The 56,499-nt window shown below is 59.9% G+C and carries 54 protein-coding genes (1 of these 54 only partly in view); 24 read left to right on the top strand and 30 right to left on the bottom strand.

Annotation, left to right across the window (positions count from 1 at the left end):
- The 8 genes from rpsA to mtnA all read right to left on the bottom strand — a co-directional run.
- A protein-coding gene (gene rpsA, locus QZR30_RS22780) for a 30S ribosomal protein S1 (protein ID WP_043047443.1) crosses the window boundary here: on the bottom strand, positions 1–1,168 show its 5' portion. 518 nt of this gene lie to the left of the window's left edge; 1,168 of the gene's 1,686 nt are visible here — the first part of the coding sequence; the start codon lies at positions 1,166–1,168; its stop codon lies beyond the left edge, outside the window.
- Between the two features lie 119 nt (positions 1,169–1,287).
- On the bottom strand, positions 1,288–1,977 hold the full coding sequence (gene cmk, locus QZR30_RS22775; RefSeq protein ID WP_034102642.1) for a (d)CMP kinase: 690 nt from the start codon (positions 1,975–1,977) through the stop codon (positions 1,288–1,290).
- The gene (locus QZR30_RS22770) at positions 1,974–4,184 is read right to left on the bottom strand and encodes a bifunctional prephenate dehydrogenase/3-phosphoshikimate 1-carboxyvinyltransferase (protein WP_046071545.1); all 2,211 of its coding nucleotides are present in this window, start codon (positions 4,182–4,184) and stop codon (positions 1,974–1,976) included. Before QZR30_RS22770 ends, cmk begins: the two co-directional genes overlap by 4 nt.
- Before the next feature lie 28 nt (positions 4,185–4,212).
- A complete protein-coding gene (hisC, locus tag QZR30_RS22765) occupies positions 4,213–5,325 on the bottom strand; it encodes a histidinol-phosphate transaminase (RefSeq protein ID WP_046071544.1) in 1,113 nt (370 codons plus the stop codon).
- Between the two features lie 9 nt (positions 5,326–5,334).
- Positions 5,335–6,429 carry a prephenate dehydratase gene (gene pheA / locus QZR30_RS22760; protein ID WP_043047445.1) on the bottom strand — a complete coding sequence of 365 codons (1,095 nt, stop codon included), beginning with the start codon at positions 6,427–6,429 and terminating at the stop codon, positions 5,335–5,337.
- Positions 6,429–7,514 (bottom strand): 3-phosphoserine/phosphohydroxythreonine transaminase, encoded by a 1,086-nt coding sequence (serC, locus tag QZR30_RS22755; protein WP_043047446.1) that lies wholly within the window; start codon positions 7,512–7,514, stop codon positions 6,429–6,431. The genes pheA and serC overlap by 1 nt, the downstream gene beginning before the upstream one ends.
- Before the next feature lie 231 nt (positions 7,515–7,745).
- The gene (gene gyrA, locus QZR30_RS22750) at positions 7,746–10,400 is read right to left on the bottom strand and encodes a DNA gyrase subunit A (RefSeq protein ID WP_046071543.1); all 2,655 of its coding nucleotides are present in this window, start codon (positions 10,398–10,400) and stop codon (positions 7,746–7,748) included.
- Positions 10,401–10,823: 423 nt separating this feature from the next.
- Positions 10,824–11,894 (bottom strand): S-methyl-5-thioribose-1-phosphate isomerase, encoded by a 1,071-nt coding sequence (gene mtnA, locus QZR30_RS22745; RefSeq protein ID WP_046071542.1) that lies wholly within the window; start codon positions 11,892–11,894, stop codon positions 10,824–10,826.
- A 109-nt stretch (positions 11,895–12,003) separates the two neighbouring features.
- Between mtnA and QZR30_RS22740 the strand changes: the two genes are divergently transcribed.
- The 4 genes from QZR30_RS22740 to QZR30_RS22725 all read left to right on the top strand — a co-directional run bounded on the left by QZR30_RS22740 (position 12,004) and on the right by QZR30_RS22725 (position 15,701).
- Positions 12,004–13,335 carry a TRZ/ATZ family hydrolase gene (locus QZR30_RS22740; protein ID WP_311904251.1) on the top strand — a complete coding sequence of 444 codons (1,332 nt, stop codon included), beginning with the start codon at positions 12,004–12,006 and terminating at the stop codon, positions 13,333–13,335.
- Between the two features lie 64 nt (positions 13,336–13,399).
- Positions 13,400–14,098 (top strand): bifunctional 2-polyprenyl-6-hydroxyphenol methylase/3-demethylubiquinol 3-O-methyltransferase UbiG, encoded by a 699-nt coding sequence (gene ubiG, locus QZR30_RS22735; RefSeq protein WP_046071540.1) that lies wholly within the window; start codon positions 13,400–13,402, stop codon positions 14,096–14,098.
- Positions 14,099–14,102: 4 nt separating this feature from the next.
- On the top strand, positions 14,103–14,774 hold the full coding sequence (gene mupP, locus QZR30_RS22730; RefSeq protein WP_311904250.1) for an N-acetylmuramic acid 6-phosphate phosphatase MupP: 672 nt from the start codon (positions 14,103–14,105) through the stop codon (positions 14,772–14,774).
- A gap of 186 nt (positions 14,775–14,960) precedes the next feature.
- Entirely contained in the window at positions 14,961–15,701 is a 741-nt protein-coding gene (locus QZR30_RS22725) for a YciK family oxidoreductase (protein ID WP_046071538.1), read from the top strand.
- Between the two features lie 70 nt (positions 15,702–15,771).
- On the opposite strand, the gene QZR30_RS22720 is transcribed toward QZR30_RS22725, so the two are convergent.
- Genes QZR30_RS22720 through QZR30_RS22695 form a run of 6 tightly spaced genes read right to left on the bottom strand, consistent with a single transcriptional unit; the run spans position 15,772 to position 21,932 of the window.
- On the bottom strand, positions 15,772–17,286 hold the full coding sequence (locus tag QZR30_RS22720) for an ABC transporter substrate-binding protein (protein WP_046071537.1): 1,515 nt from the start codon (positions 17,284–17,286) through the stop codon (positions 15,772–15,774).
- A 32-nt stretch (positions 17,287–17,318) separates the two neighbouring features.
- Positions 17,319–18,290 carry an ABC transporter ATP-binding protein gene (locus QZR30_RS22715; RefSeq protein ID WP_046071536.1) on the bottom strand — a complete coding sequence of 324 codons (972 nt, stop codon included), beginning with the start codon at positions 18,288–18,290 and terminating at the stop codon, positions 17,319–17,321.
- On the bottom strand, positions 18,287–19,243 hold the full coding sequence (locus tag QZR30_RS22710; RefSeq protein ID WP_311904248.1) for an ABC transporter ATP-binding protein: 957 nt from the start codon (positions 19,241–19,243) through the stop codon (positions 18,287–18,289). Before QZR30_RS22710 ends, QZR30_RS22715 begins: the two co-directional genes overlap by 4 nt.
- Positions 19,240–20,097, bottom strand: coding sequence for an ABC transporter permease (locus QZR30_RS22705; RefSeq protein ID WP_056846400.1), 858 nt, complete (start codon positions 20,095–20,097; stop codon positions 19,240–19,242). Before QZR30_RS22705 ends, QZR30_RS22710 begins: the two co-directional genes overlap by 4 nt.
- On the bottom strand, positions 20,094–21,041 hold the full coding sequence (locus tag QZR30_RS22700) for an ABC transporter permease (protein ID WP_056846399.1): 948 nt from the start codon (positions 21,039–21,041) through the stop codon (positions 20,094–20,096). Before QZR30_RS22700 ends, QZR30_RS22705 begins: the two co-directional genes overlap by 4 nt.
- Positions 21,042–21,044: 3 nt before the next feature.
- Positions 21,045–21,932, bottom strand: coding sequence for a proline iminopeptidase-family hydrolase (locus QZR30_RS22695; protein WP_046071532.1), 888 nt, complete (start codon positions 21,930–21,932; stop codon positions 21,045–21,047).
- Between the two features lie 183 nt (positions 21,933–22,115).
- On the opposite strand from QZR30_RS22695, the gene QZR30_RS22690 reads away from it, so the two are divergent.
- Together QZR30_RS22690 and QZR30_RS22685 are read left to right on the top strand one after the other, a co-directional pair.
- Positions 22,116–22,880, top strand: coding sequence for a LuxR family transcriptional regulator (locus QZR30_RS22690; protein ID WP_046071531.1), 765 nt, complete (start codon positions 22,116–22,118; stop codon positions 22,878–22,880).
- 92 nt (positions 22,881–22,972) lie between these two features.
- Positions 22,973–23,905, top strand: a complete 933-nt coding sequence (locus QZR30_RS22685) for a proline iminopeptidase-family hydrolase (RefSeq protein ID WP_056846398.1) — start codon at positions 22,973–22,975, stop codon at positions 23,903–23,905.
- A 100-nt stretch (positions 23,906–24,005) separates the two neighbouring features.
- Here QZR30_RS22685 and QZR30_RS22680 read toward each other — a convergent pair whose 3' ends face one another.
- The gene (locus QZR30_RS22680) at positions 24,006–25,508 is read right to left on the bottom strand and encodes a nucleobase:cation symporter-2 family protein (protein ID WP_046071529.1); all 1,503 of its coding nucleotides are present in this window, start codon (positions 25,506–25,508) and stop codon (positions 24,006–24,008) included.
- A 158-nt stretch (positions 25,509–25,666) separates the two neighbouring features.
- Here QZR30_RS22680 and QZR30_RS22675 point away from each other — a divergent pair, with 158 nt between their 5' ends.
- Positions 25,667–26,500, top strand: coding sequence for a nucleoside-binding protein (locus tag QZR30_RS22675; RefSeq protein WP_059397005.1), 834 nt, complete (start codon positions 25,667–25,669; stop codon positions 26,498–26,500).
- 124 nt (positions 26,501–26,624) lie between these two features.
- Here QZR30_RS22675 and punC read toward each other — a convergent pair whose 3' ends face one another.
- Positions 26,625–27,815: a purine nucleoside transporter PunC gene (gene punC, locus QZR30_RS22670; protein WP_059397006.1), complete on the bottom strand. Its 1,191-nt coding sequence runs from the start codon at positions 27,813–27,815 to the stop codon at positions 26,625–26,627.
- A gap of 122 nt (positions 27,816–27,937) precedes the next feature.
- Here punC and punR point away from each other — a divergent pair, with 122 nt between their 5' ends.
- Positions 27,938–28,852, top strand: coding sequence for a DNA-binding transcriptional activator PunR (punR, locus tag QZR30_RS22665; RefSeq protein WP_274358173.1), 915 nt, complete (start codon positions 27,938–27,940; stop codon positions 28,850–28,852).
- A gap of 120 nt (positions 28,853–28,972) precedes the next feature.
- On the opposite strand, the gene QZR30_RS22660 is transcribed toward punR, so the two are convergent.
- Positions 28,973–30,142: an aspartate aminotransferase family protein gene (locus QZR30_RS22660; RefSeq protein ID WP_274358172.1), complete on the bottom strand. Its 1,170-nt coding sequence runs from the start codon at positions 30,140–30,142 to the stop codon at positions 28,973–28,975.
- A 103-nt stretch (positions 30,143–30,245) separates the two neighbouring features.
- Here QZR30_RS22660 and QZR30_RS22655 point away from each other — a divergent pair, with 103 nt between their 5' ends.
- On the top strand, positions 30,246–31,151 hold the full coding sequence (locus tag QZR30_RS22655; protein ID WP_056846393.1) for a LysR family transcriptional regulator: 906 nt from the start codon (positions 30,246–30,248) through the stop codon (positions 31,149–31,151).
- Here QZR30_RS22655 and QZR30_RS22650 read toward each other — a convergent pair.
- Together QZR30_RS22650 and fabV are read right to left on the bottom strand one after the other, a co-directional pair.
- Entirely contained in the window at positions 31,148–31,771 is a 624-nt protein-coding gene (locus tag QZR30_RS22650; protein ID WP_311904242.1) for an HAD family hydrolase, read from the bottom strand. The two genes, QZR30_RS22655 and QZR30_RS22650, sit on opposite strands and share 4 nt — an antisense overlap.
- Before the next feature lie 215 nt (positions 31,772–31,986).
- Entirely contained in the window at positions 31,987–33,180 is a 1,194-nt protein-coding gene (fabV, locus tag QZR30_RS22645) for an enoyl-ACP reductase FabV (protein ID WP_046072680.1), read from the bottom strand.
- A gap of 276 nt (positions 33,181–33,456) precedes the next feature.
- Between fabV and QZR30_RS22640 the strand changes: the two genes are divergently transcribed.
- The 4 genes from QZR30_RS22640 (at position 33,457) to QZR30_RS22625 (ending at position 36,623) form a co-directional block, all read left to right on the top strand.
- Positions 33,457–34,281: an aspartyl/asparaginyl beta-hydroxylase domain-containing protein gene (locus tag QZR30_RS22640; protein ID WP_068966659.1), complete on the top strand. Its 825-nt coding sequence runs from the start codon at positions 33,457–33,459 to the stop codon at positions 34,279–34,281.
- Between the two features lie 148 nt (positions 34,282–34,429).
- Complete coding sequence (gene ppnN, locus QZR30_RS22635) at positions 34,430–35,803, top strand: nucleotide 5'-monophosphate nucleosidase PpnN (RefSeq protein ID WP_043047468.1); 1,374 nt, start codon at positions 34,430–34,432, stop codon at positions 35,801–35,803.
- A 170-nt stretch (positions 35,804–35,973) separates the two neighbouring features.
- Positions 35,974–36,231, top strand: coding sequence for an AbrB/MazE/SpoVT family DNA-binding domain-containing protein (locus QZR30_RS22630; protein ID WP_005786256.1), 258 nt, complete (start codon positions 35,974–35,976; stop codon positions 36,229–36,231).
- Entirely contained in the window at positions 36,228–36,623 is a 396-nt protein-coding gene (locus QZR30_RS22625) for a PIN domain-containing protein (protein WP_311904239.1), read from the top strand. The genes QZR30_RS22630 and QZR30_RS22625 overlap by 4 nt, the downstream gene beginning before the upstream one ends.
- A 129-nt stretch (positions 36,624–36,752) precedes the next feature.
- On the opposite strand, the gene QZR30_RS22620 is transcribed toward QZR30_RS22625, so the two are convergent.
- Both QZR30_RS22620 and QZR30_RS22615 read right to left on the bottom strand, forming a co-directional pair.
- The gene (locus QZR30_RS22620; RefSeq protein ID WP_005786252.1) at positions 36,753–37,082 is read right to left on the bottom strand and encodes a YXWGXW repeat-containing protein; all 330 of its coding nucleotides are present in this window, start codon (positions 37,080–37,082) and stop codon (positions 36,753–36,755) included.
- Between the two features lie 129 nt (positions 37,083–37,211).
- Positions 37,212–38,111, bottom strand: coding sequence for a DMT family transporter (locus tag QZR30_RS22615; protein WP_311904236.1), 900 nt, complete (start codon positions 38,109–38,111; stop codon positions 37,212–37,214).
- A gap of 98 nt (positions 38,112–38,209) precedes the next feature.
- On the opposite strand from QZR30_RS22615, the gene QZR30_RS22610 reads away from it, so the two are divergent.
- Complete coding sequence (locus QZR30_RS22610; RefSeq protein WP_311904234.1) at positions 38,210–39,046, top strand: LysR family transcriptional regulator; 837 nt, start codon at positions 38,210–38,212, stop codon at positions 39,044–39,046.
- Positions 39,047–39,109: 63 nt separating this feature from the next.
- Here the strand turns inward: QZR30_RS22610 and mqo are convergent, their stop codons facing one another.
- On the bottom strand, positions 39,110–40,756 hold the full coding sequence (mqo, locus tag QZR30_RS22605; RefSeq protein ID WP_056847296.1) for a malate dehydrogenase (quinone): 1,647 nt from the start codon (positions 40,754–40,756) through the stop codon (positions 39,110–39,112).
- 481 nt (positions 40,757–41,237) lie between these two features.
- Between mqo and QZR30_RS22600 the strand changes: the two genes are divergently transcribed.
- A complete protein-coding gene (locus tag QZR30_RS22600) occupies positions 41,238–42,425 on the top strand; it encodes an MFS transporter (RefSeq protein ID WP_043047472.1) in 1,188 nt (395 codons plus the stop codon).
- Positions 42,426–42,753: 328 nt separating this feature from the next.
- On the opposite strand, the gene QZR30_RS22595 is transcribed toward QZR30_RS22600, so the two are convergent.
- The 3 genes from QZR30_RS22595 to QZR30_RS22585 form a co-directional block, all read right to left on the bottom strand.
- Entirely contained in the window at positions 42,754–42,972 is a 219-nt protein-coding gene (locus tag QZR30_RS22595; RefSeq protein WP_124419530.1) for a hypothetical protein, read from the bottom strand.
- Between the two features lie 145 nt (positions 42,973–43,117).
- On the bottom strand, positions 43,118–43,483 hold the full coding sequence (locus QZR30_RS22590) for a DUF6124 family protein (RefSeq protein ID WP_311904230.1): 366 nt from the start codon (positions 43,481–43,483) through the stop codon (positions 43,118–43,120).
- Positions 43,484–44,036: 553 nt separating this feature from the next.
- Positions 44,037–44,738, bottom strand: a complete 702-nt coding sequence (locus tag QZR30_RS22585; RefSeq protein WP_311904228.1) for a hypothetical protein — start codon at positions 44,736–44,738, stop codon at positions 44,037–44,039.
- A 726-nt stretch (positions 44,739–45,464) separates the two neighbouring features.
- Here QZR30_RS22585 and QZR30_RS22580 point away from each other — a divergent pair.
- The 4 genes from QZR30_RS22580 (at position 45,465) to tal (ending at position 48,309) form a co-directional block, all read left to right on the top strand.
- Positions 45,465–45,707: a CopG family ribbon-helix-helix protein gene (locus tag QZR30_RS22580; RefSeq protein WP_311904227.1), complete on the top strand. Its 243-nt coding sequence runs from the start codon at positions 45,465–45,467 to the stop codon at positions 45,705–45,707.
- The gene (locus tag QZR30_RS22575) at positions 45,697–45,981 is read left to right on the top strand and encodes a type II toxin-antitoxin system RelE/ParE family toxin (protein ID WP_043047475.1); all 285 of its coding nucleotides are present in this window, start codon (positions 45,697–45,699) and stop codon (positions 45,979–45,981) included. Before QZR30_RS22580 ends, QZR30_RS22575 begins: the two co-directional genes overlap by 11 nt.
- An 83-nt stretch (positions 45,982–46,064) precedes the next feature.
- The gene (dusA, locus tag QZR30_RS22570; RefSeq protein ID WP_311904226.1) at positions 46,065–47,051 is read left to right on the top strand and encodes a tRNA dihydrouridine(20/20a) synthase DusA; all 987 of its coding nucleotides are present in this window, start codon (positions 46,065–46,067) and stop codon (positions 47,049–47,051) included.
- A 331-nt stretch (positions 47,052–47,382) separates the two neighbouring features.
- On the top strand, positions 47,383–48,309 hold the full coding sequence (tal, locus tag QZR30_RS22565; RefSeq protein WP_046071513.1) for a transaldolase: 927 nt from the start codon (positions 47,383–47,385) through the stop codon (positions 48,307–48,309).
- A 200-nt stretch (positions 48,310–48,509) separates the two neighbouring features.
- On the opposite strand, the gene rssC is transcribed toward tal, so the two are convergent.
- Both rssC and rssB read right to left on the bottom strand, forming a co-directional pair.
- On the bottom strand, positions 48,510–48,992 hold the full coding sequence (gene rssC, locus QZR30_RS22560; RefSeq protein ID WP_010212025.1) for an anti-sigma factor antagonist RssC: 483 nt from the start codon (positions 48,990–48,992) through the stop codon (positions 48,510–48,512).
- On the bottom strand, positions 48,992–50,173 hold the full coding sequence (rssB, locus tag QZR30_RS22555) for a two-component system response regulator RssB (protein ID WP_311904224.1): 1,182 nt from the start codon (positions 50,171–50,173) through the stop codon (positions 48,992–48,994). Before rssB ends, rssC begins: the two co-directional genes overlap by 1 nt.
- Before the next feature lie 276 nt (positions 50,174–50,449).
- On the opposite strand from rssB, the gene QZR30_RS22550 reads away from it, so the two are divergent.
- The gene (locus tag QZR30_RS22550; protein WP_046071512.1) at positions 50,450–50,746 is read left to right on the top strand and encodes a PilZ domain-containing protein; all 297 of its coding nucleotides are present in this window, start codon (positions 50,450–50,452) and stop codon (positions 50,744–50,746) included.
- Between the two features lie 62 nt (positions 50,747–50,808).
- Here the strand turns inward: QZR30_RS22550 and QZR30_RS22545 are convergent, their stop codons facing one another.
- A complete protein-coding gene (locus QZR30_RS22545; protein ID WP_043047479.1) occupies positions 50,809–51,498 on the bottom strand; it encodes an MlaA family lipoprotein in 690 nt (229 codons plus the stop codon).
- Between the two features lie 196 nt (positions 51,499–51,694).
- Between QZR30_RS22545 and QZR30_RS22540 the strand changes: the two genes are divergently transcribed.
- Together QZR30_RS22540 and QZR30_RS22535 are read left to right on the top strand one after the other, a co-directional pair.
- Positions 51,695–52,303, top strand: a complete 609-nt coding sequence (locus QZR30_RS22540; RefSeq protein ID WP_311904222.1) for an HAD family phosphatase — start codon at positions 51,695–51,697, stop codon at positions 52,301–52,303.
- Between the two features lie 111 nt (positions 52,304–52,414).
- Positions 52,415–52,681, top strand: coding sequence for a DUF4404 family protein (locus QZR30_RS22535; RefSeq protein ID WP_043047481.1), 267 nt, complete (start codon positions 52,415–52,417; stop codon positions 52,679–52,681).
- 138 nt (positions 52,682–52,819) lie between these two features.
- On the opposite strand, the gene queF is transcribed toward QZR30_RS22535, so the two are convergent.
- Both queF and copI read right to left on the bottom strand, forming a co-directional pair.
- The gene (gene queF, locus QZR30_RS22530) at positions 52,820–53,650 is read right to left on the bottom strand and encodes an NADPH-dependent 7-cyano-7-deazaguanine reductase QueF (protein ID WP_311904221.1); all 831 of its coding nucleotides are present in this window, start codon (positions 53,648–53,650) and stop codon (positions 52,820–52,822) included.
- Positions 53,651–53,716: 66 nt separating this feature from the next.
- A complete protein-coding gene (gene copI, locus QZR30_RS22525; protein ID WP_046071509.1) occupies positions 53,717–54,238 on the bottom strand; it encodes a copper-resistant cuproprotein CopI in 522 nt (173 codons plus the stop codon).
- 159 nt (positions 54,239–54,397) lie between these two features.
- On the opposite strand from copI, the gene QZR30_RS22520 reads away from it, so the two are divergent.
- Positions 54,398–55,078, top strand: coding sequence for a heavy metal response regulator transcription factor (locus tag QZR30_RS22520; protein WP_046071508.1), 681 nt, complete (start codon positions 54,398–54,400; stop codon positions 55,076–55,078).
- Complete coding sequence (locus QZR30_RS22515; protein ID WP_311904219.1) at positions 55,075–56,421, top strand: heavy metal sensor histidine kinase; 1,347 nt, start codon at positions 55,075–55,077, stop codon at positions 56,419–56,421. Before QZR30_RS22520 ends, QZR30_RS22515 begins: the two co-directional genes overlap by 4 nt.
- Positions 56,422–56,499: the final 78 nt, after the last annotated feature.

Here is a 56,499-nt window from a genome sequence, read left to right as displayed (position 1 = left end):
CGATGCCGCCGTCCAGACCAATGAAGATACCGAAATCGGTGATCGACTTGATGGTGCCGGAGATTTTATCGCCCTTGTTGAACTGGCCAGAGAAATCTTCCCATGGGTTAGATTTGCACTGCTTGATGCCCAGGGAGATACGACGACGCTCTTCGTCGATGTCCAGAACCATAACTTCCACTTCGTCGCCGACTTGTACGACTTTCGAAGGGTGGATGTTCTTGTTGGTCCAGTCCATTTCGGAAACGTGTACCAGGCCTTCCACGCCTTCTTCCAGCTCTGCGAAGCAGCCGTAGTCGGTCAGGTTGGTAACACGCGCAGTTACGCGAGTGCTTTCTGGGTAACGAGCCTTGATAGCAACCCATGGATCTTCGCCCAGCTGCTTCAAGCCCAGGGAAACGCGGTTACGCTCACGATCGTACTTCAGAACCTTGACATCGATCTCGTCGCCAACGTTGACGATTTCGGAAGGATGCTTGATACGCTTCCAAGCCATGTCGGTAATGTGCAGCAGGCCATCGACGCCACCCAGATCGACGAATGCGCCGTAATCGGTGAGGTTCTTGACGATACCTTTGACTTGTTGGCCTTCCTGCAGGGATTCCAGCAGAGCTTCACGCTCGGCGGAGTTCTCTGCTTCCAGGACGCTGCGACGGGAAACGACAACGTTGTTGCGCTTCTGATCGAGCTTGATGACCTTGAATTCGAGTTCCTTGCCTTCCAGGTGCGTGGTGTCGCGCACTGGACGAACGTCGACCAAAGAACCTGGCAGGAACGCACGGATGCCGTTAACGTCGACAGTGAAGCCGCCCTTAACCTTACCGTTGATAACGCCCTTGACCACTTCTTCAGCTGCGAAGGCTGCTTCGAGAACAATCCAGCATTCAGCGCGCTTGGCTTTTTCACGGGACAGCTTGGTTTCACCGAAACCGTCTTCAACCGAGTCCAGAGCAACGTGAACTTCGTCACCGACATTGATTGTCAGATCACCAGCATCGTTGTAGAACTGTTCCAGCGGGATCAGAGCTTCAGACTTCAGACCAGCGTGAACGGTTACCCAGCGAGCTTGGTAATCGATATCAACGATAACACCGGTGATGATGGAGCCTGCCTGAAGGTTCAGGGTTTTTAGGCTTTCTTCAAAGAGTTCCGCAAAGCTTTCGCTCATTTTAATTCCTGTTGATAAGGGCGAAGAATACGCCCATCTCCACACCCCAGACGGTATGGGTCAGTTTCAATTAGAAGAAGCACCACAGGACTATGACTGGTCCCCTGCAGCCTTCTTGGTCACCCGGCGATATCGCGAATGGCGATCTCGCTCATGATGCGTTCCAGCACCTGCTCGATGGACAACTCCGTGGAATCCAGCTGTATGGCATCAGCCGCCGGCTTGAGCGGGGCTACTGCGCGCTGGGTATCACGCTCATCGCGTGCACGGATCTCATCTAGCAGACTCGACAGACTAACACCATCGACTTTGCCCTTCAACTGCAAGTAGCGGCGGCGCGCCCGCTCCTCGGCGCTGGCGGTCAGGAAAATCTTCAGCGGCGCGTCCGGAAACACTACTGTCCCCATGTCGCGACCATCGGCCACCAGGCCCGGCGGTTCCTGGAACGCCCGCTGGCGCTGCAACAAGGCATCGCGCACGGCCGGCAGCGCGGCGACCTGGGACGCCCAGGAACCGACTTGCTCGTTACGCAGGTCATCGGTCACATCATCGCCTTCGAGGATAATGCGCTGGGGATGACCTTCCGTCGCGCCGACGAACTGCACATCCAGATGCGCGGCCAGCAGCTTGAGGGATTCTTCGTTGGTCAGGTCGACGCCATGGTTGCGCGCCGCGAACGCCAGCAGGCGGTAAAGCGCGCCGGAATCCAGCAAGCACCAGCCCAGGCGCTTGGCCAGGATGCCGGCGATGGTGCCTTTGCCCGAGCCGCTTGGCCCGTCGATGGTAATCACCGGTGCTTTGATATTCACAATTGAGCCTCTTGGGCAACACGGATGCCGACTTGGGCACACAGTGTAAGAAAATTCGGAAAAGATGTAGCAACGTTGGCGCAGTCACGGATACGAATCGACGCCTCGGCCCGCAGGGAAGCCACGCTGAACGCCATGGCCACCCGGTGATCACCATGGGCCTGCACCTCACCCCCACCCATCGGGCCACCGTCAATGATAATCCCATCGGCCGTGGCTTCACACTTCACACCCAGGACCAACAGACCATCGGCCATGACCTGGATACGGTCGGACTCCTTGAGGCGCAGCTCCTCGGCACCGCGTAGTACGGTTCGACCTTCGGCGCAGGCAGCGGCGACAAACAGCACGGGAAACTCATCGATTGCCAACGGCACCAGCGCCGCTGGAATCTCGATACCTTTGAGCTTGGCAGCACGTACACGCAAGTCAGCAACCGGCTCGCCACCCACTTCACGCGGATTTTCCAAGGTGATATCTGCGCCCATCAGCCGCAGGATATCGATCACCCCGGTGCGGGTCGGGTTAACACCGACATGCTCCAACAGCAACTCGGAGCCCTCGGCAATCGACGCCGCCACCAGGAAAAACGCCGCAGACGAAATATCCCCAGGCACTTCAATGTGGGTCGCGGCCAATTTATGGCCCGGCTTCACCGACGCCGTCGCGCCTTCCACCGCCACTGGGCACCCAAAACCACGCAACATGCGCTCGGTGTGGTCGCGGGTCGGTGCAGGCTCGGTGACCGCGGTTTTACCCTGTGCATACAGGCCAGCCAGCAACAGGCAGGACTTAACCTGCGCACTGGCCATCGGCAATGCGTAAGTCAGACCTTTGAGCGCTTGACCGCCACGTATGGTCAGTGGTGGGCGGCCTTCCGGACCAGTCTCGATCACTGCACCCATTTCCCGCAGCGGCTTGGCCACACGATCCATCGGGCGTTTGGACAACGACGCATCGCCGGTCAACACGCTATCGAAGCTCTGGGCCGCCAGTAAACCGGCCAGCAGACGCATGGACGTACCGGAATTACCCAGGTAGATCGGCCCCGGCGCAGCCTTCAACCCATGCAGGCCAACGCCATGGATAGTCACGCGCCCATGGTGCGGCCCTTCAATCACCACGCCCATGTCGCGAAATGCCTGCAAAGTCGCCAGGGCATCTTCGCCCTCAAGGAAACCTTCGACTTCTGTCACGCCCTCGGCCAACGAACCGAGCATGATCGACCGATGAGAGATCGACTTATCACCCGGCATCCGAATACGCCCGCTCAAGCGGCCTCCCGGGCTGGCGATGAAAGTCAGCTCATCGGCGCTCACTGCGGTTTCCATATAAGCCCGGCGTGCCAGGATCTTGCTAAAATGTTCACGCGCCACCCGCGCACGGGTGAACACGCCCAACAGTTGATGGCCGTCACCCGCGTCAACCGCGTCACGCAGGGCGTCGAGGTCGCTGCGGAAGGTGTCCAGGGTACGCAACACCGCTTCGCGATTGGCGAGGAAGATGTCGTGCCACATCACCGGATCGCTGCCGGCAATCCGCGTAAAATCGCGGAAGCCACCGGCGGCATAGCGGAAAATCTCCAGGTTTTCATTGCGCTTGGCCAGGGAATCTACCAGGCCAAAAGCCAACAGATGGGGCAAATGGCTGGTCGCCGCCAGCACTTCATCGTGGCGTTCGACCTGCATGTGCTCCACATCCGCCCCCAGCTCGCGCCAGAGACGATCCACGACGGCCAGCGCCGCCGGATCGGTTTGCGCAAGCGGCGTGAGGATCACCTTATGCCGACGAAACAACTGTGCATTGGAGGCTTCCACCCCGCTCTGCTCGGATCCGGCAATCGGATGGCCCGGCACAAAGCGCGGCGGCATTTCACCAAACGCCAGCTGCGCAGCACGCACCACATTACCTTTGGCGCTACCGACGTCCGTGAGGATTGCCTGCCCCAGATCCATGCCAGCCAACACCGCCAGCAGCTTCTCCATGGCCAGGATCGGCACGGCGAGCTGGATCACATCCGCGCCCTGGCAGGCAATTGCCAGGTCCGCCTCACAGCGGTCCACTACGCCCAATTCCACCGCCAGCTTGCGCGACTGCGGGTCCAGGTCCACACCCACCACTTCGCCGCATAATCCGCTTTCGCGCAGACCCTTGGCGAAGGAGCCACCGATCAACCCCAGGCCGACCACCACAAGGCGACCAATCATAGGCACAGCAGGTTGCAATGCAGTGACATCAACCACGGGCCAGAACCTTGGCCAGCGCCTCAAGGAAGCGGCTGTTCTCAGCCGGCAAACCGATGGTGATACGCAGGTGATTCGGCATGCCGTAGTTGGCCACCGGACGCACGATCACGCCTTCGCGCAACAGGCCCTGGAACACCGGGGCAGCCACCCGGCCGAGATCGACGCAGATGAAGTTGCCCTTGGACGGTATCCAACCCAGGCCCAATTGGCGGAAGCCTTCCTGTAACTGCAGCATGCCGCTTTCGTTGATGCGACGTCCTTCTTCCAGGTACTCGGCATCCTTTACCGCCGCACACGCAGCCGCCAGGGCCAGGCTGTTAACGTTGAACGGCTGGCGCACACGGTTCAGCACGTCGGCAACCACCGCCGTGGACAAGCCGTAGCCGACCCGCAGCGACGCCAGGCCATAAGCCTTGGAGAACGTGCGCGACACCAGCAGGTTCGGGTAGGCCGCCAGGAAGTCGAGGCCGTCCGGCAGGTCGCTGCCTTCGGCGTACTCGATGTAGGCCTCGTCCAGCACCACCAGCACATGCTCCGGTACATCCTGCAGGAATTCGTTCAGCGCCTGCTCGTCGAACCAGGTGCCGGTCGGGTTGTTCGGGTTGGCGATAAATACCACGCGGGTTTGCGCGTCGATGGCCGCCAGCATCGCCGGCAGGTCGTGGCCCCAGTCCTTGGCTGGAATAACGCGGGCATCAGCCCCCACGGCCTGGGTCACAATCGGGTAGACCGCAAACGCGTGCTCGCTGAACACCGCATTCAAACCCGGTGCCAGGTAGGCACGGCCGACCAATTCAAGGATGTCATTGGAGCCATTGCCCAAGGTCACCTGATTCAGCTCGACCCGGCACTTGTCCGCCAGCAGGGATTTGAGCGCAAAGCCGTTGCCATCAGGGTAACGGGTCAGCTCGGCCAGCTCTTCCCGAATCGCCGCAAGCACTTTAGGGCTCGGGCCCAGCGGGTTTTCGTTGCTCGCCAGCTTGACGATCCTGGACGGGTCCAGATTCAACTCACGGGCCAACTCGTCCACAGGCTTGCCTGGAACATAAGGCGAGAGTTGTTGCACGCCCGGCTGAGCCAGGGCGAGGAAGTTGCCACTCATGTCAAAGCCTCACAAAACCGCTTTCGGGTACGAGCCCAGCACCTTGAGTGCTACGGCTTCCTGACTGATTTTCTCCAGCACACCCTTGACCAGTGGGTCGCGGTGGTGGCCGATGAAGTCGATAAAGAACACATAAGTCCATTTACCGCTGCGCGAAGGACGCGTTTCGATGCGCGTCAGGTCAATCCCGTTATCGTGGAATGGCACCAGCAGCTCATGCAGCGCGCCGGGCTTGTTGCTCATGGAGACGATGATCGAGGTCTTGTCGTCGCCGGTCGGCGGCACTTCCTGGCTACCGATCATCAAGAAGCGCGTGGAGTTGTCCGGGCGGTCCTCGATCTTCTCGGCCAGGCGCGTCAGGCCGTACAGGCCCGCAGCCATATCGCCGGCAATCGCCGCCGAATTCCACTCACCCTTGACCCGCTTGGCCGCTTCGGCGTTGCTGGACACCGCCACACGCTCCACATTCGGGTAATGTGCATCCAGCCACTTGCGGCACTGGGCCAGGGACTGGGCGTGGGAGTAGATGCGGCTGATGCTGTCGGTCTTGGTGTTCTCACCCACCAGCAGGTGATGGTGGATACGCAGCTCGACTTCGCCGCAGATCACCATATCGTGCTCAAGGAAGCTGTCCAGGGTGTGGTTGACCGCGCCTTCGGTGGAGTTTTCCACCGGCACCACGCCAAAATTCACCGCCCCGGCCGCCACTTCGCGGAACACTTCGTCGATGGCCGCCATCGGCTTGCTGATCACCGCGTGGCCGAAGTGCTTCATGGCTGCGGCCTGGGTGAAGGTGCCTTCCGGGCCGAGGTAAGCCACTTTCAGCGGCTGCTCCAGCGCCAGGCACGAGGACATGATTTCGCGGAACAACCGCGCCATCTCTTCGTTACCCAACGGCCCCCTGTTGCGCTCCATCACGCGCTTAAGCACCTGGGCTTCGCGCTCAGGTCGGTAGAACACCGGCACTTCGCCTTCCGCCAGGGACGCCATTTTCACCCGTGCCACTTCCTGGGCGCAGCGCGCACGCTCACTGATCAGCTCCAGGACTTTCTCGTCCAGGCTGTCAATGCGTACGCGCAGGGCTTTGAGTTCTTGCTCAGACATTAGCCGTGTTCCTTTTCGAACTCTGCCATGTAGGCCACCAACGCGTTGATCGCGTGGATGTCGACAGCGTTGTAGATGGAGGCACGCATGCCGCCGACCGAACGGTGGCCCTTGAGGTTCAGCAGGCCGCGCGCGTCGGCGCCGGCCAGGAATGGTTTGTCCAGACGATCATCGGCCAGGCGGAACGGCACGTTCATCCACGAGCGGTCAGTCAGGTTAATCGGGTTGCTGTACAGGCCGCTGGCGTCGATGAAGTCGTACAGGGTACGTTTCTTCTCTTCATTGCGCTTGCCCATGGCAGCCACACCGCCCTGCTCTTTCAGCCACTCGAACACCAGGCCCGACAGGTACCAGGCAAAAGCCGGCGGTGTGTTGTACATCGAGCCGTTATCGGCCGCGACCTTGTAGTTGAGCATGGTCGGGCACAGCGAGCGCGCGCGACCGAGCAGGTCTTCGCGGATGATATTGACCAGAATGCCACTCGGGCCGATGTTCTTCTGTGCGCCGGCATAGATCATGCCGTATTTGGATACGTCGATCGGGCGCGAAAGGATGTCCGAAGACATGTCGCACACCAGCGGCACATCACCCACTTCCGGCACCCAGTCGAATTCCAGGCCGCCAATGGTTTCGTTCGCTACGTAGTGGACGTAGGCCGCATCCTTGGACAGCTTCCACTCGTTCTGGCCTGGAATGGCGAAGTAGTCGTAGGGCTTGGCGGTGCCTGCCACATTGACGTGACCGTAGCGCGAAGCCTCTTCAATGGCTTTCTGCCCCCAGATACCGGTGTCGATATAGTCGGCAGTGCCATCTTCCGGCAACAGGTTCAGCGGCAACTGAGCGAACTGCTGGCTCGCACCGCCTTGCAGGAACAGCACTTTGTAGTCGGATGGGATGTCCAGCAAGTCGCGCAGGTCCTGCTCGGCCTTGGTGGCGATGGATACGAACTCATCGCTGCGATGGCTCATTTCCATCACGGAGAGGCCTTTTCCATGCCAGTCGAGGAGTTCACCCTGCGCACGCTGCAGGACTGCTTCAGGAAGCGCCGCGGGACCGGCACAGAAGTTATAGGCTCTCTTGCTCACATCCAATCTCACTCTGATCTGGTGGTAGTCACGCAAACATATCAGGCGACACCCGATCCAATGTGGGAGCGGGCTTGCTCGCGAAAGCGGTGGGTCAGTCAGCTTATGTGCCACTGACACTCCGCAATCGGGAGCAAGCCCCCTCCCACAGTTGGATTTTCATCGCTGTCGATATTTCCATCCGGACAAACAACAAGGGGGCGAATCTTCATCCGCCCCCTGTGTGTCCGCTTATTCCTGCGGTTCTTCTTCGTCTGCGGCAGCATCGAGGGTTGGCTCATCGACGTTGTCATCGCCGGCTGCGATTACCTCGCCGTCGAATTCCTCGCCTTCCAGCTCTTCATCTTCAACTTCCGAAGGCTCCTGAACACGCTCAAGACCGACCAGTTTTTCATCCTTGGCCAGCTTGATCAGCGTCACGCCCTGGGTGTTACGGCCCAGGCTCGAGACTTCAGCCACACGAGTACGCACCAGGGTGCCCTGGTCGGAAATCAGCATGATCTCTTCGCCATCGAGCACCTGCACCGCGCCGACCAGACGGCCGTTGCGGTCGTTGCTGACCATGGCGATCACACCTTGGCCGCCACGCTTGTACTCCGGGAACTCGCTGATAGCGGTGCGCTTGCCATAACCACGCTCGGAAGCGGTAAGGATCTGGCTGCCTTCTTCCGGGATCAGCATCGAAATCAGCTTCTGCCCTTCTGGCAGGCGCATGCCACGCACACCGCGGGCGGTACGGCCCATGGCACGCACGTCGGATTCCTTGAAGCGGGTGACCTTGCCGCCGTCGGAGAACAGCATGACTTCACGCTCGCCATCGGTAATGGCAGCGGAAATCAGTACGTCGCCTTCGTCCAGCTCCAGGGCGATCAGGCCCACGCTGCGTTGACGGCTGAAGGATTCCAGCGGGGTCTTCTTCACGGTGCCCTTGGCGGTGGCCATGAAGATGAAGTGACCTTCGGTGTATTCCTCGACCGGCAGCATGGTAGTGATGTATTCATCACTGTCCAACGGCAGCAGGTTGACCAGCGGGCGACCACGGGCGGCGCGGGAAGCTTCCGGGATTTCGTAGGTTTTCAGCCAGTACACCTTGCCCTTGCTGGAGAACAGCAGCAGCGTGGTGTGGCTGTTGGCGACCAGCAGGTGAGCGATGTAGTCCTCATCCTTGACGCCGGTAGCCGATTTGCCTTTACCGCCACGGCGCTGGGCCTGGTACGCAGCCAGCGGCTGGGTCTTGGCATAGCCGCCGTGGGAGATGGTCACCACACGCTCTTCTTCCGGGATCATGTCACCCAGGGTCAGGTCGAGGCGTGCATCGAGAATTTCGGTGCGGCGCACGTCGCCGTATTCGGCGCGGATCACTTCGAGCTCTTCGCGGATCACTTCCATCAGGCGCACGGCGCTGCTGAGGATGCGGATCAGCTCGCCGATCTGGTTGAGGATCTCCTGGTACTCCGCCAGCAGCTTCTCGTGCTCAAGGCCCGTGAGGCGGTGCAGACGCAGTTCCAGGATGGCCTGAGCCTGTTCCGGCGACAGGAAGTACTTGCCTTCGCGCAGGCCGTACTGTGGGTCCAGGGTCTCTGGACGGCACGAGTCGGCGCCGGCACGTTCAACCATGGCCACCACGGCGCTGGATTCCCAAGGCGTGCTGATCAGCGCTTCCTTGGCTTCCGACGGGGTTGGCGAAGCCTTGATCAAGGCGATGACCGGATCGATGTTCGACAGCGCAACGGCCTGGCCTTCCAGGATGTGCCCGCGCTCGCGAGCCTTGCGCAGTTCGAACACGGTACGGCGCGTTACCACTTCGCGGCGGTGACGTACGAAGGCTTCCAGCAGGTCCTTGAGGTTCAGGATGCGTGGGCGGCCGTCGATCAGTGCAACCACGTTGATACCAAACACGCTTTGCAGCTGGGTCTGGGCGTAGAGGTTGTTGAGGATCACCTCAGGCACTTCGCCACGACGCAGCTCGATCACTACGCGCATGCCGTCCTTGTCGGACTCGTCGCGCAGCTCGGTGATGCCTTCGAGCTTCTTCTCTTTAACCAGCTCGGCGATCTTCTCGATCAGGCGCGCCTTGTTCAGCTGGTACGGGAGTTCGGTGATGACGATCTGTTGGCGGCCACCGACCTTGTCGATGTCTTCGATCATCGAGCGGGCGCGCATGTAAATGCGCCCGCGACCGGTGCGGTAGGCTTCGATGATGCCGGCGCGACCGTTGATGATCGCGGCGGTCGGGAAGTCCGGGCCCGGGATGTATTGCATCAGCTCATCGACGGTCAGCTCCGGGTTGTCGATAAGGGCCAGGCAACCGTCGATGACTTCACCGAGGTTGTGCGGCGGGATGTTGGTGGCCATGCCCACGGCAATACCGCTGGAACCGTTGACCAGCAGGTTGGGGATGCGGGTGGGCATGACAGCCGGGATCATTTCGGTGCCGTCGTAGTTCGGCACCCAGTCCACGGTTTCTTTATGCAGGTCGGCCAGCAGCTCGTGCGCCAGCTTGGTCATGCGCACTTCGGTGTATCGCATGGCCGCGGCGTTGTCGCCGTCCACCGAACCGAAGTTGCCCTGGCCGTCTACCAGCAGGTAGCGCAGGGAAAACGGCTGGGCCATCCGAACGATGGTGTCGTACACCGCAGTGTCGCCGTGAGGGTGATACTTACCGATCACGTCACCGACAACACGGGCAGATTTCTTGTACGGCTTGTTCCAGTCGTTACCCAGCTCGCTCATCGCGAACAGCACACGCCGGTGCACGGGCTTCAAGCCATCGCGCGCATCAGGCAGTGCCCGACCGACAATTACGCTCATCGCGTAGTCGAGGTAGGACTGTTTCAGCTCGTCTTCGATATTGACCGGGAGGATTTCTTTGGCCAGTTCGCCCATGAGAAGCCTGATTCCTTTTTCGGGTGAAACTTCGTCGCATCCATATGGGACGAACGAAGCTCGCCGCTGCCGGCACAGTGCCTGACAACGACTTACGACAAATCAACGAGTTATGACACGGATCTGCACGTTATGGGCAACCCCTCGAGGTGGCCCTGGAAACCGCCGGATGTTATCACAATCGCCGCCACGCACCTATCCCCCTGATGCGCATGGAGACTAGTAATTTGACGGATGACAGGCTTGAGGGCGACGAGAGGGGCTCAGAGGTGGGGTGGTGCTTTTTTTTGAGGCTGGATCTGGAGGCTTTGTTGACTTTAAGGGCCAATCGGGGGCAAGCCCCCTCCCACCTTTTGACTGTGCTCACAATCGAAGTGCGGGAGGGGCTTGCCCCCGATAGCCATTTCACAGACACCACAGCCCTCAATGCAGCCGCTTACGGCACATCAACCTGGCCAATTTGGCCGTATCCGGCCGCTCGACCACGCCCTTCTCAGTCACGATCACGTCAATCAGGTCAGCCGGGGTGACATCAAACACCGGATTAATAGCATCTACCTTCAAGCGTTGCCCCATCACCTCCAGCAACTCGCCGGGATCACGCGCCTCCAGCGCGACGTCATCGCCAGTAGCCATCATCAGGTCGAGGGTCGAGCTCGGCGCCACCACCATGAAGCGCACGCCGTGGTGCATGGCGCAGACGGCCAGCTGATAAGTGCCGATCTTGCTGACCACATCGCCATTGGCGGCAATGCAGTCGGCGCCGACAATCACCCAGGTCACGCCCTTGGTCTTGAGGATATGCGCCCCCGCCGAGTCGGCATTCACCGTCACCGGGATGCCGTCGCCCGCCAGCTCCCAGGCAGTCAGCCGCGAGCCTTGCAGCCAGGGCCGGGTCTCGTTGACATAGACCTGCTCCACCAACCCTTCAAGGAACGCTGCGCGAATGACGCCGAGGGCCGTGCCGACGCCGCCCGTGGCCAAAGCGCCGGTATTGCCATGCGTCAGGAACGCCTGGGCGTTGCCCTGGTGCTTGCGAATCCGCTCCACGCCTAGCTGGGCCATAACGAAATTGGCCTCCCGGTCGCTTTCATGGATCGCAATGGCTTCGGCTTCCAGCACCGCCAGCGGATCGGCGTGCTTCTTGAGGCGGTCCAGGCGGTCGCGCATGCGCTGCAAGGCCCAGAACAGGTTCGACGCAGTAGGTCGGGTATGGGCTAACAGTGCGTAGTCTTCTTCCCAGGCAGCCTGCCAGTCACCGCCTTGAGCGATGCGCTCACGGGCAGCCAGCACAAGGCCATACGCGGCGCAGATACCAATGGCCGGCGCGCCCCGTACCAGCATGGAGCGGATGGCATCGGCCACTGCCTCTACGGTACGGCAGGCTACCCAGCTTTCCTGGGACGGCAAAACACGTTGATCGAGCAGATACAGCGCGCCATCACGCCAATCGATGGCCTTCACGTTCTCTGCAGCCAACAGTCGGTCGCGCATCCCTTACCCCGCACTCATGAACAAAAGCCGCGGATTATAGCGATCCGCCAGCCAGGACGCTCGGGTATACTTCGACCTTCTTTTATAGCTGCCTGGGAAGAAGCCTGCGATGACCACCTCTGCCGCCCCGCTCGACTTGCTGCTGCTGCCGACCTGGCTGGTACCCGTCGAACCTGCCGGCGTAGTGCTCAAGGAGCATGGCCTGGGCATCCGCGACGGATGCATTGCCTTTATCGGCCCGCGGGCGGCGGCGTTGAAGCTTGCGGCCAGGGAAGTGCGCGAGCTGCCCGGCATGCTGCTCAGCCCCGGCCTCGTCAACGCCCACGGCCATGCAGCAATGAGCCTGTTCCGTGGCCTGGCCGACGACCTGCCGCTGATGACCTGGCTGGAAAAACACATCTGGCCCGCTGAAGCCAAGTGGGTCGATGAAGCCTTCGTGCGCGACGGCACCAACCTGGCCATCGCCGAACAGCTCAAGGGCGGCATCACCTGCTTTTGCGACATGTACTTCTACCCCAAGGTCGCCAGCGACTGCGTGCACAACAGCGGCATGCGTGCACAGATCGCGATGCCGATCCTCGATTTCCCGATTCCCGGCGCCAGTAGCGCCGACGAGGCGCTTCGCCAGGCTATCGAGCTGTTCGGCGACCTCAAGCATCACCCGCGCATCAAGATCGCCTTTGGCCCTCACGCGCCCTACACCGTGAGCGATGCCAATTTGGAGAAAATCCGCGTGGTTGCCGAGGAGCTGGACGCCACGATCCATATGCATGTGCATGAAACCGCCTTCGAAGTGCAGCAAGCCGTGGAGCAGACCGGCGAGCGGCCATTGGCGCGCCTGGGTCGCCTCGGCTTGCTGGGGCCGCGCTTCCAGGCCGTTCATATGACCCAAATCAGCGAGGATGACCTGGCTTTACTGGTAGAAAGCAACACCAGTGTTATCCATTGCCCGGAATCGAACCTGAAGCTGGCCAGCGGCTTTTGCCCGGTGGAGCGCTTGTGGCAAGCAGGGGTCAATGTGGCCATCGGCACCGACGGCGCCGCCAGCAACAATGACCTGGACCTGCTGGGCGAAACCCGCACCGCCGCGATGTTGGCCAAGGCCGTCGCCGGTTCGGCCACCGCCCTGGATGCGCACCGCGCCCTGCGTATGGCGACCCTCAACGGTGCGCGGGCCATGGGCCTGGAAAGCCAGATTGGCTCGCTGGAAGTGGGCAAGGCAGCAGATATGGTCGCCTTTGATTTGTCGGGGCTGGCGCAACAACCGATCTACGATCCGGTCTCACAGCTTATATATGCCACCGGACGCGATTGCGTGAAACACCTTTGGGTCGCCGGCAAGCCATTGCTCGACGATCGGCAATTGACCCGCATGGATGAACAACAGTTGACCGCCACGGCCATTGCCTGGGGCCAACGCATCAGCGGGCACAGCGAATAACGAAGGTACTGAGCCCATGCGCTCAGCACCGACCCACCGATTTATCAGATTTAGAGGATTGACCATGAGCAACGTCGACCACGCCGAAATCGCCAAATTCGAAGCCCTGGCCCACCGCTGGTGGGACCGCGAGAGCGAGTTCAAACCCCTGCACGACATCAACCCGCTGCGGGTCAACTGGATTGACGAACGCGTCAACCTGGCCGGCAAGAAGGTGCTGGACGTCGGTTGCGGCGGCGGCATCCTCAGCGAAGCCATGGCCCAGCGCGGCGCCACGGTGATGGGCATCGACATGGGCGAAGCGCCCCTGGCCGTGGCCCAGTTGCACCAGCTGGAATCCGGCGTGAGCGTGGAATACCGCCAGATCACCGCCGAAGCCCTGGCCGAGGAAATGCCCGAGCACTTCGACGTGGTCACCTGCCTGGAGATGCTGGAGCACGTACCCGACCCATCCTCGGTGATCCGTGCGTGTTTCCGCATGGTCAAGCCCGGCGGCCAGGTTTTCTTCTCCACCATCAACCGCAACCCCAAGGCTTACCTGTTCGCGATCATCGGCGCCGAATACATCATGAAGCTGCTGCCCCGCGGCACCCATGACTTCAAGAAATTCATCCGCCCCTCCGAGCTGGGCGCGTGGAGCCGACAGGCCGGACTGACGGTCAAGGACATCATCGGCCTGACCTACAACCCGCTGACCAAGCACTACAAGCTGGCCAGCGACGTTGACGTCAACTACATGATCCAGACCCTGCGCGAGGAGTAAGCCTGTGAAGTTGCGAGCGGTTCTCTTCGACATGGACGGTACCCTGCTGGATACCGCGCCGGACTTTATCGCCATCTGCCAGGCCATGCGCGCCGACCGGGGCCTGGAGCCGATCAACCCGCAGCACATCCGCGATGAGATCTCCGGCGGTGCGCGGGCGATGGTTGCCGTGACCTTCTCAATGGACCCTGAATCACCAGGCTTTGAAGCACTGCGCCTGGAATTCCTCGAGCGCTACCTCAAGGACTGTGCGGTTCACAGCAAACTGTTCGACGGCATGACTGAGCTGCTGGAAGACATCGAGAAAGCCAAGCTGATCTGGGGCGTAGTCACCAACAAGCCCGTGCGCTTTGCCGAACCGATCATGCAGCGACTGGGCCTGGCCGAGCGCTCGGCCGTGCTGATCTGCCCGGACCACGTGAAGAACAGCAAGCCGGACCCCGAGCCGATGATCCTGGCGTGCGAAAGGCTCGGCCTGGACCCGGCCAGTGTGTTGTTCGTCGGTGATGACCTGCGCGATATCGAGTCCGGCCGCGGCGCCGGCACCCGCACGGCGGCGGTGACCTACGGCTATATCCACCCGGATGACAACCCACGTCACTGGGGTGCGGATGTGGTGGTGGACCACCCACTGGAGCTGCGTAAAGTGCTGGATAACGCGCTGTGCAGTTGCTGATGGCTTACCGATCTTACTGATCCATGTAGATCCAATGTGGGAGGGGGCTTGCTCCCGATTGCAGTGTGTCATTCAACACATTTATTGCTGAACCACCGCAATCGGGAGCAAGCCCCCTCCCACAGGGGATTTTCAGTGTTTTCCAGCCAAGTGTTGATCACCCGCTAAACTCTGTCGAGGCTATTTATGTTTGATTACTCCGCACCTCCAGAACTGCTCAACGGCCGAGTCATCCTGGTCACCGGTGCCGGTCGGGGAATTGGCGCAGCAGCGGCCAAGACCTATGCCGCCCATGGCGCTACCGTGCTGTTGCTGGGCAAGACCGAAGCCAACCTGGCCCAAGTCTATGACGAGATCGAAGCCGCCGGTCACCCTCAACCGGTGGTGATCCCGTTCAACCTGGAGACCGCCCTGCCCCATCAGTACGATGAGTTGGCGGCAATGATCGAGAAGGAGTTCGGCCACCTCGACGGCCTGCTGCACAACGCGTCGATCATTGGCCCGCGCACGCCCATCGAGCAGTTATCCGGCGAGAATTTCATGCGGGTGATGCATGTGAACGTCAACGCGATGTTCATGCTGACCGCCACCTTGCTGCCGTTGCTCAAGCTGTCCCAGGATGCATCGGTGGTGTTCACTTCCAGCAGCGTCGGGCGTAAGGGCCGTGCCTATTGGGGTGCGTATGGGGTGTCGAAATTCGCCACCGAAGGGCTGATGCAGACACTGGCCGATGAGCTTGAGGATGTGGCGGCAGTACGCTCGAACAGCATCAACCCCGGCGGCACCCGCACCAGCATGCGGGCCCAGGCGTATCCGGGGGAGAACCCGATGGAGCGGCCGGCGCCGGAAGAAATCATGCCGGTGTACCTGTACCTGATGGGGCCGGACAGTGCCGGCATCAATGGGCAGGCGTTTGATGCTCAATAATAGCTGACACAACCCAGATCAAAATGTGGGAGGGGGCTTGCCCCCCTCCCACATTGATACCCAGCATTCTTTAGTTTTTGACTACTTCCTCAAGGGTGAAGCGGCCCAACGGGTTCTGCAGGAAGTTGCTCACATTCTTGCGTGAGATGTTGATATACGGGCTGTAGTACAGGTCAATCCAGTTCACATCCTGTTTCGCCAGCTTCTGCAACTCCACATACATCTGCTCACGCTTGGCCGGGTCAGCCTCCACCCGTGCAGCCGCGACCAACGCTTTGACCTTGTCGTTCTTGTAGCGGGTCATGTAGTTCTGGTTGGTGTCGTGGCCCAGAACGAAGGTGGTCTTCTGGTCCGGGTCGAGGATGTCGTTGGTCCAGTACATCACCGAAATGTCGTACTCACCGTCCACCAGCATCTGCCAACTTTGGGTCGGGTCGACCTTTTGCAGGTTGGCGGTCACGCCGACCTTGGCCAACTGGTCCTTGATGATCACCGCAATCTGCTCGTCAGCCTCGTTGCCGGCGTTGACCACGTAGTTGAGCTTCAAGTCCTGGGCGCCGGCCTCTTCCAGCAGCTTTTTGGCCGCAGCAGGGTCATACGGGCGTTGCAGGTTGTTGGCGTAGTGATACAGCGAGCCCTTTGGAATGTAGGAATAGGCCACAGTGCCTTGACCGTATGTGGCGGTCTTCACCAGCGATTGCTTGTCGATGGCCATGTCCAGGGCCTCGCGCACTTGCGGCTTGGCCAGCAGGCCGTGCTCGTGGTTGATCAACAGGTGATCTTCACGGGTGGACGGGTCGGAGTGGATCACCACATTTTTGTCTTTTTTCAGCTCTTCAACCCGCGAAAACGGCACGAAGATCGCCGTGTCGAGTTCGTTGTTCTGCACCATGCGCATGCGCGTGTTGTCATCGGTTACCGACACCCACTCCACACCGTCGAGGCTGACGTTGCTGGCCTGCCAGAAGTTCGGGTTCTTCTTCAGGATCACCCGGTCGCCCTTGCGCCACTCTTCCACGGTAAACGCACCGGAGGTCACCGGGTTTTCCGAGTAGGCGTCTTCGCCCATTTTGGTCATGGCTTTTTCCGACAGGATCGACACCGTGGGCGACGCCAGTTGCGAGAGGAAGGCTACCGCCGGGGTTTTCAGGGTCACCACCAGGGTCTTCGGATCGCTGGCCTTGGCGGTATTGATCAGGCTGAACGGGTCGCTCCACAACGACGCCTTGTTGTCGCGGATGCGCAGCAGGCTGAACGCCGCGTCGGCGGCGGTGATCTTTGATCCGTCGGAGAACTTCGCTTCACGCAGTTTGAAGGTGTAGGTCAAGCCATCCTTGGAAATCTCCCAGCTTTCGGCCAGGCCCGGTTCCATCTTGGTGCCCAGGTTATCCACGCGTACCAGAGTGTCGTAGACGTTGGCAAACACCCAGGTGTCGCGGTTTTGCGCGCTTTTGATCGGGTCAAAGGTGGTGCTGTCTTCACGGCAGCCGATGGTGAGGACGCCGGCGGCCTGGGCCAGGCCAGCGGTCAGCGACCAAGCGGTGAGCGTTGCGGCGGCGAGCAATTTCAAGTGGCGCGATTGCATATCACAACTCCTTGTTAATGAATGGCAGAGGGTCAAAGCAAAGGTTCTTCAAGCACGCAACTGTACCGATGCTCGTGCAGGAAATGGGTCGGCGGCAACACCACCGAACACATCGCTCGGGCATGCCGGCAACGTGGGTGAAAGGCGCAGCCTGAAGGCAAATCCAGCGGGCTCGGCGGCTCGCCGGGCAACGGCTGCGCGGGCAACGGCCGATGCGGATCGATCTCGGGAATCGCCTCGATCAACGCCGCCGTGTACGGATGACGCGGCGCGGTAAACACCGCTTCCACCGGCCCTTCCTCGACGATCTTGCCCAGGTACATCACCGCCACGCGGTCGCACAGGCGCCGCACGATGGCCAAGTCATGGGCGATAAACAGGATCGCCAGGTTCATGCGCTGTTGCAGCTCCAGCAGCAGGTTGATGATCTGGCCCTGGATCGATACATCCAGCGCCGCCACACATTCGTCGGCAATGATCAGGCGTGGCTCCACCGCCAGCGCCCGGGCAATACCGACGCGCTGGCACTGGCCGCCACTGAGTGAGCCTGGTTTGCGCGTGGCCAACTCGGGGCGCAGGCCAACCAGCGCCAGTAGCTCATTGACCCGCGCCGGGATCTGCGCCACAGCCACCTTGCGCTGCACGCGCAACACCTCGGCAATGATCTCGCCGATGCTCTGGCGTGGGTTCAGCGCAGCGTAGGGGTCTTGGAAAATCATCGCGGTTTCATGGCGCAGGCGAGCGATGTCAATGGCGCTGCCATGGGCCATGTCGACACCGTCAAACAGCACCTGCCCGGCGCTGATCGGGTTGAGGTGCAGAATCGCCCGGCCCAGGGTGCTCTTGCCGCTGCCGGATTCGCCCACCAAACCCAGGGTTTCACCGGCGGCCAAATTCAGCGACACCCCGTTCACCGCCCTCACCCACTGCTTGTTGAGGCCGAACAGGCCAGTGCCGGACGCGGCAAAGCGCACCTCCAGGTCCTTGATCTGCAACAGGCTCATGGTCGCCCTCCCAACGGATAGTGACAGGCCACGCGTGCGCCCTGGGGCAACACCTCGGCACATAAGTTACCGGCCTGGGGGCAGCGCGGGTGGAAGCGGCAACCATCGGGCAATGCATCCAGCAACGGCGGCTGGCCGGGGATAGTGCGCAACAAGGCATGGCCGCTGCTATGGGCCGGCTGGCAATCGATCAGGCCAGCGGTATACGGATGTTGCGGGTGCGCCAGCAGCTCGTATTTGCTGCCATGCTCGCACAGGCGCCCGGCGTACATCACCGCGATGGAGTCGCAAGTCTGCGCCACTACACCAAGGTCATGGGTGATCATGATGATCGATAGGCCACGCTGGTCACGCAGGTCGAGCAACAGGCGCAGGATTTGCGCCTGCACCGTCACATCCAGGGCCGTGGTCGGCTCATCGGCGATCAGCACTTTCGGGTTGCAGCCCAGGGCCACGGCAATCATCGCGCGCTGGCGCATGCCACCGGAAAACTCATGGGGGTAGTTGTCGACCCGCGCCTGCGGGTCAGGGATCCCGACCTGGCGCAGCACCTCAATGGCCTGCAAGCGTGCGTCTTTTTTTGATGCCCCTTGATGCAGACGGACGCCCTCGGCGATCTGCTCGCCAATACGCATCAGCGGGTCCAGGTGGCTGCCGGGGTTCTGGAAGATCATGCCCAGTTGCCCGCCTCGCACGGCGCGCATGCCGGCATCGTCGAGCTGCAACAGATCCTGGCCGGCCAGGTGTACAGCGCTACCTTGCACGCGTAGATTCGCAGAGGGCAGCAGGCGTATCAGGCCACGACAGGCCATGGTCTTGCCGGACCCGCTCTCGCCCACCAAGCCGAGGATTTCACCTTCGGCCAGGTCGAAGGACACACGATCCACCAGGGTGACATCGCGCCCGGCGTTATGGGCGATCACGCTGAGGTCGCGTACTTGCAGCAGGCTCATGAGCGATCCCCCAACACTTGGGCGACGCCATCAGCCAACAGGCTGAAACCCATGGCCAGGGTCACGATAGCCAGGCCCGGGAACGTACAGATCCACCAGGCGGTGGTGATAAAGGCTTGCCCTTCGGCCACCATCGTCCCCCACTCGGCGGTAGGCGGTTGCACGCCCAGGCCCAGGTAACTCACGGCGGCACCGTTGAGCAGCACCAGCACCGCGTCGGACATGGAAAATACGATGGAGCCAAACAGCGCGTTGGGCAGCAAATGCCGGAACAGAATGCGCCCATGACCAAAGCCCAGGCTCTTGGCGGCCAGGGCAAACTCGCTTTCCTTGAGCACCAGGATCTGCGAGCGAATCAGCCGCGCATACGACACCCAGCCCACCAACGCCATGGCGATATAGAAACTCTTCAAGCCCGGCCCGAGGATGGCCATGATCGCCAGCATCAGCACCAGGAACGGAAACGCCAGCACCACATCGATCACACGCATGCAGAAGCTGTCGAAACGCCCGCCGACATAACCGGACACCGCACCGATGAAGGTGCCGATGATGAACGGGAAGATCACCCCGACAACCGCCAGTTGCAGATCGATGCGTGCGCCCCAGATCACCCTCGAAAGGATATCCCTGCCGTAGTTATCCGTGCCAAACGGATGTGCAAGGCTGGGGGCCAGCAAACTCATGTCGGTATTCTGCGCGATAGGATCAAAAGGTGCGATCCACGGCGCAAACAACGCCAGGCCCAACCACGCGAACAGTATCAACAGGCCCCACGCGGCGGTCATTCGCCCGTTGCGAAAGCCAAAGCGCAGGCGCAAGCGCCATGGGGCAATCAGTGGGCGGCTGCTCATTGCATCTTCACCCGTGGGTCGAGGGCCACCGTCACCACGTCGGCAATGAAATTGACCAGCACCGTGGCACACGCCAGCACCATCGCCACGCCCTGCACCACCATGTAGTCACGGGTGAAGATGCCGCGCACCAGCAACTGGCCGATGCCCGGGATAGCGAACAGACTTTCGATGACCACCGTGCCGCTGATCAGCCAGCCAATGTTGACCGCCAGCAGGTTGACCGCCGGCACCAGGGAGTTGGGCAGCACATGCCGACGAAACACCGCGGCCTCCGACAGGCCCCGCGCTCGGGCGGCGGTAACAGGATCGGCCTGCAACTCCATCAGCATGCTTGCGCGCAGGTTGCGCACCAGCACCGCCGCCAGCGCCAGGGCGATGGTCAGGCAGGGCAAAACCATATGGTGCGCCTTGTCCAGCCAGGTGCGACCGTAGCCGGACACCGGAAACAAACCCCATTGCACGCTGAGCAGCAGGATCAGCATCAACCCCAGCCAGAACGCCGGCATGCCCAGGCCGACCGTGGTAAAAACGCGGATCAGGTTATCCGCCCAACCGCCTTTGTTGCGTGCCGCCACTGTCGCCAACGGCACCGCGATCAGCAATGCCAGGACCACGCTGCCCAGCACCAGCACCAGCGTCGGCTCGATACGGGTCACGATCAGTTTCAGCGCATCGACCTTGTACAGCAGCGATTGACCGAGATCGCCCTTGAGCAGGTTTTTCAGGAAGTAGAAATATTGCAGCCACAAGGGCTGATCGAGGCCGAACTGGGCGCGGATTTTCAGCAGGGCATCCGGCGTGCTGCGTGAACCCAGCAGCGCCCGCGCCGGGTCGCCGGGGATCGAGCGCACCAGCACAAAGGTGATCAGGCTGATGCCAAACAGCACCGGCAGCAGTTGCAGCGGCCGGGACAGGACAAAACGGTAACGCGCCAGGTTCATGCGTCAACCTCGGTGGCGGGCGAGAAAGTCCAGCAGCACCGGGAAGTACGCCTGGGGCTCCTCGTAAAATGGCATATGGCTGCTATTGGGGAATACATGCAATTGGGCATGCCGGGCCGCCAGCTTCATGCGCATGGCGCAGGCGGGGGTGAGTTCGTCGTGCTGGCCGGTGGTAATCAGGATCGGCATCTTGAATCCGGCCATTTCCTCGAGGCGGTTCCAGTCCTTGAGGTTGCCGATATAGAGGAACTCGTTGGGGCCTTGCATGGTTTCGTAGGGGCCCATGTTCCAGTCGTCCAGGGAACGCTTGAGCGGCTCCGGCCATTGGTCGAGGCGGCACACGTGACGATAGTTGAGCAAGGTGATGGCAGCCTGGTATTGCGGGTGGTCGAGGGTGCCCATGGCTTCGTGGCGTTGCATCATGGCCACGGTTTCGCTGCCCAGGGCGCCGCGCAGGCGTTCAAGTTCCTGGGACAAATGCGGGATGTCGCCGACGGTGTTTTCCAGGATCAGGCTTTTCAGGGCATCGGGGTAATGGATGGCATATTCGATACCCAGCCAGCCGCCCCAGGAGTGCCCGAGCAGATGCACGCGGCCCAGATCCAGGGCTTGGCGCACGGTCTCGACTTCTTCGACATAACGGCGAATTTCCCACAGGGCGGCATCGGTCGGTCTGGCTGATGCGCCCGTGCCAAGCTGGTCGAATGCAACCACTCGCAGGTTATGCGCTTTGAGCCAGCCATGGGCGTCGCGCAGATAGTCACACGGCAGGCCCGGCCCGCCGTTGAGACACAGCAGCACCTCATCGCCTTCGCCGAAGCTGTAGACCACGAGGTTGTGGCCGTCGACTTGCACGTTGTACTGCTGGTCGGGGGCAATTTCACGCCACATGCATACATTCCTTGTGTTGTATCGGCCTGGCGGGTAGCGGCCGTTTATCAGGTAAACACTACCGAGGATGCCGTGCGTCCATAACCTAGTATTTCTTATAGGTTTGGCCTGGCAGTCCTTCGCCGGGGCGTGGCATTCTACTTGCCGCAAGTCGAGATTCAAATGAATTCGGGAGCAGAACGGATGCTGGCCAAGCTGACCGCCTTCAATAATCGCCTCATGCCAGGCAGGAGCCTGGATGAACAGATGGACAATACGTTTATCCTGGCCCAACAACTGGGCTTCGATGCATTGGTGTATGACTACACGCCGGTACCTATCGACCTCAATGGCACGCTGATCACCCCTTCGGTGCTGGAGCTGCGCAACACCCCGCCGGACTGGCATGCCTTATGGTGCAGCGAAGGGTTCTACCAGATCGACCCGGTGCAGCACCTGGCGTTGAGTACGGTATCGCCGTTTGTCTGGTCCTATGAGGCGAAGACAGAGACGGCCCTGCAGAAGATCATCGACCCGTGCCACGCGCCCGTATCCTCTTACTTGCACGAGCGTGAGCTGACCTGTGGCGTCAGCGTCCCTATTCACCTGCCCCGGGGCGGCTTCGCGTCGCTGACCGGGTTGCGCACCGGCAAGGCGCGCACGGTATTGAAGGACGCACAACATACGTTGGCCGATTTCAGCCTGATTACCCATGCCCTGCAGGAAGCGGCCTACCCGCTGTTCAGCAAGGAGCTAAGGGCCTACCCGCATATCCACCTGACCAAGCGCGAACGCGAATGCCTCAAATGGGCCGCCGACGGCCTGACCGCTGCCGAAATTGCCACGCAATTGAGTCGTTCCCTGGCGGTGGTCACCCTGCACCTGGCCTCGGCCATGCACAAACTGGGAGCCAAGAACCGCGTACAGGCGGTGGTGCGGGCCACCCATTACCGTCTGCTGGAAGGTTGACCCACCGGAAAAACCTAGCTGTTTTGCTAGTTACCTAAACTTTTTGTTCAGACTATCGTAGCCCTGATCCTTTTTTCAGAGCGGGGCACGAAATGGAATTCATCGAAAAAGTTCGCGAAGGCTATGCGCCCTTTGGCGCGTATCAGACCTGGTATCGCGTCACGGGCGACCTGACCACAGGCCGTACGCCATTGGTGATCATCCATGGCGGCCCAGGCTGCACCCACGATTATGTCGATGCCTTCAAGGACGTCGCCGCCAGCGGCCATGCGGTGATTCACTACGATCAGTTGGGCAATGGCCGCTCCACGCACTTGCCGGATAAAGACCCATCGTTCTGGACCATCAGCCTGTTCCTCGACGAGTTGAACAACCTGCTGGACCACCTGCAGATCAGCAATAATTACGCGATCCTCGGCCAATCCTGGGGCGGCATGCTGGGCAGCGAACACGCGATCCTGCAGCCCAAGGGCCTGCGCGCGTTTATTCCCGCCAACTCACCGACCTGCATGCGCACCTGGGTCAGCGAAGCCAACCGCCTGCGCAAGTTGTTGCCTGAGGGCGTGCACGAAACCCTGCTCAAGCACGAGCAGGCCGGCACCTATCAAGACCCTGAATACCTGGCCGCCTCGCGGGTTTTCTATGATCAGCACGTGTGCCGCGTCAAACCTTGGCCGGAAGAAGTGGCGCGCACCTTCGCCCAGGTCGATGCAGACCCGACGGTGTACCACGCCATGAGCGGTCCGACCGAATTCCACGTGATCGGTAGCTTGAAGGACTGGAACGTGAACGGTCGCCTCGCGGCAATCAAGGTGCCGACCCTGGTGATTTCCGGCCGACATGACGAGGCCACGCCGTTGGTGGTCAAGCCGTTCCTGGATGAAATCGCAGACGTGCGCTGGGCATTGTTTGAAGACTCCAGCCACATGCCCCATGTGGAAGAACGCCAGGCGTGCATGGGGACGGTGGTGAAGTTCTTGGATGAGGTGTGTTCAATGCCGCACAAAGCCCGCAAGGCTGGCTAGATTCCAATGTGGGAGGGGGCTTGCTCCCGATGACCGTGTATCAGTCAATATCTTCAGTGGCTGACACACTGCTGTCGGGAGCAAGCCCCCTCCCACATTTTTAGACCTCTGTGGTTTCGGGTTTTGCGGTTTTCTTTGAGGTATCCGCTACCAGGGGAATCTCCTTGCCCTCTGCATCAAACAACTTCCCGCCCCTGTAGTAATCCCCGTCACGCAACGCGGCCACATCGCGGAAGCACAAACTGCGCTCAGTCCCCGCCACAAACACTGACTGCTGGTCCGAGTTACCGGCGGTGAAGTGGTTAAAGGCCAGGTTCAGCAGGATCGCCATGATCGCCGACGAACTGATGCCCGAATGGAAGATGGTCGCGAACCAGCTTGGAAAGTGATCATAGAAGCTCGGCGCGGCAATTGGGATCATGCCGAAGCCAATGGACGTGGCCACGATAATCAGGTTCATGTTGTTGCGGTAATCCACCTTGGACAGCGTGCGAATACCACTGGCCGCCACCGTGCCAAACAACACAATGCCTGCACCGCCCAGCACCGAGGTCGGCACTGCGGCGATCACCCGGCCCATGAACGGCAACAGGCCGAGCACCACCAGGAATACCCCGCCGGTAGCCACAACAAAACGGCTCTTCACTCCAGTCACCGCCACCAGGCCAACGTTCTGGGCGAACGCGCTTTGGGTGAAGGAACCGAAGATCGGTGCAAACATACTCGACAACATATCCGCACGCAGGCCATTGCCCAGGCGCTTGGAATCCACCTTGGTGTCGATGATCTCACCCACCGCCAGGATATCCGCCGAGGTTTCCACCAGAGTCACCATCACCACGATGCACATGGAAATGATCGCTGCCACATGAAAGGTCGGCATGCCGAAATGGAAAGGTGTGGGGAAGCCGAACATCGGCCCCTGGGTCACGCCGGAGAAGTCAGCCATGCCGAGCAGCACCGCGATCACCGTGCCAATCACCATCGCCAGCAGGATCGACAAGCGCGAGATGGTTGCGCTGCCGATTTTGCTCAACAACAGCACCAACACCAGGGTCAATGCGGCCAGGCCGATATTCGACATGCTGCCGAAATCCGCCGCACGGCTATTGCCACCCATGGCCCAACGCGCCGCCACGGGCATCAGTGTCAGGCCGATGGTGGTGATCACAATGCCGGTCACCAGCGGCGGGAAAAACTTGGTAATTCGCGAGAACACCGGGGTGATCAACAGGCCGATCAACGAAGCGGCCATGACTGCGCCGAGAATCGCCGGGATCCCTCCCGCACCGTCACTGCCGACAATCGCCACCATGGTGGCCACGCCCGCGAACGACACGCCCTGCACCAGCGGCAACTGACAGCCGAAGAACGGCAGGCCAAGGGTTTGCAACAAGGTGGCCAGGCCACCGGCAAACAGCGATGCCGCGATCAACAGGCCGATATCCGCAGGCGACAGCCCAGCTGCCTGGCCGACGATCAACGGCACCGCGACGATGCCGCCGTACATGGTGAGCACATGCTGCAGGCCGTAAGCCATGTTGGCGGCGACGCCCAGGTTCTCGTCTTCGGGCCGCTGCGGTGACGCCTTCGGGATAGTCATGGTGAGAGGTTCTCTGTTTTTGTTGTGCGCTCACTGTATGCAATATTAAGACTGTATGTCCATAGAGTTGTATACAATCAATCGAACAAGATACCCTCCCGCGGCGTTACAAAAATAATCCGGCCGTCATGAGCCAGAACGCCAAAGGACCAACAATAATGAAAAAGGCACTACAGGGCGCCACCGTTGCATTGACCCTCCTCGGCGGTGGCGAGGCTGTCGCGGTGGAATGGATGAACAACAGCGTAGGTTTTCGCTACGGCCAGCACTTCACCAACCCGAATAACCCCGACGATTTCAGCAAGCGCATCTACAGCTTTACCCACGCCAGCGGCTACCGCTATGGCAGTAACTTCCTCAACCTGGATGTGTTCCTGTCCGACAGCCGCGACCCACGCAAGGGCACCGACCACGGCGGCAGCGAGGTGTACGCCGTGTACCGGCACCAGCTGTATGCCTCGCGGGTGTTCGATCTGCCGCTGGGCACTGGCCTGGTCAAGGATTACGCGCTGACTCTGGGTTTTGACGCCAACCGCAACAACAACTTCGCCTCAGCCAAAAAGCGCGCCCTGGTGATCGGCCCGACCTTGAAGTTCAACACCGTCGGCGTACTGGACCTGAGCCTGATGTACTACAAGGAAAGGAACCACACCGGCATCCCCGGCGCGCAAGAGTCAAACCATACGTTCGACGACAGCTACATGCTCAACCTGACCTGGATGCGCCCTTTCGAGGTCGGCAACCATGCGGCGAAGTTCCAGGGGTTTATCAATTATGTCGGGGAGAAAGGCGAGGACTACCATGGCCGCGATACCGCGCCAGAAGCGCTGATGCGTACGGCTCTGATGGTGGCGGTACGGCCGGGGAAAAGCGTCAAGCCGAACCTGTACCTGGGGGTGGGCTATGAATACTGGCATAACAAATTCGGTGTGGACGGGGGGCGGGGAACCCGCACCTCAACACCCACCCTGAACATGGAAGTGACGTTCTAACTGAATAAATTCAGGACCAATGTGGGAGGGGGCTTGCTCCCGATAGCGGTATGTCAGTGGCAAATGTGCTGGCTGATACACCGCTATCGGGAGCAAGCCCCCTCCCACATTTTTGGCCGCATTGTCACTTCAGATCAGTTGCCAGTTCCGAGCGATCTGCCTTCGGCCGCGCCAGCCAATACCCCAACACCGCCAACGGCGCCGTCGCCAACATCACAATCACCGTAATCATCAGCGGTTGCTCGATCATCGACGACACCAACAAACTGGCCAGGAAGCACAGCCCCAGTTGCAGGGTGTTTTGCAGTGCCGCCGCCTTGCCGGAGTTTTCTGCAAACGGCATCAGCGCATTCGCTACCACAATCGGGTAGCTGGCGCCGTTGCACAGCGCCATCAGGCAGAACGGGATCAGCAAGGTGGTCAAGGTCGGCACGCTCAGGGTGGCGACCAGGTACAACGCCACCATGCTCAAGCAATACGCAGCCAGCAGCCACGGCAACAGGGCTTTGCCCGACAGGTGTTGCAGGGCGCTACGGCAACTATAGCCACCAACGAGAAACGCCAGGGTCGGCAACACATAGCTGAGGCCGATGTCATTCGGGCTGTAGCCCATGCCGCCCAGGATGAACGGCGAGGCCGTAAGCCAGGCGAAAAAGCTGGCTGAGCAGGCAGCGAAGATCATCACATTGCCGGTAAACACTTTAGAGGTGAGCAACTGCCCATAACCGAGGCGCGTAGGGGCACCCTCATGCTCAAGACGCTTGGGCAGGCTGCGCAGGAACAGCGTCGGCAACAACAGCAACAGCGACACCACCAGCAACACGCCGAAGATCGCCTGCCAGCCAAAGTGATTCAACACCAAGGCGCCTAACAGGGGCGCCAGGGCCGGTGACAGCGACATCAACGGCATGATGCTGGCGAATACGCGGTGGGCCTTGTCGGCCGGGTAGCGATCGATCACCAAGGCCTGCCAGCTTACGGCGGCAGCACATACGCCAATCGCCTGGATAAAGCGCAGGGCCAGCAGTTGCGGCGCGGTCTCGACCCAGAACATACCCAGGCACCCGAGCACAAACAGGCTCAGGCCCGTGAGCAGGATCGGCTTGCGCCCAAGGCGGTCCGACAACGGCCCCCACACCAACTGCCCCACCGCAAAGCCGGCAAGGAAAATACTCAAGCTGGCGCCCACCGCGCCGGCGCCAATCTGCAACTGCTCGCCCATGGCGCCAAACGCCGGCAAGTACATGTCCATGGCGAGATAACCGAGCATGCTCAGCCCCGCCAGATACCAGGTAAAACCAAAAGAATTTTTCATCGAAGCCTTGTAGATACTGCCATCAAACTATTTGCTGACTGGCGCCCATTATGAAGCTGACAATATGTGTGTGAAGCGATAATAATTGGACGCTCTTATCAATAAATTTGAAGGCAGCCCTCATGTGGTCTGAATACTCCCTGGATGTAGTCGATGCCGTGGCCCGTCACGGCAGCTTCAGCGCCGCCGCCCAGGAACTGCACCGCGTGCCGTCGGCCATCAGCTACACGGTACGTCAGCTTGAGGAATGGCTGGCCGTGCCCTTGTTTGTGCGCAGGCATCGCGACGTAGAGCTGACGCCCGCCGGCCGCCTGTTTATCGACGAAGCCCGCGGCGTGATGAAAAAAATGCTTGGCACCCGGCGCTTGTGCCAACAGGTGGCCAATGGCTGGAGTGGCCAGTTGAAGGTGGCCGTGGACTCCATCGTCAAACCCCAGCGTTGCCGCCAACTGGTGCTGGACTTCTATCGGCAATTTCCCGAAGTGGAACTGCTGCTCGAATACGAAGTGTACAACGGCGTGTGGGATGCACTGGCCGATGAGCGCACCGACATCGTGATCGGCGCCACCAGCGCGGTGCCGGTGGCCAGCCACTTTAGCTTCCGTGACATGGGCCTGTTGAACTGGCTGTGCGTGGTCAGTGCCCGGCACCCGTTGGCGGCGGTAGAAGGTTTGCTCAGTGATGACCAATTGCGCCCCTTCGCTTCACTGTGCATGACCGACACCTCGCGCAACCTGCCCAAGCGCGACACCTGGACCCTGGATAACCAGCGCCGCCTGGTGGTGCCCAATTGGGCTTCGGCGCTCGATTGCCTGCGCGATGGCCTGTGTGTGGGCATGGCCCCGGCCCATCAGGTGTTGCCGTGGGTCGAAAAGGGCGAGTTGGTGGCGCTGCAATTAAGCCGACCGTTCCCGGCCAGCCCATCATGTGTCGCCTGGGCGCAGAGCAAGCTTTCGCCGGCCATGGCGTGGTTGCTGGAGTACTTGGGGGATACAGAAACCATGAATCAGGAATGGTTGAATGGCCCCACCCTCTGAACCCTACACAGAACCACTGTGGGAGGGGGCTTGCTCCCGATAGCGGTGCATCAGTCGATATCTTCAGTGGCTGAACCACTGCTATCGGGAGCAAGTCCCCTCCCTCACTTTGATCGTATTTCAACCCAATAAGCGGGTGATGGCACGCACAATCATTTCTACTTCCTGGCGCTGCAAAGTCAGCGGCGGCAACAGGCGAATGATCTTGCCCCGCGTGACGTTGATCAACAGCCCATGCTCCTGGGCGGCACGTTGCGCCAGGTCGCGGTAAGGGCCGGCCAGTTCGATCCCGATCATCAAGCCCTTGCCGCGAATCGCCCGTACCTGCGGGTGCTCGTCCAATTCCATGTGCAACCGCGCCAGCAGGTATTCACCCTGGTGTGCCGCGTTCTGTAGCAAACCTTGCTGTTCAATAATCTCCAGCACGGTACAGCCCACGCGACAGGCCAGTGGGTTACCGCCAAAGGTGCTGCCATGACTACCAGGCGTGAACAGCTCGGCCACGGCGGCCCGGGCCAGGCAGGCGCCGATGGGCACACCATTGCCGAGGCCTTTGGCCAGGGTCATCACATCCGGCACGATGCCTTCGTGCTGGAAGGCAAACCAGGTGCCGGTACGCCCGATGCCGGTCTGGATCTCGTCAAGCATCATCAGCCAGCCGTGGCGCGTGCAGTGGTCGCGCAGGGCTTTGAGGTAACCGGGAGGGGCCACCAGCACACCACTTTCGCCCTGGATCGGTTCCAGCAGCACCGCGGCGATGCGTGTGCCGTATTGCCTGGTGATCGTCTCCAAGGCGGCCATATCGCCGAAGCCAACCTTGATGAAGTCCCCGGGCAGGCGCTGGAACCCCAGGCGCACCGACGGCCCGTCGCTGGCGGCCATGGTGCCAAGCGTGCGGCCGTGAAAGGCGTTCTCCATCACCACCACCAGCGGCTGTTCAATGCCTTTTTTCCAGCCATGCAAGCGCGCCAGTTTCAGCGCCGTCTCATTGGCCTCGGCGCCGGAGTTGTTGAAAAACGCACGGTCCAGCCCGGACAGTTGGGCCAGGCGCAGGGCAAGCCGCTGTTGCCAGTCGATGCTGTAAAGGTTGGACGTGTGCAGCAGCAGGCCGGCCTGTTCACTGATGGCCGCTACCAGCCTGGGGTGGGAATGACCGACATTGGTCACTGCTACGCCGGCGACCGCATCCAGGTATTCGCGGCCCTGCTGGTCCCACAGGCGCGTGCCCAGGCCACGACTGAAGCTCAGGGCCAAAGGTTGATAGGTGCTCATCAGGCAGGCGGCGGTCATGGGGGGTGGCTCCAGTGCATCGTTGGGGTGGTTTCAGTATCGTTAACCACCCTTGCTGGATAAACTCTGAATTCCTGCAATGACTTTAAACCAGGAGTTGATAATGGATCTGTTCCAGGCAATGTCGGTGTACGTGAAAGTCGTCGAGACCGGCAGCATGACCGCCGCCGCCCACGAATGCGGGATGTCGACCACCATGGTGGGCAACCATTTGCGTGCCCTGGAGCAACGGCTGGGCGTCAGCTTGCTCAAACGCACTACGCGTAAACAGAACCTTACGGAATTTGGCGCGCAGTACTATCAGCGTTGCCTGGAAGTATTGGGGCTGGTGGCCGACTCCGAGCTACTGGCCGAGCAGATCCACAGCGACACCCCCAAAGGCAGCCTGCGTATCACTGCGCCGCCCGTGTTCGGCACTGAACGCCTGGTGCCGGCCCTAAGCGAGTTTTCCCAGCGCTACCCGCTTATCGACCTGTACGTGGTGCTGAGCAATGAGCGAATGGACCTCGTAGACAGCGGCTTCGACGTGGCAATCCGCCTGGGTGAACTGGCAACATCCAGCGTGATCGCCAGGCCCATGCAGCCCTACACCCTCACGCTGTGCGCGTCACCTGCGTACTTGGCGCGCCGGGGTACGCCGCAGACACCAGATGACCTGCAGCAGCACGATTGCCTGGCGTTCGCCTACCCCGCGAACGATAACTGGCGCGATACCGATAAACTCTGGCGCATGACCGGGGATGAAGGCCAAGTGGAAGTCCCGGTTGGCGGCTCATTGACCATCAACAGCTCGCAAGGCTTGCGCCAGGCGGCCATCAACGGCATGGGCATCATCATGCTGGCCGATGCCCTGGTGCAACCGGACCTGGAGAACGGCAAGCTGGTGGCCTTGCTAACCACCTATAAACTACCCAGCCGCCCCATGCACCTGCTGTATCGCCAGGACCGCTATCGCCTGCCCAAGCTGCGGGCGTTCGTCGACTTCGCCATGGAGAAATGGGCGCCCTAGAAGGCCACGCCCAACTCGCGCAAACGCGCAGCGGTACGATCGGCCGACACATGGTGGATACCCTGCCAGCCCAAGGCGACAGCCGCGTCGATATTGCCTTCGACATCATCGATAAACACCACTTCACTCGGCTGGATATCCGGCAGATGGGCACGAACCTGCTCAAGACTGGCGTGGTAGATCGCCGGGTCAGGCTTGATCAACTTCAATTCGCCGGACACGACGATATTGCGAAAACGCTGCAGGAACGGGTAATTGGCCCGGGCATAAGGGAACGTTTCAGCCGACCAGTTGGTGAGCCCGAACAACGGCACATTGGCCTGGTGCAGCGCCTCGAGAATCGCCACGCCTTCGGGCAACTCACCGCGCAGCATCTCGTGCCAGCGCTCGTAATAAGCCTGGATCAAGGTGTGGTGATCGGGGTGTTGGTCAATCAGGATGCGGGTGGCTTCAGCCAGGGTACGACCGGCATCTTGCTCGGTGTTCCAGGCCTGGGTGCAGATGTTGTCGAGGAACCACTGCCGTTCTGCATCGTCGGCAATCAGCTTGCGGTACAGGTGCTGCGGGCTCCAGTCGAACAGGACACCGCCGAAATCAAAAACTACTGCACGAATCGTCATCAGATCCTCCGTTAGTGTGACTTGATAGCAGCTGGAGTCTGGCAGATCTGGAAGAGAGAGGCGCGCGCCGGGGCGTAAGAAGTATCTGAAAAGACTCGGATTAAATGTGGGAGGGGGCTTGCTCCCGATAGCAGGGTGTCAGCCACTGAAGGTAGTGACTGATACACCGCCATCGGGAGCAAGCCCCCTCCCACATTTTAGGTCTGCATTAGGCCTTAGGCTTGGACCAGGCCGTTGATCTTGACGGTCGGGTTCACGTCCGCGTCGTAATCCACACCATCGACTTCAAAGCCGAACAAGCGCAGGAACTCAGCCTTGTAACCGGCAAAATCGCTGATCTCGTTGACGTTGTCGTCGGTAACCTGGTTCCACAGCGCAGCCACGGCGTCCTGCACCTTCGGTTCCAGCTCAGCGAGGTCGGCGCGCAGGCGGCCATCGGCGTCGAGCTTAGGCTCTTTACCGTACAGGCTGTCCTTGAACAGGCCGTAGACCTGCTCGATGCAGCCTTCGTGGGTGCCCTGCTCTTTCATCACCTTGAACAGCAACGACAGGTACAGCGGCATGATCGGGATCGCCGAGCTGGCCTGGGTGACCACGGCCTTGAGCACCGACACACGGGCATCGCCCTTGAGCGCCGCGAGGTTTTCGCGCAGGGTCAGGACTTTTTTATCCAGGTCTTTCTTGGCTTCGCCGATGGAACCGTTCCAGTAGATATCCTGGGTCAGCTTCTCGCCGAGGTAGGTGAACGCGGTGGTCTTGGCGCCTTCGGCCAACACATCAGCGTCACGCAGGGCGTCGATCCACAGCTGCCAGTCTTCGCCGCCCATGACCTTCACGGTGCCGTCGATTTCTTCCTGGGTTGCAGGCTCAAGAGTGGTGTCTACCACCACGCCCTTGTCGGTGTTGATACCGCGCAGGGTCACGGCCTTGCCGATTGGCTTGAGGGTGGAGTTGTGCACCACGCCTTGCGGGTCGGTACGGCGTGGCGCGGCCAGGCTGTAGACCACCAGGTCGATCTTGCCCAGGTCTTTCTTGATGGTGTCGATGGTCAGGCGCTTGATCTCGTCGGAGAACGCGTCGCCGTTGATGCTCTTGGCGTACAGGCCTTTTTCCACGGCAAACTTCTCGAACGCCGCGCTGTTGTACCAGCCGGCGGAGCTCAGCTTGCCTTCTTCGCCTTCTTTCTCAAAAAACACGCCCAGGGTATCGGCGCCGCAGCCAAACGCGGCACTGATGCGCGCGGCCAGGCCGTAACCGGTGGAGGCACCGAGCACCAGCACTTTCTTGGGGCCGCCTTCGATTACGCCATTCTTGGTTACGTAGTCGATCTGCTCTTTGACGTTCGCTTCACAGCCAACAGGGTGGGCGGTCACACAGATAAAGCCACGAACCCGCGGTTTGATGATCATAAAAATTTCTGCCTCTTCCAAGGTGCCGAAGGCCAATGGTGGCCATTCAACTTCAATCGTACCGGTCTATGACGTCCAAAAAACCGAAGCGTCACGATAGTCGCAAATCTTCTGTTCTCAAAATTCAATCCACAAACCTTAGGAGGGTGCGCGGCAACGGTTACAAATTGTGCAAGGGCTTCACAATTTCGCCCTATTTAATAACCCCTCGCGGCTCTATAAACCCTTATGATGACGATATTGTTTCATTATGTTTCAAGGTTGGAGCCGTGTTCCATGAGCAAAAGTGCTGTCGGCAAAAAGCTGGTGTCCCTGGCCTGGGTACTCGGCGTTCTGCTGTTGATCGACTGTTTCCCGCGTACCTGCCTGGTATTCCTGCTGCTGGTGGTGCTGTGCGGTATTTATGATTTCCTGCGCAACGGCCTCTATGACCGCGCCACCCTCAAGAAATACTTCATCGGCAACGGCCGCAATACCTGGGTGCTCGCCCCCTTCAACACCCTGCTCGACCTGCTGAGCAGCCGCAACCGCCATGTCTACACGATGCATGACCTGCCACCCGCCTGGCGCGAAGACCTGCAACACGTGATCGACGACGCCATGGCTCACAAGGATGAAATCATCGGCTACCTGGACGAGCGCATGGCCGAGAAGAAACGCGGCATGTTGTTTTTCCAGTGGTACGGCCGCCCGATCGAGACCACCCTGGATATTCCGCAACTGCGCAAGAAATTGCCCTTCGTGAAGACCATCGGTGTCTCGGTGTTCAACGAAAACCGGTCCACCTCCTTTCACTTCGGCCCCCTGCGCATGATGTTCCGCGTGCTCTACAACATGGCGCCGGCGCCGCATCACGAGGGCGTGTATATCCAGGTGGGCAAGCACAAGCACTACTGGCACGACGACCCGCTGTTTATCTTCGACGACACCTTGATGCACGCTTCCTTCAACAAGAACGACGCCAAACGCTACTGCCTGTTCATCGACATTGTGCGGCCGACCCCGCTGCCCACGGTGCTCAACGCCGTGATCGCGGGCTTTGCCGGCCTGGTCTTTACCCTGCGTCGGGTTTTCTACAAAAACTGGAAGCTGATTGAGTAAGTTCTGCGGCATGATGGTGCTGGACGGTGTTTGCGCTTGGCCCCTGGCCTGAGGTAAATAACCGTCTCGTGCGACCGTAAACGGCGCCCACCATTCTCAGGCCATCGCAACTCATTGGGTGCGGTGGCTGTGCTTTCAAGGAATCAGAATGCCCCAACGTCAAGTCATCAACGCCTCCGTCAGCCCCAAGGGCAGCCTCGAAACCCTGTCACAACGTGAAGTCCAGCAACTGAGTGAAGCCGGCAGCGGCAGCATCTACACCCTGTTCCGCCAGTGCGCCCTGGCCATTCTCAACACCGGCGCCCACATCGATAACGCCAAGACCATCCTCGACGCCTACAAAGACTTCGAAGTGCGTATTCACCAGCAGGACCGCGGCGTGCGCCTGGAGCTGCTCAACGCCCCGGCCGATGCCTTCGTCGATGGCGAAATGATCGCCAGCACCCGCGAGATGTTGTTCAGCGCCCTGCGCGACATCGTCTACACCGAGAATGAGCTGGATAGCCAGCGCATCGACCTGAGCAACTCCCAGGGCATCACCGACTATGTGTTCCACCTGCTGCGCAACGCCCGTACGCTGCGCCCGGGTGTGGAGCCTAAGATCGTGGTGTGCTGGGGCGGGCACTCGATCAATACCGAAGAATACAAATACACCAAGAAAGTCGGGCACGAACTGGGGCTGCGCAGCCTTGACGTGTGCACCGGCTGCGGCCCCGGCGTGATGAAAGGCCCGATGAAGGGCGCGACCATTTCCCACGCCAAACAACGCATCACCAATGGCCGTTACCTGGGCTTGACCGAGCCGGGCATCATCGCCGCCGAAGCGCCGAACCCCATCGTCAATGAGCTGGTGATCCTGCCGGACATCGAGAAACGCCTGGAAGCCTTCGTACGCGTCGGCCACGGCATCATCATCTTTCCGGGCGGCGCCGGCACCGCCGAAGAGTTCCTGTACCTGCTGGGCATCCTGATGCACCCGGACAATCGCGACCTGCCGTTTCCGGTGGTCCTCACCGGGCCGAAACACGCCGCCCCCTATCTGGAACAATTGCATGCGTTCGTCGGCGCCACCCTGGGCGAAGCGGCGCAGCAGCACTATCAGATCATCATCGACGACCCGGCCGAAGTGGCGCGCCAGATGACCGTCGGCCTCAAGGCCGTGAAGCAATTCCGCCGCGAGCGTAACGACGCGTTTCACTTCAACTGGCTGCTGAAGATCGACGAAGGCTTCCAGCGCCCGTTCGACCCCACCCACGAAAACATGGCCAGCCTGCAGCTGAACCACAGCTTGCCCCCCCACGAACTGGCGGCCAACCTGCGCCGGGCGTTTTCGGGGATCGTGGCGGGTAACGTCAAGGACAAGGGCATTCGCCTGATCGAAGAGAACGGCCCGTATGAGATCCACGGCGACCCGGCGATCATGAAACCGCTGGATGAGCTATTGAAGGCATTCGTGGCCCAGCACCGCATGAAACTGCCGGGCGGCGCGGCGTATGTGCCGTGTTATCGCGTGGTGCAGTGAGGTAGCGGCGGTCGGTCATAGTTTGTATCTGTTTGGGGCGTAGCCAACGGTGTGAGGATCGAGCATTCGGACTAGGGTTTTACTACCGACTGACTCACACCTGCGAGCGACCTATGGACCAACGGATATTGTCCTCTGTCATTCCTTACCCTAAGGTAAGGAATATCACGATGGAGATCTTCACTATGGCTACCGCCACACTCACTTCAAAAGGGCAAATCACCATCCCTGTCCAGGTCAGGACAGCCTTGGGCCTGGAAACAGGCGACCGGGTGGAATTCGTCGAGATGGAAGACGGCAAGTTTTCCATGATCGCCGCCAGCAAAACCGTCAAGGACCTCAAGGGGTTGATCCGCAAACCCGCTCACACCGTGTCTATCGAGGACATGAACCGAGCCATCGCGGCCCAGGGAGCAACCGCTGGATGATTGGCCTGGATACCAACGTGCTGGTGCGTTATGTGACCCAGGATGATCCTGCGCAATCGGCCAAGGCGTCCCAACTGATCGAATCGCTCACCGCCGCCTCACCCGGTTTTGTCAGCCTGGTGACGCTTACGGAGCTGGTGTGGGTGTTGCAGTCCTGCTACCAATCGACCAAAAGCGACGTGGTGACGGTGCTGGAAACCTTGCTGTACACACGGGAACTGACCGTCGAACACGCCGATATCATCTGGCAGGCCCTGCGCAAGTTCACCGCTAGCAAAGCGGAATTTGCCGACTGCCTGATCGAACGCTGTGGCCATGCAGCCGGTTGCGAGTACACCGCAACGTTTGATCTGAACGCGGCCAAGGCAGCGGGGATGAAACGGATCGGCTAGGCCGGCTTTTTTGTAGGAGCGAGCTTGCTCGCGAAAAACGCCAACGATTACGCGAGCATTTAGGGAGCACGCGGTGCCTGTGGTTTTTTCGCGAGCAAGCTCGCTCCTACAATGGAAGATGGCGTTGGGTCAGCGGACCCAGCCACCGATCTGCCAATGGTAGCCATCATTGCGCTGCACCCAGTGCGGGTGTACGTAACGATAACCCTGACGCACCGGTTCCCAATGGCCGTGCACTGCTACATAACGCCCGCCTTCCCAACGCCAGTAACCGCGTGACCAGATATAACCTTCGCGCACCGCCGGCTCGACTTCGATCACCTGCACCGGCGGCGGTTGCGGCGCCACCACATCAACGTACTCGTGTTGTACCGGCCTGCGCTCATGCACAACACGCTCTTGCACACACCCGGAAGCGGCGACCACCATGGCGGCCAATGCTGCATAACGTAGCAACATACAAAACCCTCGGGCGCGAACGCCCAACACCTGCACTGGTAAAAATCCCCCTTGTTTCAGCCACGCTCCTGCTTGGCCCTGGGTACTTTTTAACAGGCGGTGTCTGTCGGGTTGCTGAACCTGCCAGCCTCAGTAAGTACAGGCGACAGTCGGTCGCTTCAGGCGCACCAGCACCAACCCCGCCACGACCACGGCAATGCCCGCGTAGGTCGATGCGTGGATCACATCGCCAAACATCAACGCCGCCCACACCAACGTCACCGGCGGCTCCAGGTACACCAGCGCCGCCACATGGGTGGCCGTCATCACCCGTAGCAGCATCCACAGGCTCAAATAGGCGAGGAAGGTGGAGAACACCGTCAGCCACACAATCGAGATCAGTACGTTGGTGTCATGGGGAATACTCAGGGTGTCGGTGTAGATCACGGCCGCGGTAAAACCTATCAAGGTCAACAGCGACTGGATAAACAGCGGCAATACCAACCCGCTGTCCTGGGTCTGCACCGAACGACGCTCGTACAAGGTCGCCAGTGTCAGCCCAAGTGCCGACACCAGAGGCAAGAGATACATGACCAACCCGACACCCTGCCCGCCACCACCATACTGCCCGGCAATCACAATCGACACACCGACAAAGCTGATCATCAACCCCAACCACTGCCAGCCGCCACTGCGCTCGGACGCCATGCCCGTCGACAATGCCGCTGTCATCAACGGCTGCAGCGCCGCAATGATCGCCGCGATCCCGGGGGGCAGGCCATTCTGGATGGCGACATAAACGCAGCTCAAATAAAGGAACTGCGACAGGAAACCGACAACCGCGTGATGGCGGATCTGCTGCCAGGTCACCTCCAGCAACCGCTTGTTCAGGAACAGCGCCAGGCACAGCGAGACCAGCAGGAAACGCCAGAACAGCAGATTGAACGCCCCACCACCCTGGGTGCCGAGCTTGGCGCCGATGAAGCCTGAACTCCACGACAAAACGAAAACCGCCTGCAACAGCAGCAACCCTAAGGTAGATCGCTTCATATCGCCTCCCATCGCTGTGATTTGACTCAAAGGCTAAAGGCTGCACATGCTTGCGTATATTTGAATTACACAAACAACAAATCCGAAAAATCCGAATTATGCCTAAACAACTGAATATCGAGCTGTTGCGCACCTTTCACGCCGTAGCGCGCTTTCGGCGCTTTAACGAGGCGGCCGAGCATGTGCACCGCAGCGCGTCCACCGTCACCACGCAAATCCAGAAGCTGGAGGATCAGGTCGGACAGCGTCTGTTCAGCCGCAGTAACCAGGGCGTGGAATTGACGCTGTACGGCCAGAAATTGCTGGGCGAAACCACCGAGTTTCTCAAGAGCCATGACCGCCTGCTGATTTCGCTGATGCCCCAGCGCATGCAGGGCAAGATCCGCCTGGGGGTGCCGGATACCTACGCGCCCGCCTTCATCCAGGAATTTTTACCGCGACTGATCGCTGACAACCCCCTGCTGGAACTGGAGATCGAAGCGCGCACCAGCGGTGAGTTACTGGACTTATTCACGGCCAACCAACTGGACTTGGCGATCACCGTCAGCGCGCACCCGCTCGCACAAGGTGAACGCCTGGGGGCCGTGCAGCCGCTGTGGGTGGCGACCGAAGGCTTCAACTCGCCGCCGAACCTGCCATTACCCATCACTGTGCCCATCACTGGCTGCCCCTATCGCGCCGCAGCGCTGCAGTCGTTGAAAAATCATGGGATTTACCATCGGCTACTACTGGAAAGCCCCAACTCGTCTGCGGTCGAAGCCTGTGTACGCAGTGGCGTGGCGGTTGGCCTGATGGAGCAAAGCCGTATGGGCGAAGGGCTGATCCACATGTCAGAACTGCCACCTCTACCCGCGCAGCATCTGTACCTGATGTGCGATACCGGCAATGCGCTGGCGCTGCATGTACATGAGCAAATCCGCCACTTCAAGGTCTGAACTGCGCCCACAAAAAAGCCCGCTGACCGTCACCGGTTCAGCGGGCTTTTTCGTGGGTGTTGCTTACAGCGCCAGGTCAGACGCCGGCTTGCTTGGCTCAGCCGCAGGCTTGGCAGCCTCGGTAGCCTGTGGAGCGGCCAGTTGCGGGATCGCTGGCGGTGGTGTCAGTTGCAGCACACCGGCCGTGTAGGCCCATTCCTTGGCAACAGCTTCAGGGCTGTCGTTCAGCTTGGTGCCGTAGCTTGGCACGATCTGGTGCAGTTTTTCCTGCCAGGCCGGGCTTGCTACTTTGTCCTTGAAGACTTTTTGCAGCACGGTCAGCATGATCGGAGCCGCGGTGGACGCGCCTGGCGATGCACCCAACAGGCCGGCAATGGAGTTGTCGGCAGAGCTGACCACTTCGGTGCCGAGTTTCAGCACGCCGCCCTGCTCTTCGTCACGCTTGATGATCTGCACGCGCTGGCCGGCTTGCCACAGGCGCCAGTCGGACTGCTTGGCGTTCGGGAAGTACTCTTGCAGCGCCTTGAAGCGGTCGTCATCGGACAGCATCAGTTGGCCGGCGAGGTACTCGACCAGTGGGTATTCACGAATACCGACTTTGGTCATGGGCCAGATGTTGTGGGTGGTGGTGCTGGTCAGCAGGTCCAGGTACGAGCCTTCTTTCAGGAACTTGGTCGAGAAGGTTGCGAATGGGCCAAACAGGATCACGCGCTTGCCATCCAGCACGCGGGTGTCCAGGTGCGGAACCGACATCGGTGGCGAACCGACCGAGGCTTTACCGTAGGCCTTGGCCAGATGCTGCTCGGCGATAGTTGGATTATCGGTTACCAGGAACGAACCGCCTACAGGGAAACCGGCGTATTCCTTGGCTTCAGGAATGCCCGACTTCTGCAGCAGGTGCAGGGCACCGCCGCCGGCGCCGATGAACACGAACTTGGCGTCGGTTTCAGTCTTGGTGCCGTCTTTCAGGTTTTTGTAGCTCACACGCCACGAACCGTCGTCGTTGCGGGTGATGTCCTGCACTTCGCTCGACAGTTTCAAGTCAAACTTCGGCGTGGTTTGCAGGTGAGCGACGAACTGGCGGGTGATCTCGCCGAAGTTCACGTCGGTACCGATCGGGCTCCAGGTGGCCGCGATCTTCTGCTTCGGATCACGCCCTTCCATCATCAGCGGAACCCACTTGGCGATCTGCGCCGGGTCTTCGGAGTACTGCATGCCAGCGAACAACGGGCTCGCTTGCAGGGCTTCGTAGCGCTTTTTCAGGAACTTGATGTTGTCATCGCCCCACACAAAGCTCATGTGCGGTGTGGAGTTGATGAACGAACGCGGGTTCTTCAACACGCCCTGCTGAACCTGCCAGGACCAGAACTGACGGGAAATCTGGAACGCTTCGTTGATCTCGACCGCTTTCGGGATCTCAACGTTGCCGTTCTTGTCTTCCGGGGTGTAGTTCAGCTCAGCCAGGGCCGAGTGACCGGTACCGGCGTTGTTCCAGCCGTTGGAGCTTTCTTCGGCCACGCCATCGAGGCGCTCGACCATTTCCATCGACCAGTCCGGTTCCAGCTCATTGAGCCAGACACCCAGGGTTGCACTCATGATGCCGCCGCCGATCAGCAGCACATCGACTTTCTTTGCCTCTTCCGCTTGCACGGACGTGATCCCCATCGACAAAGCCAGCCCCAGCAGGGCAGTGTTTACTTTTTTAAACATCAGTAGCACCTATGATAAAACGCCATCCGCCCTACCGCCCCCGATCATGAGTAACCCTCGTTCACGCTACGTCAGGCAACGTACCGCGGGGTCTGCACATTCACATGAAGGCTGCAGGGTGGGCACACAAGGCCGATGGATCGACCTCACTGTTATGTCCCTTCTGCGCTGACTTCTTATCATTATTGGCTCAGCTACCTGGGCAACAGCCAACCGCTGGGACGTATACGGGTGTACGCACCAGGGAAAGCCTAGACCAAGACGGCGCGCAGAATATCACGCTAAACAGCGTTTATGCGCCGTTTGGCCAATTGACAGGCCCAAATCGCGGCTTTTAATGCGCCGGTGTCAAGCCTGACAGCCGCGACCTGCGGTCACAGGCCTGGAACTCTGACGCAAATGGCGGTTCTAGACACCTTCGCCGTTGCCTGCGTAGCATCGGCGGCTGTCTTTCGTGCACACCTTCCACATAGAGTTACCCATGACTACCCAGCAAACACCCGGGCACGTACTGCCCGCGCGCAGCGCCGCGAAAATGGAAGCGGCCATGGCCGTAGGCGCCTTCGCGATCGGCACCGGCGAATTCGCCATCATGGGCCTGATGCCCGACATCGCCCAAAACCTGGGCCTGAGCGAACCGCAAGTCGGCCACGCCATCAGCGCCTACGCCCTCGGCGTAATGGTCGGCGCCCCACTGCTGGCTATCCTCGGTGCCAAGCTGCTGCGCAAACACATGCTGCTGTTGCTGATGGGCCTGTACGCCCTGGGCAACTTCGCCACCGCCTTCACCCCGACCTTCGGCTCGCTGGTGGCCTTCCGCTTTATCAGCGGCCTGCCCCACGGCGCCTACTTCGGCATCGCCGCCGTGGTTGCCTCCAGCATGGTGCCCACCGACAAACGCGCCGGCGCCGTAGCCCGCGTGATGATGGGCCTGACCCTCGCCATGCTGCTCGGCAACCCCATCGCCACCTTCCTCGGCCAACACCTGGGCTGGCGCTCGGCGTTTGCACTGGTCAGCGTGATCGCCCTGCTCACCATCGCCCTGGTGTGGCAATTCGTGCCCCACCGCCACGACGAACAACGCAGCGACCCACGCAAAGAACTGCGCGCCTTCACCAAACCCCAGGTATGGATGGCCCTGTCCATCGGCGCGATTGGCTTTGCCGGGATGTTCTGCGTATTCAGCTATCTGGCGCCGACCATGCTTGAAGTGACCAAGGTTTCACCGCAGTGGATCCCCTTCGGTCTCGCCGCGTTTGGCGTGGGCGGCATCATCGGCAACATTGCCGGCGGCAAGCTGTTTGATCGTATGCAGTTCCGGGCGGTGGGCTTGATATTGGTGTGGTCGATGGCGGTGTTGTTGTTCTTCCCCTTCGCCGCCTCGTCGCTGTGGGGTGTGCTGCTGAGCATGGGATTGGTTGGCACCATGGTCGCATTGGCGGCACCGTTGCAGATCCGCCTGATGGACATCGCACACGAAGCGCCGAGCTTGGCGGCGGCTTCGAACCATGCGGCGTTCAACCTGGCAAATGCGCTGGGCCCGTGGTTTGGCGGTATGGCCATCACTGCCGGCCTGGGCTGGACCAGCACCGGCTACATCGGCGCCGCAACAGCCCTGGTCGGCCTGGGCCTCTACCTGATCGCTCGGCGTATGAAAGGCGGCCACTAGGCTCTCTGTAGGAGCGAGCTTGCTCGCGAAATTCGCCAACGATAACGCGGGCATCCTGATTCACCACCGCGCCCTCAAGTTTTTCGCGAGCAAGCTCACTCCTACACGTCATCACTCCAGCGGGCTGCAGCAGCCCAGCGCGGCATCAATCATCACGCAACAACCCCGAACCATACTCCCCGCCCACTGCCAACAAAATTCATCTTGGCAGCTTCGCTGGAGCTACGGTCGCCAAACGCCTGACCACTGAAGATCAAACTGTGGGAGGGGGCTTGCTCCCGATTGCCATGTGTCAGTCAACACACCACTGACTGCCTCACCACCCTCATCAATCATCATGCAACAACCCCGCCCCATACTCCCCATAACTACTCCCCAGCCCACTGCCGCCAAAATTCATCTTGGCGGCTTTGCTGGGGCTATGGTCCCCAAATGCCTGGCATCCACCTGAAAAGCACGGGTCACTGCTCACGGCGGGTGAAGATGAACAAGCACTCAACAGCAACGTGCCGGTGATCATCACAACTTTGACGAGGTTCGAGATCATGGTTTCAACTCCCTATGGGCTGGAGGCGCTGGGGTCCTCTCTTGCAGGCAATCGTAGGCCTCAACGGCGCAGGGAATTATGAAACTTTGCTGAGGGACAGCATGAGTTCAGGTTGCCGCCTTGGGTGAGGCGGCAGGGTTGGTTATCAAGCTTTGACTGAGGCGGTTACAGGCGCAACCTGCTCCTGGGTTCGGTCAACCAGCAGCGAGCTCAACTCGATTAACTGCTGAATGCCTAGGGCGATGGCGCGCTGGGAGTCGTCGAGGTCGAACGCCAGGGTGGCGGCCATTTCGTTGGCGGATGCGAGGTTTTCGGCGGCGTTGGCCAGGAGGGTTTCGGGGTCGATGGTTGGGTTTACGAGGAATAGGTTGTTGCTTGGGCGTTCGGTGGGCGCAGCGTCGTCGGATGGGGGCAAGTGATGATGGATTGCTCGGTGGGCTGCGGCTTGAAGCTTGGGATCAGAAAATGCAGCGTTTGAAGCATAAGGCGGATTAGGTGTGACCTTGTACATGGCGAAGCTCCTTTAGCGTTTAAGGAACTGCCTATCTCACTTCCACATGAGGGGTGGCAGCTGTACGCAGGTGTGGAAGACCAGGGCTAAAGGACCCGGCGCACCGAAGTGCCCCGCGCACAGCCGCCATAAGCAATCATACAGACGTAAAAAAACGCCGGTAGGTGTTTATGGGCGATTGAGCGCCTTCAGCTTGATCGGACTTCCACATCCGGCCGCTGGATTGGCAGCGGCTTGAGGAGGTTAGCTAGGGGTGGTCTGAGGGGCAAGCTGAGAAAAGTGTGGGAAATTTCCGATGGATAATCGTGAACCTGGGGGGTTATCGGAGAAGTTATTCAACTGGGTACGTCATTTTTGTGGACCCTGAAAAAGCAATTAACAATGGCGATGGAGTTATAGAGCAGCCACCAATTACAAATAGGGTAACACTCAAAGCATTAGTATCGGTTGCGGGCCATCAGTTTAAAACCGAAAAACCCACAACCTTCTAAGTAAACATTGCGAAAGAAGCTAACCTATAAAAAATCGGCAGACGCCTTTATACCGGAACAACTTAAGAAAAAGGTTTAAACGCGAACGCTGCAGCCATGCTAATAATGAATGCCACTACGACCCCCCACCTAACCTTTTCAGCAAATTCGTTTCTTTTCGCTCCCAACCCTATTTCAAAAACAGCAATAGGAAAAAACCTTCGTTTCAGGCGACTAAAGAACCATCCAATTAATATCATGACCATCACTGCTGCGATCGATATAACAGTCGCAGACAATGCATGATCGGGAGCTACATTTTCTTTTGGCTTCCCAGAAGAAAGGAAAGAAAGGTACACGCCCGAGATCATAAAAAGAATGATCACTACAGCTCCAAAATCAAACCTTGCACATAGGTCGTACCAAGGCCTCATACCGTCGACTATATCCATAAGCCTAACACGCAGTTCGGCTACCTTATCGACGTGCCCATTTAACGAAAATGAAACACTTGTACTGTGCGCGCCTCCAAGCGTAATCGTAGAGTACGAGCTAATCGAAGATGAAGTACCGGTCAACCTCAACGACTTAATTTCAGCTCGCACTGAGTTGTCGTATTCTAAAACATCGCTCATTAACTTTGTCTTACGCGAAATGCCATCTGCACACTCAAGCGTGGCTTCGACTTCTAAGTCAGCGCCTTCTAATAAATCCCAAATTTTTTTTACGTCCTGAGGATTCAGGACGAATGCTTTTTTTGTGTCAAATCGAGATTCCGCCTTCATTCCATCATCACTCCACGCTTCAAGCGCAACACCTCACTCTAATCAGACGGCCTTTATACTTGATAGCAGTGTCATTTTGCCAGCCGCTAGACGAGCCCTAGGAAAAAAGGTACGGATTTATTCACACCATCGCCAAGACAAATCTAATCGGCAGGTAGCAAAAGGCCGCCTCTCGGCGGCTAAACGTTTTGAGATAACATTTGGCGACTAAGCCTTCAGCTCATCTGGTGTATGCGTCTTGAGCGAATCGGCCAAAGCGGCACTTATTCGCGTTCATCAGCCCGGCCCGGAAGCCCTGAATCGCTCCAGCATGTCAGCATCAAAAAGGACATTGACGTGCTCGTTGTTAGCTACCGGTTTGGCCGCCCCGCTTGGGCTTGAGCATTTCCTTCGCCTGAACTCTGCCAAACAACCTCACAAGCACCTCGCCGGCTGGCTTGGCCTTAGCAAAATGCTCCGTCGACCATTCCGGGTTCACCGTATCAACCCTTACAGGACTGGGTTTCCTGGTCATTGTTTTTGACCTCCGTTTGGTGGTTTTACGAAAACTGATGACGTAGACCACGTCACTCGTGGGGCAGATATAGAGGCCAGACCACGATACCTAATTTTGAGTAGGCGGAAAAAAAGCAATTCACTTCCAGATACACCTCACGACGGACTGCTGAGCCACCCAAGCACACCAGGGTGTAAGATGCCCCACAACCGTCCACCATCGAGGCCGCCATGACTGGGATATCCCTAAACCTGCCGGAAGACCTATCCAACTCTCTCGCCGACCTGGCCAAAACCAACGGCCAGACAGTGAGCTACCTGGCGATGGACGTTCTTCGCGACTACATCGAGCACGAGAGAACGCTGACCGCTCAGATCGAGCTAGCGGTAAAAGACGCCGACGAAGGCAAATTCGCCACCGATGATCAAGTGGCGGCCATGCGCGCTAGGCGCTGGAGCAGGAATGCGGGTTGAGTGGCTTGAAAAAGCACTCAAAAATCTGGAAGACGAAGCGAATTATATCGCTCTCGAAAATCCAAAAGCCGCCGACGACTTCTCGGATGCCATTTTCGCCAGCGTCGACAGGCTGGCTCAGTTTCCTTCCATGGGCCGCGAAGGTCGGGTGAAACATACCCGCGAATGGGCGGTTCCCAACTGGTCCTATCTGATCCCGTATAGAGTGCGGGGCGATCGACTGCAGATCCTTGGCGTATTCCACACACGGCAACGTCCTCGCTCGAAGTGGTAATGCGCGCAAAACTTGCCTCTCCGGCACCCAAGATCCGTTCCTGATAAACTGCGCGCCATTCGCCTCGCTGACTCAGATCCCCCATGTCCCTACAAACCGCCCCACTCTCCCGCCGCTTCTCCGTCGCCCCCATGATGGACTGGACCGACCGCCACTGCCGGTTCTTCCTACGCCTGCTCTCCAAACACGCCCTGCTCTACACCGAGATGGTCACCACCGGCGCTATCCTCCACGGCGATCACGAGCGCTTCCTGCGCCACAACGAAGCCGAGCACCCGCTGGCGCTCCAGTTGGGCGGCAGTGTCCCTGCGGACCTCGCAGCTTGTGCGCGAATGGCCGAGGCCGGCGGTTACGACGAAGTGAATCTGAACGTCGGCTGCCCCAGCGACCGCGTACAAAACAACATGATCGGCGCGATCCTGATGGCGCACCCTGCCCTGGTGGCGGACTGTGTGAAGGCGATGCGCGATGCGGTGACGATCCCTGTGACGGTGAAGCACCGTATCGGTATCAATGGCCGGGACAGTTATGCCGAGCTGTGTGATTTCGTCGGGACGGTGAAGGATGCCGGTTGCACCAGTTTTACCGTGCATGCGCGGATTGCGATTCTGGAGGGGTTGTCGCCCAAGGAGAACCGGGACATTCCGCCGTTGCGTTATGACGTGGCGGCGCAGTTGAAGCGGGATTTTCCGGAGTTGGAGATTAATCTTAACGGTGGGATCAAGACGTTGGAGCAGTGCCAGGAGCATTTGCAGACGTTTGATGGGGTGATGCTGGGGCGGGAGGCTTATCACAATCCGTATCTGTTGGCGGAGGTGGATCAGCGGTTGTTTGGCAGTGAGGCGCCGGTGATTAGTCGGGCGCAGGCGTTGGTGCAGTTGCGGCCTTATATTGCTGAGCATTTGGCCAGTGGTGGGACGATGCATCACATTACGCGGCATGTGTTGGGGTTGGGTACTGGGTTTCCGGGGGCTCGTAAGTTCAGGCAGTTGTTGTCGGTGGATATTCATAAGGCGGCGGATCCGTTGGCGTTGCTGGATCAGGCTGGGGAGTTGTTGGAGGGTCGGTGACTGGATAGCTGCTGGGCTCTGGTAGGAGCGAGCTTGCTCGCGAGAAACCCATAGGCGCCGCGTTTATTCAGGAAGTACGCGTTATCGTTGACGTTTTTCGCGAGCAAGCTCGCTCCTACCGTATTGGGTCAGGCCCAGTGGCGATGACCGTGTCATCGGGCAGTTGGGTTGAACCTGCCAGCGATTTTGCCCTCCTATTGAGCACCACTGCCGGTAATTCAAACGGCCGTTTCCAGGTTATTGCCCTCGCAAACGACCTAACGCATTTGCGCCCTTGAGCGCCTGCCAGCGCTCGGGTAATGTCATCAGACCCACAGGACAGAGCACGCCCATGACTTCCAAGCTGGAACAACTCAAGCAATTCACCACCGTCGTAGCCGATACCGGCGATTTTTCTACCCTCGCCAAGCTCAAGCCGCAGGACGCTACTACCAACCCTTCCCTGCTACTCAAGGCTGCGTCCATCTCTGGTTATGCCAAGCTGCTGGATGAGTGTGTACAGGACTGCAACGGCGACGTAGGCCTGGCCAGCGACCGCTTTGCGGTGGCGGTGGGTCAAGAAATTCTCAAAGTAGTGCCGGGCCGTATTTCCACTGAGGTGGATGCGCGTCTGTCGTTCGACGAGGCGGCCATTCTCAAGCGTGCGCACCGTCTGATCGACCTGTACGACAAAGCCGGCGTTGGCCGTGACCGTGTGCTGATCAAGATCGCTTCTACCTGGGAAGGCATCCGTGCCGCCGAGAAGCTGGAAAAAGAAGGCATCCAGACCAACCTGACGCTGCTGTTCTCTTTCGCCCAGGCCGTGGCCTGCGCTGAAGCCGGCGTGTTCCTGATTTCGCCGTTCGTGGGCCGTATCTACGACTGGTACAAGAAGGCCAACGGCAACGACTACACCGGTTCCGAAGACCCGGGCGTGCAGTCGGTGACGCGCATCTACAACTACTACAAGGCCAATGGCTACAAGACTGTGGTAATGGGTGCGAGCTTCCGTAACCTGAGCCAGATCGAAGAGCTGGCCGGGTGTGATCGCCTGACCATCAGCCCGGACCTGCTGGAGAAGCTGGCGGCGGATGAAGGCAAGCTGGAACGTAAATTGGCGCCAGGGCATGCCGGTGAGGCGCGTGTGCATATGACTGAAGCGCAGTTCCGTTGGGAGTCCAACGAGGATGCGATGGCGACTGAGAAGCTGGCAGAGGGCATTCGCCAGTTTGCTCGCGATCAGGAGAAGCTGGAGGCGTTGTTGTCGGCCAAGCTGTAAGGGCAGATAGCAGCAAAAAGGGCGGCACCTGTGAGGGTGCCGCCCTTTTTTGTGTACCAGTTTCAAGTCGATCGCAGGTCAATTGTGGGAGGGGGCTTGCTCCCGATAGCGGAGTGTCAGTCACTGGATTTGTTGACTGATCCACCGCTATCGGGAGCAAGCCCCCTCCCACATGGGTATGTGTTTCGACAGGGAAGCCGTCAGTGGCGCTCGAGGGCGTTGACGAGGTCGTGGAAGGCTTCGCGGTTGGACTCGTTGAGGCCCATGAGGATCTTGTGCGCTTCCAGCACCTTGACCCGTACGATCTCTTCGGACTGGTCTTGCGACGGCAGGTCGGTGAGGCATTCCGGGCAGGGAATCGGGCGGTCAACAATGTTGAACACCTGGTCGAAGCCCATGGACTGCAGCAGCCGGGTGATGTCTTCGTGGGTGGTGACGACGGTCGGCAACAGGCCGACCTTCTGCCGAGACAGAATGGACAGCTTGGCCAACAGCCCCAAGGTGGTGCTGTCGATGCTGCGGGTTTCGGTCAGATCGATCACGATCGCCGAGAAGTTCAGCGCTGTGAAGATCCGCTCAATCGTCGCATCCAGCGCCGAACACAAGGTCAGGCGCACTTCGCCGACAAACTTGAGGACGAAGGTCCCGTCTTGCTCGGCGAATTGGATTCTTCCGGTACTCATCAAAGATTCCTGCTCAACACCAATAGGGCGATATCATCCGGCATCTCCCCTAGCGTGGCCAATCCAAAAACCTGCCGCAGGCCATCCAGGCTGCCGCCCGCCGACTTGACCTTTTGGGGCAAGGTGGCTTCTTTCTCTTTGAGTGTAGGCTCTGGCAAAAGGTCCAGGATGCCGTCGGACATCAGCGTCAGGCTGAAAGTCGGCGGCAGTTCCAGGATGTGGTCTTCGTAGGTGGCTTCATTGAACAAGCCTACGGGCAGGCCACGACCTTCCAGGTAGCGCACACTGTCAGGAGTGTATAAAACAGGCATCGGCAGGTGGCCGCCAATGCTGTAGGTCAAAAGACCGGTTTCTTCATCGATCACGCCGCCGACCATCGTCACGTGCTTGCCCAGCTTGCAGCTGATCAGGCCCCGGTTGATGTGGCCCAGCACCTCGGAGGGGGTGAACTCCGGCAAGGTGCCATTGCGCTTGGACTCGAACAACAGCCGTGTGGTCATGAACTTCAACAACACGGTCACAAAGGCAGAAGAAGCGCCATGGCCGGAAACGTCGGCCAGGTAGAACGCCACGCGTCGCTCATCCACACGGAAATAATCGACAAAATCACCCGACAGGTACAACGACGGGATGATCTGGTGGGCAAACTTGAACTCGTCGATGCTCCAGGGGCTCACCGGCAGCATGTTCATCTGCACCTGGCGACCGGCGTTCTGGTCTTCCTGGAGCAGGTTCAGGCTGGCTTCGAGTTCGCGGTTGGCGGTCTCGAGCTTTTCGCGGTAGCGCTGGTTTTCCAGGAGCAGGCGGGCACGGTCCAGGGCGCGGCGCACCGAGTGCTCCAGCACGGCCAGGTCTTCCAGGGGCTTGATCAGGTAATCGGCAGCGCCCAGGCGCAGGGCTTCGACGGCGTCGTTCATGACACCGGCACCGGACACGACAATCACCGGCGTTTGCGGGGCAAGCTCGGTCACCTGGCGAATCAGCTCCAGGCCGCCCATCTGGGGCATGCGCAGGTCGCAGATCACAAGGTCGGGCTTGTCGCGCTCGAATACCTGGAGACCCTGTTGGCCATTACTGGCCTGCAGGACGCTGAAGCCACTGTCTTCCAAGTAGGCCGCGAGGCTCGCGCGCACTACTTCGTCGTCATCGATTATCAGCAGCGTGGCACTGGTTTTTTGCATGTGGGCAAACGGCGCCAGAATTAGGTTGGCGTAGGCGGCTCGGCAATGGCCGGGCTCACGTACTGGATTCGCTTTCTAGCCTCTCTGTCCTACAAAGCATTGGGATTTCGCCCATGCACAACGGTAAAGCAGAGGTGCCCTTCTAAGGCGCAGACGGTACTCCCATCCGTGAGGGGTTTCAAGCTCATGCCGATGGTCGCCGGGCGTCTTTACACCGCAAATCACCGGGAGTTATAAGAACTGCCACAACCCCAACGTAAAGTAAGGATGGATGCTGTGAGCGAACACGAGCGCGACTACGCCGAAAAACGCGATTTCATCCGCATGCGGGTGGATGCCAATGTGTCCCTGATCCACGCCGGGCAGGAGATTGAAGGTGTATGCCTGGACCTTTCCAGCTCCGGCATGCAGGTGCAGGCGCCGCGCCAGTTCATCGTGGGCGACCTACTGACCGTACGCATCGATTCAGAGCACGCCGCACTCAAGGGCCTGGAGGCAGACACTGAAGTCGTGTGGACCAAGGCTGCGGGCGATGAACAGCACTTGGGTCTCAGGATCTTGAAGATGCGCTGAAAAGCGCGCACAAAAAAGGCGACCTTTCAAAGGTCGCCTTTTTCATTTCAAAACGTCACGGCCTAGAAGTCGTCAACGACCTTGCCATCCTTGACCTTGAACTCACGGTTCTGCAGGTAGGCGTTACGAATGAAGGTGTACTTGTCGCCGCTGATCAGCTTCTCGCTGTCGAGCAAGCTGGCGCGCACGTCGACGACGTTCAGGCCGAAGGTGCTGTTACGCCAGCCGATGTCATTCATGTAGCGGTAGGGTTGGGTGTAGCTGTCGACGTATTTGGACGGCGCATCACGCAAGGTGCTTGGGCCGAGCAACGGAATCATCACGTAGGGACCGCTGCCGACGCCCCAGTAGCCGAGGGTCTGGCCGAAGTCTTCATCGCTGCGATGCAGCCCCATTTTGGTGCCGACGTCGATAAAGCCCAGCACGCCAAACGTGGTGTTGACCAGCAGGCGAGCCGTGTCGACACCAGCATTGTAGGGCTTGAGCTGCAGCACGTTGTTGGCCAGGTTGCCGACATCGCCGATGTTGCGGAAGAAGTTGTGAACGCCGTCCTGCACAAATTGCGGGGTGACGAACTGATAGCCCTGGGCGATTGGCTTGAGGGCGTAGGTATCAACGGTGTCGTTGAAGGTGAAAATCGGGCGGTTGACGCTTTCCCATGGGTCATCTTCCGACGCGGCTTGTACGGCGAAAGGTGCCAACAGCACGGTGGCACACACCGACAGCTGAGCGAAGTAGTGGCTCCAGCGCATAGCTTTTGCTCCTTGAATGGTCTGTCATGGGCGCTATGCCCTGAATAAGGCCGTCAGTATATGACGGAAGTGTGTGTTTAGGCAGCTACAAGGATCCTGTCTTACGAAAAATGCACAAAATTCCTACAAACACCATCAGTGTCATGGCCTTGTCATGCCACCCCGTTAGTGTTGCTGCTATTTCAGGGACGTTCAGATGCCACACGCCGAGATTGCTATCGCCACAGCCCCTTCATTGACCGCCGTGTTATTTGGCCTGAGTGGCTGCCTGGTGGATTTTGGTTCCCTGGCGCGTACCGATTCGCCCTGCCCCGGCTCCGTGGCCACACCCGGCGCTTTGAAAAGCCTGCGTAGCCTGAAAGAACTAGGCGTGCCCTGCGCCTGGCTGGACGAACTGCCGCCCTCGGTTACCACGCCCCTGTCCACCAGTCTGCCGGGCTGGGTCAAGGCTGCCTCACCCTCCCCCATCCGCTGGCCCGCGCCCCACGCCTGCTGGCAAGCCTTGATGGAACTGAACATCGAACGCCTGGAAGGTTGCGTACTGGTCAGCGGCGAGCCGCGCCAGCTGCAATCGGGCCTTAATGCCGGGTTGTGGACCATCGGCCTGGCCTCTTGTGGCTCGCTCTGCGGCCTGTCACCCGAGCAATGGCAGGCACTCACCGCACAGCAACGCGAATACAAGCGCGGCAAGGCGACTGTGGCGCTCTATGGCCTGGGCGTGCACTCGGTGATCGACCACCTCGGCGAGCTCGGCAGTTGCCTGGCAGACATCAGCCTGCGCCGGCTCAAAGGCGAGAAGCCCTGATCAAGATCATGCACGGTTAGCCCCAGTGGATTAATCTAGAGGTCAGCCCGTAGACCTTTCGCGGCGTGCCGTGGTCTATGCCAGTGACTATCGATAAAAGGAAAGAACGTCATGCCTGATCGCAAAAAGCTGGAAGAACAGGTCGAGATCCTGCGCGGGCAGTTGGAACAGGAGCCACCGCTGTCACCGGAAAAACGTGAAGCGTTGGAGGAACTGATTGCCAAGTTCGAAGTGCAACTTGAATTGGAACCGGCCACTCAGACGCCGAGCATCTCCGACGATGTGAATCAGGCGGCCATAGAGTTCGACGCTGAGCACCCGGTCATTTCCGGGACATTGCGCAACATCATGATCACCCTGGGCAATATCGGGATCTAACCCGACCCTAAGCCAAATAAAGAACCAAAATGTGGGAGGGGGCTTGCTCCCGATAGCAGAAGTTCAGACACAGATGCTGTGACTGACACTCCGCTATCGGGAGCAAGCCCCCTCCCACATTTGCTTGTTTATGCAGGCTTACTGGCGCGCCAGGCGCACGTTCAGGAACTGGGTATTTTCAGTGCTGCGGTACGGATTGATATCCAACCCACCCCGGCGCACATAGCGCGCATAAACGGTCAGCTTCTCCGGCTTGAGCAAGCGCTGCAAGTCCAGGAAGATCCGCTCCACGCACTGCTCATGGAAGTCCGAGTGCTGGCGAAAACTCACGATATATTCCAGCAGGCTGGCGTGATCCAATGCCGCGCCACGGTACTCCACTACCACGCTGCCCCAATCCGGCTGGCTGGTCACCGGGCAGTTGGATTTGAGCAGGTGGCTGTGCACGCTCTCCTCCACCACACGCGAGTCATCGCAACGCAGCAGCTCCGGGCGCGGATGCTCATAGCTGCTGACATTGATATCCAGGCCGTCAATGCACGCACCCGGCAACGCCATCACGCCTTCGGCCTCGATGTCGGCCAGGCTGCGGATGCGCACGGTCACCGGCTTGCCGGCTGCAAAGCTGAGGTCGGTGCGCAGGGTGGCTTCCAGGCTTGGCGTATCGACAAAGGCGGTCTGGTTCAGCGAGTTGAGGTACAACTTGAAGGACTTGGACTCGACGATGTTCGGCGAGTCGGCCGGGATGCTGAACTCACCGATGGCCACCACCGGCTTGCCCGACGGCAGCAGCCAGGACAATTCAAAGCAGTTCCAGAAATCCACGCCCTTGTACGGCAGGGTGTCGGCGCTCAGGCCCAGTTCGGCCCACTTGGCGGCGCGCGGAATCGGGAACAGCAACGATGGGGTGTAAGTGGAGATGTATTCACTGGACTTGCCCAGCGGCGAATGTTCGGCTGCGGGATGCATGGCGGAAACCTGGCTAAATAAACCGCGCCAGTCTACCAGCCTTTGCCCCCGCCCTTAACAAACGCCTCACTCAACGGTCAGTTTGCCGACCATGCCCGCCTGATAATGCCCCGGCAGGTTGCAGGCGAACTCCAGGCCCGTGGCTTTGGTGAAGGTCCACGTCAGTTCGGCAGTCTTGCCCGGCTCCACCAAGACACTGTTGGGATCGTCGTGCTTCATGCCGCCCATATCGCCGTGCCCCATGGCGCTGTGGTCCATCTTGCCCATGCCTGTGGCGGTGAGCATGCCACTGGCTTGCATCTGCAGCATCTCTTTCTGGTGGGCGGCATGCATCGATGCGTCGCCCAGGTTGAATTCATGTAGCAACTGGCCTTTGTTGACCAGCACGAAACGCACGGTTTCACCGGCCTTTACGTCCAGGGCCTTGGGCTCAAAGGCAATGTCCTGCAGCGTGACTTGCACAGTACGCGTGGCTTTATCCGCCGGTGCGGGCTGGCCGAACGCGTAGGTGTGAGCAGCGTCCGCCAGCGCATTGAAGCTCATCGCCAACAAGCAGCCCGCCAATAACAGGGGTGTGCGCATCGCCATCTTTCACTCTCCAAAAAATAGGTGTCCAGCTTGGGCAACACTTTAAGATTGCCTCGCTGCCAGCCAGCTGACTGCTAGATTACAACTTTGTCAGCTTGCGCCCATCCCCTGGAGCCCAGGGTATAAAGGCCGGCTGCCATCCTTTACCAAGAGCCCGATATGAAACTGCTGATCGTCGAAGACCAACCCAAAACCGGCCACTACCTGCGTCAGGGCCTGGCCGAGGCTGGCTTTACCACCGAACTGGTGGCCGACGGCACGACCGGCCAGCACCTGGCGCTGACGGGTGACTATGACTTGTTGATCCTCGATGTGATGCTGCCGGGCCGCGACGGCTGGCAGATCCTGCAGGCGGTGCGCAGTGCTGGACTGGACATGCCGGTACTGTTTCTCACCGCTCGCGATGCCGTGGAAGACCGCGTGCATGGCCTGGAACTGGGCGCCGACGATTACCTGGTCAAACCCTTCGCCTTTTCCGAACTGCTGGCCCGGGTACGCACCTTGTTGCGCCGTGGCAGCAGCACACCGCAGGAAACCACCCTGCAACTGGCCGACCTGAGCCTGGACCTGATCCGCCGCCGGGTCGAGCGCGACGGCCAGCGCATTGACCTCACCGCCAAGGAATTTGCCCTGCTGGAACTGCTGCTACGCCGCCAGGGCGAAGTGCTGCCCAAGACCCTGATCGCTTCCCAGGTCTGGGACATGAACTTCGACAGCGACACCAACATCATCGAAGTGGCGATCCGTCGCCTGCGCCTTAAAGTCGATGACAACTTCCCCAACAAGCTGATCCACACCGCGCGCGGCATGGGTTATGTGCTGGAGGAGCGGTTCACGTGATCAGGCGCCTGTCCCTGGCCAGCCGCCTCGCACTGCTGTTTGCCGCCTGCACGGCGGTGGTCTCGTTGATTGCCGGGGTGCTGTTCAACCGCGCCAGCGAGGCGCACTTTATCGAGCTGGATCAGCAACTGCTCGACAGCAAGCTGGTGGCCCTGCGCAGTGCCTTGCAGGGTGTCGACTCACGGGAAGCCTTTGCGCTGCGAGGCCCGCAATGGCGCGCCGAACTTGATCACCAGCCCGACTTCACCTTACGTATCACTGCGGCCGACCAGCGCTGGGTGGACGGTGCGCCGTACCTCAGCGTGCCCGCAGCACCGGGCCTGCACAGCCTGCAAAACGCCGGCACCGACTACCGTGTGTACAACGCGCCGTTGACGCCCGGCCAACCCGGCTCGCCACAGCTGAGCCTGATCCTCGATATCACCCACCATCAGCACTTTCTGGAGCGTATGCAGCGTTTGATCTGGCTGACCGTCGGCCTCTCGGCCCTGGCCACTGCCCTGCTCGGCGCCTGGGCCGCACGCAGCGGGCTGCGACCGTTGCGACGCATGGGCGAAGTGGCCGCCAGCGTTTCCGCCCACTCCCTGACCCAACGCCTGCCCCAGGCGCAAATGCCGGTGGAGCTGGCGGAGCTGGCCCAGGCCTTCAACGCGATGCTGGGTCGCTTGGACGACGCCTTCCAGCGCCTGTCGGCGTTCTCCGCCGATATCGCCCACGAACTGCGCACACCGCTCTCCAATCTGCTGACCCAGACCCAGGTGATCCTCACTCAACCGCGCCCGCTGGAGGACTACCGCGAGGCACTGCACAGCAACCTCGAAGAGTTGCAGTGGATGGCGCAACTGGTCAACGACATGCTGTACCTGGCCAAAGCCGACCACGGCTTGCTGATGCCCAACCGTGAAGCCCTGAATCTGGGCGATGAGGTCGACGCACTGTTGGAGTTTTTTACCCTGCTGGCAGAGGATGCGCAGGTCACGCTGGTACGCGAAGGCACCGCCCATACGCTGGGCGATCGCGGCATGTTGCGCCGGGCGCTGTCGAACTTGCTGGATAACGCGCTGCGGTTTACCCCACCAGGCGGTGAAGTGCGGGTGCGGATGGACGAAGGCGTGACACTTATGGTTGAGAACACCGGGGATGGCATTCCAGCGCAATTATTGCCGCGGCTGTTTGACCGGTTCTACCGAGCTGACCCGTCAAGGCGGGCAGGCAGCAGTGAACATGCAGGGCTGGGGTTGGCGATTACCCAGTCGATTGTGCGGGCGCATGGGGGGAGGATTTATTGTGAGTCGCAGGCGGGCTGGACGAGGTTTGTGATTGAGTTGCCCAAGGGAGATTGACGCAAGCTGGGCCGGCCCTCTCGGGGGCAAGCCCCTCCCACATTTTGACCTCATTGTTCCTGAATAAACGCGGTCCAG

The organism is Pseudomonas sp. rhizo25, assembly GCF_031931935.1.
GTDB classification, from domain to species: Bacteria; Pseudomonadota; Gammaproteobacteria; order Pseudomonadales; family Pseudomonadaceae; genus Aquipseudomonas; species Aquipseudomonas synxantha.
This window is presented reverse-complemented; position numbering and strand designations above follow the sequence as displayed.

Excerpts from the sequence above, each read along its gene's own strand:
- QZR30_RS22575 (WP_043047475.1), top strand. The coding sequence starts at position 45,697 with ATGCGGGTTGAGTGGCTTGAAAAAGCACTCAAAAATCTGGAAGACGAA.
- QZR30_RS22690 (WP_046071531.1), top strand. The coding sequence starts at position 22,116 with ATGCTGGCCAAGCTGACCGCCTTCAATAATCGCCTCATGCCAGGCAGG.
- QZR30_RS22590 (WP_311904230.1), bottom strand. The coding sequence starts at position 43,483 with ATGTACAAGGTCACACCTAATCCGCCTTATGCTTCAAACGCTGCATTT.
- QZR30_RS22725 (WP_046071538.1), top strand. The coding sequence starts at position 14,961 with ATGTTTGATTACTCCGCACCTCCAGAACTGCTCAACGGCCGAGTCATC.
- QZR30_RS22540 (WP_311904222.1), top strand. The coding sequence starts at position 51,695 with ATGCCACACGCCGAGATTGCTATCGCCACAGCCCCTTCATTGACCGCC.
- dusA (WP_311904226.1), top strand. The coding sequence starts at position 46,065 with ATGTCCCTACAAACCGCCCCACTCTCCCGCCGCTTCTCCGTCGCCCCC.
- QZR30_RS22520 (WP_046071508.1), top strand. The coding sequence starts at position 54,398 with ATGAAACTGCTGATCGTCGAAGACCAACCCAAAACCGGCCACTACCTG.
- QZR30_RS22660 (WP_274358172.1), bottom strand. The coding sequence starts at position 30,142 with ATGACCGCCGCCTGCCTGATGAGCACCTATCAACCTTTGGCCCTGAGC.
- QZR30_RS22770 (WP_046071545.1), bottom strand. The coding sequence starts at position 4,184 with ATGATTGGTCGCCTTGTGGTGGTCGGCCTGGGGTTGATCGGTGGCTCC.
- rssB (WP_311904224.1), bottom strand. The coding sequence starts at position 50,173 with ATGCAAAAAACCAGTGCCACGCTGCTGATAATCGATGACGACGAAGTA.
- QZR30_RS22680 (WP_046071529.1), bottom strand. The coding sequence starts at position 25,508 with ATGACTATCCCGAAGGCGTCACCGCAGCGGCCCGAAGACGAGAACCTG.
- ubiG (WP_046071540.1), top strand. The coding sequence starts at position 13,400 with ATGAGCAACGTCGACCACGCCGAAATCGCCAAATTCGAAGCCCTGGCC.
- copI (WP_046071509.1), bottom strand. The coding sequence starts at position 54,238 with ATGGCGATGCGCACACCCCTGTTATTGGCGGGCTGCTTGTTGGCGATG.
- QZR30_RS22640 (WP_068966659.1), top strand. The coding sequence starts at position 33,457 with ATGAGCAAAAGTGCTGTCGGCAAAAAGCTGGTGTCCCTGGCCTGGGTA.
- QZR30_RS22700 (WP_056846399.1), bottom strand. The coding sequence starts at position 21,041 with ATGAACCTGGCGCGTTACCGTTTTGTCCTGTCCCGGCCGCTGCAACTG.
- gyrA (WP_046071543.1), bottom strand. The coding sequence starts at position 10,400 with ATGGGCGAACTGGCCAAAGAAATCCTCCCGGTCAATATCGAAGACGAG.
- QZR30_RS22585 (WP_311904228.1), bottom strand. The coding sequence starts at position 44,738 with ATGAAGGCGGAATCTCGATTTGACACAAAAAAAGCATTCGTCCTGAAT.
- rssC (WP_010212025.1), bottom strand. The coding sequence starts at position 48,992 with ATGAGTACCGGAAGAATCCAATTCGCCGAGCAAGACGGGACCTTCGTC.
- QZR30_RS22615 (WP_311904236.1), bottom strand. The coding sequence starts at position 38,111 with ATGAAGCGATCTACCTTAGGGTTGCTGCTGTTGCAGGCGGTTTTCGTT.
- mqo (WP_056847296.1), bottom strand. The coding sequence starts at position 40,756 with ATGTTTAAAAAAGTAAACACTGCCCTGCTGGGGCTGGCTTTGTCGATG.
- hisC (WP_046071544.1), bottom strand. The coding sequence starts at position 5,325 with ATGAGTGGCAACTTCCTCGCCCTGGCTCAGCCGGGCGTGCAACAACTC.
- QZR30_RS22695 (WP_046071532.1), bottom strand. The coding sequence starts at position 21,932 with ATGTGGCGTGAAATTGCCCCCGACCAGCAGTACAACGTGCAAGTCGAC.
- QZR30_RS22595 (WP_124419530.1), bottom strand. The coding sequence starts at position 42,972 with ATGATCTCGAACCTCGTCAAAGTTGTGATGATCACCGGCACGTTGCTG.
- queF (WP_311904221.1), bottom strand. The coding sequence starts at position 53,650 with ATGCATCCCGCAGCCGAACATTCGCCGCTGGGCAAGTCCAGTGAATAC.
- QZR30_RS22650 (WP_311904242.1), bottom strand. The coding sequence starts at position 31,771 with ATGACGATTCGTGCAGTAGTTTTTGATTTCGGCGGTGTCCTGTTCGAC.
- QZR30_RS22675 (WP_059397005.1), top strand. The coding sequence starts at position 25,667 with ATGAAAAAGGCACTACAGGGCGCCACCGTTGCATTGACCCTCCTCGGC.
- QZR30_RS22580 (WP_311904227.1), top strand. The coding sequence starts at position 45,465 with ATGACTGGGATATCCCTAAACCTGCCGGAAGACCTATCCAACTCTCTC.
- QZR30_RS22535 (WP_043047481.1), top strand. The coding sequence starts at position 52,415 with ATGCCTGATCGCAAAAAGCTGGAAGAACAGGTCGAGATCCTGCGCGGG.
- QZR30_RS22740 (WP_311904251.1), top strand. The coding sequence starts at position 12,004 with ATGACCACCTCTGCCGCCCCGCTCGACTTGCTGCTGCTGCCGACCTGG.
- QZR30_RS22630 (WP_005786256.1), top strand. The coding sequence starts at position 35,974 with ATGGAGATCTTCACTATGGCTACCGCCACACTCACTTCAAAAGGGCAA.
- QZR30_RS22600 (WP_043047472.1), top strand. The coding sequence starts at position 41,238 with ATGACTACCCAGCAAACACCCGGGCACGTACTGCCCGCGCGCAGCGCC.
- fabV (WP_046072680.1), bottom strand. The coding sequence starts at position 33,180 with ATGATCATCAAACCGCGGGTTCGTGGCTTTATCTGTGTGACCGCCCAC.
- QZR30_RS22620 (WP_005786252.1), bottom strand. The coding sequence starts at position 37,082 with ATGTTGCTACGTTATGCAGCATTGGCCGCCATGGTGGTCGCCGCTTCC.
- QZR30_RS22545 (WP_043047479.1), bottom strand. The coding sequence starts at position 51,498 with ATGCGCTGGAGCCACTACTTCGCTCAGCTGTCGGTGTGTGCCACCGTG.
- tal (WP_046071513.1), top strand. The coding sequence starts at position 47,383 with ATGACTTCCAAGCTGGAACAACTCAAGCAATTCACCACCGTCGTAGCC.
- punR (WP_274358173.1), top strand. The coding sequence starts at position 27,938 with ATGTGGTCTGAATACTCCCTGGATGTAGTCGATGCCGTGGCCCGTCAC.
- QZR30_RS22710 (WP_311904248.1), bottom strand. The coding sequence starts at position 19,243 with ATGAGCCTGCTGCAAGTACGCGACCTCAGCGTGATCGCCCATAACGCC.
- mtnA (WP_046071542.1), bottom strand. The coding sequence starts at position 11,894 with ATGCGCGACCGACTGTTGGCTGCAGAGAACGTGAAGGCCATCGATTGG.
- QZR30_RS22705 (WP_056846400.1), bottom strand. The coding sequence starts at position 20,097 with ATGAGCAGCCGCCCACTGATTGCCCCATGGCGCTTGCGCCTGCGCTTT.
- QZR30_RS22655 (WP_056846393.1), top strand. The coding sequence starts at position 30,246 with ATGGATCTGTTCCAGGCAATGTCGGTGTACGTGAAAGTCGTCGAGACC.
- QZR30_RS22685 (WP_056846398.1), top strand. The coding sequence starts at position 22,973 with ATGGAATTCATCGAAAAAGTTCGCGAAGGCTATGCGCCCTTTGGCGCG.
- QZR30_RS22720 (WP_046071537.1), bottom strand. The coding sequence starts at position 17,286 with ATGCAATCGCGCCACTTGAAATTGCTCGCCGCCGCAACGCTCACCGCT.
- QZR30_RS22610 (WP_311904234.1), top strand. The coding sequence starts at position 38,210 with ATGCCTAAACAACTGAATATCGAGCTGTTGCGCACCTTTCACGCCGTA.
- QZR30_RS22625 (WP_311904239.1), top strand. The coding sequence starts at position 36,228 with ATGATTGGCCTGGATACCAACGTGCTGGTGCGTTATGTGACCCAGGAT.
- ppnN (WP_043047468.1), top strand. The coding sequence starts at position 34,430 with ATGCCCCAACGTCAAGTCATCAACGCCTCCGTCAGCCCCAAGGGCAGC.
- QZR30_RS22715 (WP_046071536.1), bottom strand. The coding sequence starts at position 18,290 with ATGAGCCTGTTGCAGATCAAGGACCTGGAGGTGCGCTTTGCCGCGTCC.
- pheA (WP_043047445.1), bottom strand. The coding sequence starts at position 6,429 with ATGTCTGAGCAAGAACTCAAAGCCCTGCGCGTACGCATTGACAGCCTG.
- punC (WP_059397006.1), bottom strand. The coding sequence starts at position 27,815 with ATGAAAAATTCTTTTGGTTTTACCTGGTATCTGGCGGGGCTGAGCATG.